Source organism: Rhodococcus sp. AD45-ID (genome assembly GCF_003023755.1).
In the GTDB taxonomy this organism is placed as follows: Bacteria; Actinomycetota; Actinomycetes; order Mycobacteriales; family Mycobacteriaceae; genus Rhodococcus_F; species Rhodococcus_F globerula.
Map to the genome: position 1 here is coordinate 113,800 of NZ_PYHL01000003.1, position 56,306 is coordinate 170,105.

The 56,306-nt window shown below is 62.0% G+C and carries 55 protein-coding genes (1 of these 55 running past the window's edge); 32 read left to right on the forward strand and 23 right to left on the reverse strand.

Annotation, left to right across the window (positions count from 1 at the left end; genetic code table 11):
* Positions 1–202: the 3' portion of a crotonase/enoyl-CoA hydratase family protein gene (locus C7T36_RS24605; RefSeq protein ID WP_033236355.1), read on the forward strand. The gene continues 665 nt to the left of window position 1, outside the view; 202 of the gene's 867 nt are visible here — the last part of the coding sequence; the start codon falls outside the window, past its left edge; it ends in the stop codon at positions 200–202.
* A 73-nt stretch (positions 203–275) separates the two neighbouring features.
* On the opposite strand, the gene C7T36_RS24610 is transcribed toward C7T36_RS24605, so the two are convergent.
* The gene (locus tag C7T36_RS24610; RefSeq protein WP_045068364.1) at positions 276–1,082 is read right to left on the reverse strand and encodes a crotonase/enoyl-CoA hydratase family protein; all 807 of its coding nucleotides are present in this window, start codon (positions 1,080–1,082) and stop codon (positions 276–278) included.
* Positions 1,083–1,182: 100 nt separating this feature from the next.
* On the opposite strand from C7T36_RS24610, the gene C7T36_RS24615 reads away from it, so the two are divergent.
* The 3 genes from C7T36_RS24615 to C7T36_RS24625 are packed head-to-tail and all read left to right on the forward strand — an operon-like array spanning position 1,183 to position 4,836.
* A complete protein-coding gene (locus tag C7T36_RS24615) occupies positions 1,183–2,151 on the forward strand; it encodes an NADPH:quinone oxidoreductase family protein (RefSeq protein ID WP_045068366.1) in 969 nt (322 codons plus the stop codon).
* Between the two features lie 46 nt (positions 2,152–2,197).
* Positions 2,198–3,745 carry an acyl-CoA synthetase gene (locus C7T36_RS24620; protein WP_045068369.1) on the forward strand — a complete coding sequence of 516 codons (1,548 nt, stop codon included), beginning with the start codon at positions 2,198–2,200 and terminating at the stop codon, positions 3,743–3,745.
* Positions 3,742–4,836, forward strand: a complete 1,095-nt coding sequence (locus tag C7T36_RS24625) for a CaiB/BaiF CoA-transferase family protein (protein WP_045068371.1) — start codon at positions 3,742–3,744, stop codon at positions 4,834–4,836. Before C7T36_RS24620 ends, C7T36_RS24625 begins: the two co-directional genes overlap by 4 nt.
* Positions 4,837–4,887: 51 nt before the next feature.
* On the opposite strand, the gene C7T36_RS24630 is transcribed toward C7T36_RS24625, so the two are convergent.
* Positions 4,888–5,694 (reverse strand): enoyl-CoA hydratase/isomerase family protein, encoded by an 807-nt coding sequence (locus C7T36_RS24630; protein ID WP_045068374.1) that lies wholly within the window; start codon positions 5,692–5,694, stop codon positions 4,888–4,890.
* Between the two features lie 129 nt (positions 5,695–5,823).
* Here C7T36_RS24630 and C7T36_RS24635 point away from each other — a divergent pair, with 129 nt between their 5' ends.
* The 3 genes from C7T36_RS24635 to C7T36_RS24645 all read left to right on the forward strand — a co-directional run bounded on the left by C7T36_RS24635 (position 5,824) and on the right by C7T36_RS24645 (position 7,784).
* Positions 5,824–6,603 (forward strand): enoyl-CoA hydratase, encoded by a 780-nt coding sequence (locus C7T36_RS24635; protein ID WP_045068376.1) that lies wholly within the window; start codon positions 5,824–5,826, stop codon positions 6,601–6,603.
* Positions 6,604–6,967: 364 nt separating this feature from the next.
* A complete protein-coding gene (locus C7T36_RS24640) occupies positions 6,968–7,507 on the forward strand; it encodes an HNH endonuclease (protein ID WP_045068379.1) in 540 nt (179 codons plus the stop codon).
* Between the two features lie 34 nt (positions 7,508–7,541).
* Complete coding sequence (locus C7T36_RS24645; RefSeq protein ID WP_375129383.1) at positions 7,542–7,784, forward strand: WhiB family transcriptional regulator; 243 nt, start codon at positions 7,542–7,544, stop codon at positions 7,782–7,784.
* 63 nt (positions 7,785–7,847) lie between these two features.
* On the opposite strand, the gene C7T36_RS24650 is transcribed toward C7T36_RS24645, so the two are convergent.
* The 4 genes from C7T36_RS24650 to C7T36_RS24665 form a co-directional block, all read right to left on the reverse strand.
* Complete coding sequence (locus tag C7T36_RS24650) at positions 7,848–8,999, reverse strand: acyl-CoA dehydrogenase family protein (protein WP_045068381.1); 1,152 nt, start codon at positions 8,997–8,999, stop codon at positions 7,848–7,850.
* A gap of 15 nt (positions 9,000–9,014) precedes the next feature.
* Positions 9,015–9,998 carry a nitronate monooxygenase family protein gene (locus C7T36_RS24655; RefSeq protein ID WP_033236365.1) on the reverse strand — a complete coding sequence of 328 codons (984 nt, stop codon included), beginning with the start codon at positions 9,996–9,998 and terminating at the stop codon, positions 9,015–9,017.
* A gap of 35 nt (positions 9,999–10,033) precedes the next feature.
* The gene (locus C7T36_RS24660; RefSeq protein ID WP_033236366.1) at positions 10,034–11,440 is read right to left on the reverse strand and encodes a 4-hydroxyphenylacetate 3-hydroxylase N-terminal domain-containing protein; all 1,407 of its coding nucleotides are present in this window, start codon (positions 11,438–11,440) and stop codon (positions 10,034–10,036) included.
* 66 nt (positions 11,441–11,506) lie between these two features.
* Positions 11,507–12,442: an IclR family transcriptional regulator gene (locus tag C7T36_RS24665; RefSeq protein WP_045068383.1), complete on the reverse strand. Its 936-nt coding sequence runs from the start codon at positions 12,440–12,442 to the stop codon at positions 11,507–11,509.
* A 102-nt stretch (positions 12,443–12,544) separates the two neighbouring features.
* On the opposite strand from C7T36_RS24665, the gene C7T36_RS24670 reads away from it, so the two are divergent.
* From C7T36_RS24670 to C7T36_RS24680, 3 genes are all read left to right on the forward strand, one after another.
* A complete protein-coding gene (locus C7T36_RS24670; protein ID WP_045068385.1) occupies positions 12,545–14,257 on the forward strand; it encodes a thiamine pyrophosphate-binding protein in 1,713 nt (570 codons plus the stop codon).
* Positions 14,257–15,036, forward strand: coding sequence for an SDR family NAD(P)-dependent oxidoreductase (locus tag C7T36_RS24675; RefSeq protein WP_045068387.1), 780 nt, complete (start codon positions 14,257–14,259; stop codon positions 15,034–15,036). Before C7T36_RS24670 ends, C7T36_RS24675 begins: the two co-directional genes overlap by 1 nt.
* 66 nt (positions 15,037–15,102) lie before the next feature.
* On the forward strand, positions 15,103–16,659 hold the full coding sequence (locus C7T36_RS24680) for a long-chain-fatty-acid--CoA ligase (protein ID WP_045068390.1): 1,557 nt from the start codon (positions 15,103–15,105) through the stop codon (positions 16,657–16,659).
* Between the two features lie 3 nt (positions 16,660–16,662).
* Here C7T36_RS24680 and C7T36_RS24685 read toward each other — a convergent pair whose 3' ends face one another.
* The gene (locus C7T36_RS24685; protein ID WP_033232572.1) at positions 16,663–17,310 is read right to left on the reverse strand and encodes a TetR/AcrR family transcriptional regulator; all 648 of its coding nucleotides are present in this window, start codon (positions 17,308–17,310) and stop codon (positions 16,663–16,665) included.
* Positions 17,311–17,468: 158 nt separating this feature from the next.
* Between C7T36_RS24685 and C7T36_RS24690 the strand changes: the two genes are divergently transcribed.
* Positions 17,469–18,086 carry a carbonic anhydrase gene (locus C7T36_RS24690; protein ID WP_033232570.1) on the forward strand — a complete coding sequence of 206 codons (618 nt, stop codon included), beginning with the start codon at positions 17,469–17,471 and terminating at the stop codon, positions 18,084–18,086.
* A 93-nt stretch (positions 18,087–18,179) separates the two neighbouring features.
* Positions 18,180–18,911 carry a DUF4232 domain-containing protein gene (locus C7T36_RS24695; protein WP_045068394.1) on the forward strand — a complete coding sequence of 244 codons (732 nt, stop codon included), beginning with the start codon at positions 18,180–18,182 and terminating at the stop codon, positions 18,909–18,911.
* A 27-nt stretch (positions 18,912–18,938) separates the two neighbouring features.
* Here C7T36_RS24695 and disA read toward each other — a convergent pair whose 3' ends face one another.
* The gene (gene disA / locus C7T36_RS24700) at positions 18,939–20,024 is read right to left on the reverse strand and encodes a DNA integrity scanning diadenylate cyclase DisA (protein WP_033232701.1); all 1,086 of its coding nucleotides are present in this window, start codon (positions 20,022–20,024) and stop codon (positions 18,939–18,941) included.
* Between the two features lie 97 nt (positions 20,025–20,121).
* Between disA and C7T36_RS24705 the strand changes: the two genes are divergently transcribed.
* Positions 20,122–20,682, forward strand: a complete 561-nt coding sequence (locus tag C7T36_RS24705) for a PaaI family thioesterase (RefSeq protein ID WP_045068397.1) — start codon at positions 20,122–20,124, stop codon at positions 20,680–20,682.
* Positions 20,683–20,705: 23 nt separating this feature from the next.
* Here the strand turns inward: C7T36_RS24705 and radA are convergent, their stop codons facing one another.
* Entirely contained in the window at positions 20,706–22,139 is a 1,434-nt protein-coding gene (gene radA / locus C7T36_RS24710) for a DNA repair protein RadA (protein WP_033232563.1), read from the reverse strand.
* A 97-nt stretch (positions 22,140–22,236) separates the two neighbouring features.
* Positions 22,237–22,869 carry an LpqE protein gene (locus tag C7T36_RS24715; protein ID WP_045068399.1) on the reverse strand — a complete coding sequence of 211 codons (633 nt, stop codon included), beginning with the start codon at positions 22,867–22,869 and terminating at the stop codon, positions 22,237–22,239.
* A gap of 264 nt (positions 22,870–23,133) precedes the next feature.
* Here C7T36_RS24715 and C7T36_RS24720 point away from each other — a divergent pair, with 264 nt between their 5' ends.
* Genes C7T36_RS24720 through rlmB form a run of 5 tightly spaced genes read left to right on the forward strand, consistent with a single transcriptional unit; the run spans position 23,134 to position 27,185 of the window.
* Positions 23,134–23,622 carry a CarD family transcriptional regulator gene (locus C7T36_RS24720; RefSeq protein WP_033232561.1) on the forward strand — a complete coding sequence of 163 codons (489 nt, stop codon included), beginning with the start codon at positions 23,134–23,136 and terminating at the stop codon, positions 23,620–23,622.
* 24 nt (positions 23,623–23,646) lie between these two features.
* A complete protein-coding gene (gene ispD, locus C7T36_RS24725) occupies positions 23,647–24,315 on the forward strand; it encodes a 2-C-methyl-D-erythritol 4-phosphate cytidylyltransferase (protein WP_084702895.1) in 669 nt (222 codons plus the stop codon).
* 13 nt (positions 24,316–24,328) lie between these two features.
* On the forward strand, positions 24,329–24,805 hold the full coding sequence (gene ispF / locus C7T36_RS24730) for a 2-C-methyl-D-erythritol 2,4-cyclodiphosphate synthase (RefSeq protein ID WP_033232559.1): 477 nt from the start codon (positions 24,329–24,331) through the stop codon (positions 24,803–24,805).
* A gap of 11 nt (positions 24,806–24,816) precedes the next feature.
* Positions 24,817–26,211, forward strand: a complete 1,395-nt coding sequence (cysS, locus tag C7T36_RS24735; RefSeq protein ID WP_033232556.1) for a cysteine--tRNA ligase — start codon at positions 24,817–24,819, stop codon at positions 26,209–26,211.
* Positions 26,212–26,213: 2 nt separating this feature from the next.
* Positions 26,214–27,185: a 23S rRNA (guanosine(2251)-2'-O)-methyltransferase RlmB gene (gene rlmB / locus C7T36_RS24740; RefSeq protein ID WP_033232555.1), complete on the forward strand. Its 972-nt coding sequence runs from the start codon at positions 26,214–26,216 to the stop codon at positions 27,183–27,185.
* A 60-nt stretch (positions 27,186–27,245) separates the two neighbouring features.
* Here the strand turns inward: rlmB and C7T36_RS24745 are convergent, their stop codons facing one another.
* The 6 genes from C7T36_RS24745 to C7T36_RS24770 form a co-directional block, all read right to left on the reverse strand.
* A complete protein-coding gene (locus tag C7T36_RS24745; RefSeq protein ID WP_033232551.1) occupies positions 27,246–27,917 on the reverse strand; it encodes an LpqN/LpqT family lipoprotein in 672 nt (223 codons plus the stop codon).
* A gap of 73 nt (positions 27,918–27,990) precedes the next feature.
* Positions 27,991–28,851 carry a biotin-dependent carboxyltransferase family protein gene (locus C7T36_RS24750; protein WP_045068402.1) on the reverse strand — a complete coding sequence of 287 codons (861 nt, stop codon included), beginning with the start codon at positions 28,849–28,851 and terminating at the stop codon, positions 27,991–27,993.
* Positions 28,852–28,890: 39 nt separating this feature from the next.
* A complete protein-coding gene (locus C7T36_RS24755) occupies positions 28,891–29,652 on the reverse strand; it encodes a LamB/YcsF family protein (RefSeq protein WP_045068405.1) in 762 nt (253 codons plus the stop codon).
* Positions 29,649–30,530 carry a metal ABC transporter permease gene (locus tag C7T36_RS24760; protein WP_045068406.1) on the reverse strand — a complete coding sequence of 294 codons (882 nt, stop codon included), beginning with the start codon at positions 30,528–30,530 and terminating at the stop codon, positions 29,649–29,651. The genes C7T36_RS24755 and C7T36_RS24760 overlap by 4 nt, the downstream gene beginning before the upstream one ends.
* Positions 30,527–31,411 carry a metal ABC transporter ATP-binding protein gene (locus tag C7T36_RS24765; protein WP_045068409.1) on the reverse strand — a complete coding sequence of 295 codons (885 nt, stop codon included), beginning with the start codon at positions 31,409–31,411 and terminating at the stop codon, positions 30,527–30,529. Before C7T36_RS24765 ends, C7T36_RS24760 begins: the two co-directional genes overlap by 4 nt.
* A 38-nt stretch (positions 31,412–31,449) precedes the next feature.
* Positions 31,450–32,397 carry a metal ABC transporter solute-binding protein, Zn/Mn family gene (locus tag C7T36_RS24770; protein ID WP_033232543.1) on the reverse strand — a complete coding sequence of 316 codons (948 nt, stop codon included), beginning with the start codon at positions 32,395–32,397 and terminating at the stop codon, positions 31,450–31,452.
* Positions 32,398–32,535: 138 nt separating this feature from the next.
* Between C7T36_RS24770 and C7T36_RS24775 the strand changes: the two genes are divergently transcribed.
* Positions 32,536–33,624 carry a LacI family DNA-binding transcriptional regulator gene (locus C7T36_RS24775; RefSeq protein WP_033232541.1) on the forward strand — a complete coding sequence of 363 codons (1,089 nt, stop codon included), beginning with the start codon at positions 32,536–32,538 and terminating at the stop codon, positions 33,622–33,624.
* Here the strand turns inward: C7T36_RS24775 and otsB are convergent.
* Together otsB and kstR are read right to left on the reverse strand one after the other, a co-directional pair.
* On the reverse strand, positions 33,609–36,170 hold the full coding sequence (gene otsB / locus C7T36_RS24780; protein WP_045068411.1) for a trehalose-phosphatase: 2,562 nt from the start codon (positions 36,168–36,170) through the stop codon (positions 33,609–33,611). The two genes, C7T36_RS24775 and otsB, sit on opposite strands and share 16 nt — an antisense overlap.
* An 87-nt stretch (positions 36,171–36,257) precedes the next feature.
* Positions 36,258–36,896: a cholesterol catabolism transcriptional regulator KstR gene (gene kstR, locus C7T36_RS24785; protein ID WP_033232537.1), complete on the reverse strand. Its 639-nt coding sequence runs from the start codon at positions 36,894–36,896 to the stop codon at positions 36,258–36,260.
* A 94-nt stretch (positions 36,897–36,990) separates the two neighbouring features.
* Between kstR and C7T36_RS24790 the strand changes: the two genes are divergently transcribed.
* The 13 genes from C7T36_RS24790 (at position 36,991) to C7T36_RS24850 (ending at position 51,174) form a co-directional block, all read left to right on the forward strand.
* Positions 36,991–39,138, forward strand: a complete 2,148-nt coding sequence (locus tag C7T36_RS24790; protein ID WP_045068412.1) for an acyl-CoA dehydrogenase — start codon at positions 36,991–36,993, stop codon at positions 39,136–39,138.
* A 73-nt stretch (positions 39,139–39,211) separates the two neighbouring features.
* On the forward strand, positions 39,212–40,264 hold the full coding sequence (locus C7T36_RS24795; RefSeq protein WP_045068413.1) for an acyl-CoA dehydrogenase family protein: 1,053 nt from the start codon (positions 39,212–39,214) through the stop codon (positions 40,262–40,264).
* Entirely contained in the window at positions 40,249–41,400 is a 1,152-nt protein-coding gene (locus C7T36_RS24800; RefSeq protein WP_045068414.1) for an acyl-CoA dehydrogenase family protein, read from the forward strand. The genes C7T36_RS24795 and C7T36_RS24800 overlap by 16 nt, the downstream gene beginning before the upstream one ends.
* 9 nt (positions 41,401–41,409) lie before the next feature.
* Positions 41,410–42,390 carry a bifunctional MaoC family dehydratase N-terminal/OB-fold nucleic acid binding domain-containing protein gene (locus tag C7T36_RS24805; RefSeq protein ID WP_045068416.1) on the forward strand — a complete coding sequence of 327 codons (981 nt, stop codon included), beginning with the start codon at positions 41,410–41,412 and terminating at the stop codon, positions 42,388–42,390.
* A complete protein-coding gene (locus C7T36_RS24810; RefSeq protein ID WP_045068418.1) occupies positions 42,387–42,818 on the forward strand; it encodes a MaoC family dehydratase in 432 nt (143 codons plus the stop codon). Before C7T36_RS24805 ends, C7T36_RS24810 begins: the two co-directional genes overlap by 4 nt.
* Positions 42,815–43,984, forward strand: coding sequence for a lipid-transfer protein (locus C7T36_RS24815; RefSeq protein ID WP_045068420.1), 1,170 nt, complete (start codon positions 42,815–42,817; stop codon positions 43,982–43,984). Before C7T36_RS24810 ends, C7T36_RS24815 begins: the two co-directional genes overlap by 4 nt.
* A gap of 73 nt (positions 43,985–44,057) precedes the next feature.
* A complete protein-coding gene (locus C7T36_RS24820; RefSeq protein ID WP_045069626.1) occupies positions 44,058–45,059 on the forward strand; it encodes a helix-turn-helix transcriptional regulator in 1,002 nt (333 codons plus the stop codon).
* A gap of 154 nt (positions 45,060–45,213) precedes the next feature.
* Positions 45,214–45,624, forward strand: a complete 411-nt coding sequence (locus C7T36_RS24825) for a VOC family protein (RefSeq protein WP_033232525.1) — start codon at positions 45,214–45,216, stop codon at positions 45,622–45,624.
* A 122-nt stretch (positions 45,625–45,746) separates the two neighbouring features.
* Positions 45,747–46,940: a serine hydrolase gene (locus C7T36_RS24830; protein ID WP_084702897.1), complete on the forward strand. Its 1,194-nt coding sequence runs from the start codon at positions 45,747–45,749 to the stop codon at positions 46,938–46,940.
* Positions 46,941–47,037: 97 nt separating this feature from the next.
* On the forward strand, positions 47,038–47,886 hold the full coding sequence (locus C7T36_RS24835; RefSeq protein WP_033232524.1) for a mycofactocin-coupled SDR family oxidoreductase: 849 nt from the start codon (positions 47,038–47,040) through the stop codon (positions 47,884–47,886).
* 5 nt (positions 47,887–47,891) lie between these two features.
* The gene (locus tag C7T36_RS24840; RefSeq protein ID WP_239654759.1) at positions 47,892–49,346 is read left to right on the forward strand and encodes an MFS transporter; all 1,455 of its coding nucleotides are present in this window, start codon (positions 47,892–47,894) and stop codon (positions 49,344–49,346) included.
* A gap of 74 nt (positions 49,347–49,420) precedes the next feature.
* A complete protein-coding gene (locus C7T36_RS24845) occupies positions 49,421–50,377 on the forward strand; it encodes a daunorubicin resistance protein DrrA family ABC transporter ATP-binding protein (protein WP_033232523.1) in 957 nt (318 codons plus the stop codon).
* Positions 50,374–51,174 carry an ABC transporter permease gene (locus C7T36_RS24850; protein ID WP_033232521.1) on the forward strand — a complete coding sequence of 267 codons (801 nt, stop codon included), beginning with the start codon at positions 50,374–50,376 and terminating at the stop codon, positions 51,172–51,174. The genes C7T36_RS24845 and C7T36_RS24850 overlap by 4 nt, the downstream gene beginning before the upstream one ends.
* Here C7T36_RS24850 and C7T36_RS24855 read toward each other — a convergent pair.
* The 5 genes from C7T36_RS24855 to C7T36_RS24875 all read right to left on the reverse strand — a co-directional run bounded on the left by C7T36_RS24855 (position 51,164) and on the right by C7T36_RS24875 (position 56,216).
* Positions 51,164–51,970: a putative protein N(5)-glutamine methyltransferase gene (locus C7T36_RS24855; protein ID WP_033232519.1), complete on the reverse strand. Its 807-nt coding sequence runs from the start codon at positions 51,968–51,970 to the stop codon at positions 51,164–51,166. The two genes, C7T36_RS24850 and C7T36_RS24855, sit on opposite strands and share 11 nt — an antisense overlap.
* A gap of 208 nt (positions 51,971–52,178) precedes the next feature.
* Complete coding sequence (gene iri, locus C7T36_RS24860; protein WP_045068423.1) at positions 52,179–53,630, reverse strand: rifampin monooxygenase Iri; 1,452 nt, start codon at positions 53,628–53,630, stop codon at positions 52,179–52,181.
* 137 nt (positions 53,631–53,767) lie between these two features.
* Positions 53,768–54,580, reverse strand: a complete 813-nt coding sequence (locus C7T36_RS24865; protein WP_045068425.1) for an SDR family NAD(P)-dependent oxidoreductase — start codon at positions 54,578–54,580, stop codon at positions 53,768–53,770.
* Positions 54,581–54,654: 74 nt separating this feature from the next.
* Positions 54,655–55,149, reverse strand: a complete 495-nt coding sequence (locus tag C7T36_RS24870; protein ID WP_045068426.1) for a nuclear transport factor 2 family protein — start codon at positions 55,147–55,149, stop codon at positions 54,655–54,657.
* Positions 55,150–55,151: 2 nt separating this feature from the next.
* Positions 55,152–56,216: a zinc-binding dehydrogenase gene (locus C7T36_RS24875; protein ID WP_045069630.1), complete on the reverse strand. Its 1,065-nt coding sequence runs from the start codon at positions 56,214–56,216 to the stop codon at positions 55,152–55,154.
* Positions 56,217–56,306: the final 90 nt, after the last annotated feature.

Genomic DNA, 56,306 nt, shown 5'->3' on the forward strand with positions numbered 1-56,306 from the left:
GGTCTGGCGCCTGCTGGGCGCCCCACATCCCATGGTGGCGCATCGGATCGAGAGCATCGGGATCAACGCCAGAGGTGCGCAGGAGGACGTCCGGGAAGGCATCAGCGCCTTCCTCGGCAAGCGTGACGCGAACTTCCCGGATCGGTGCAGTGACGCGATGCCTGACCTGTTCTCGGAACATCTCCCGCGACCGCAGTGGTGACGGAACCACAGTGGTGACGGAAACCCGTACCCGCCACCGGAATCGAGGATTCCGGTGGCGCATCGGGAACGGCTCAGCGGCCGGTCCAGACAGCCGGGCGCTTCTGCGCAAAGGCCAGCGGGCCTTCCTGTGCGTCGGCGCTGGTGAAGACCACCTTCATTGCAGCGGCATTGGCTGCCCACACATCAGGCTCCCAATCCGATGCCGTTGCGGTTCGATGAATCATCGACTTCGACTCCCGTACCGACAGCGGCGCGTTTGCCGCAATCTGCTCCGCCAATTCGAGTGCAATGTCCAGTGCGGTTCCCGCCGTTGCCACGCGGTTGACCAAGCCGAGTTCCTTGCCCTGAGCGGCCGTGATCGGTTCGCCGGTCAACGCAATTTCGAGCGCCACCTTCCGAGGGACTTGTTGCTGCAGCCGGATCACACCGCCGGCAGCGGCGAACAATCCGCGCTTGACCTCGGGCAGGCCGAGCTGTGCGTTCTCGTCGACCACCGCAAGGTCGCTCGCGAGCACCAGTTCGGTGCCACCGCCGAGCGCAAATCCGTTGACCGCGGCTATGGTCGGCTTGCTGATCCAGTGCTGTACGTAACCCGCGAAACCCCATTCGGGATGGCCGTCGGCGTCGGTGCTTTCTCCCGCCGACAGCGCTTTGAGGTCCGCGCCGGCGCAGAATGCGCGTCCGGAACCGGTGATCACGACGACGCGCACGTCGGCGTCGGCTTCGGCCTGTTCCAGCAGGGTGCCGACCGCGGTCGACAGAGCCGCGTTCACCGCGTTCAGAGCCCGTGGGCGATTCAGGGTGATGATCGCAACCTGCCCACGAACCTCGTACAGTGCTGCTGCTTCGGATGTCTTGTGCTCGGGCGTGATTGCCATGGACTGCCTCTCGTCGTAAAGTCTTACCTAGCGCTCGTTAAACTGTTATCACGGGCGTGCCCGAACAGTCAAAGATGTCGAATCACCACGAGGAGCGCGAATGCACGCAGTCCAGCTAACCGCATTGATCGGACCGGAAGGGTTGCGTTCGGTGGATATCGCCGAGCCGACAGACCCGACGCGGGTAGTGGTGGATCTGCATGCCGCCGGAGTGTGTTTTCCGGATCTTCTGCAGACCACCGGCAGTTATCAGATGGCGCGTGACTTGCCGTGTGTTCTCGGGTTGGAAGGCGCGGGAGTTGTTCGTAGTGTGCCGGCAGGGTCGGATCTGTCCCCGGGTGACCGCGTAGCCGTGTTGTCCACGGAGGACGGATCCTGGCAGCGTACTGTGGTCGTGAAGCCGTCCTCGGTCTTCCCGCTCCCTGATTCCGTCTCTCTCACAGCAGGATCCGGATTTCTCGTCAACTACCTGACTGTGCATTTCGCGCTCGACGAGCGAGCTCGGTATCGAGCTGGTGAGACGGTGTTGATTCACGGTGCCGCAGGTGGAGTGGGTATTGCCGCCTTGCATGTCGCTGCCGCGCTCGGGCTCGAAACCATTGCGGTCGTGAGCACGCCCGAGAAAGCTGCACTGGCTGCCGAGTCGGGAGCATCGCACGTCGTCTTGGTCGACGGCTGGAAAGATCAAGTTCGTGAGATCACGAACGGCCGCGGCGTCGATATCATTCTCGATCCCGTCGGTGGTGATCGTTTCACGGACAGCTTGCGCAGTCTCGCTCCCAACGGTCGCCTGATCGTCTTGGGCTTCACTGGTGGTGAGATACCGACCGTCAAGGTCAATCGACTTCTGCTGAACAATATTTCGGTGATGGGCGCCGGATGGGGTGAGTATCTGCGAACCGATCCCGGATACCTTGCCCGTCAATGGAATGTGCTTTACCCTTTGCTCGAGTCCGGAGTTCTGCGAGTGCCCGAACCGACTCTCTATCCGTCAGATCGTGCCGTGGATGCGTTGACATCCCTGAAAGACCGGTCTGCTGTCGGAAAAGTGGCTCTGTCCTTCGAATGAGCTGGAACCATTCATCTTTCGTGAACAACACCTTGGAGTGAAAACCATGTACCCCGGAGCCTATGTCGCAACAACCCCGGACAAAGCTGCTGTCATCGTCGCGGAGACCGGTGCGGTGGTGACGTTTGCGGAGTTGGAAGCGAATTCGATTCGCATCGCGCGTGTTCTGCACGAATTGGGTTTGCGACGCGGCGACAATCTGGCGGTACTCGCGACCAACAACATTCAAGTTTTCGACATCTACTGGGCCGCCATGCGGTCGGGTGTTTATCTCACGATGGTGAACTGGCATTTGACCGCTCCCGAGGGTGCTTACATTGTCGAGGATTGTGACGCCAAGATTGTCATCGTCGATTCAGCGCTACCCGAATTGGCGGGAACATTGGCCGATCTTATTCCGGCGAATGTGATTCGGTTGTCCTTCGGCGGCGAGCTCGAGGGATATGCCTCGCTCGACGCGGCGGCGGCGCTCGAGTCCGATGTGCCGTTGCCGGATCAGCCTCGTGGTGCCGACATGTTGTATTCGTCGGGAACGACCGGTCGGCCCAAGGGGATCAAGCCGGCGTTGCCTGATCGTCAGATTCAGGATGCCGGTGATCAGATGACGGTGATGAATCAGACTGCTTGGGGCGTTACGGATTCCGATGTCTATCTTTCGCCGGCTCCGCTGTATCACGCTGCACCGCTTCGTACCTGTGCATCGGTACAGGCGTTGGGCGGAACCGTCGTGGTGATGAACAGGTTCGATGAAGAGAAGGCACTCGAGTACATCGAGAAGTACCGCGTGACGTACAGCCAGTGGGTTCCGACGATGTTTGTTCGGATGCTCAAACTTCCACAGGAAACGCGAGAGCGTTACGACATTTCGTCGTTGCGTCTGGCGGTGCATGCTGCGGCGCCGTGCCCGGTTGACGTGAAGCGTCGGATGATCGAGTGGTGGGGCCCGATTCTCGACGAGTACTACTCGTCGACGGAGTTGAACGGTATGACTATCGTCCATTCCGACGAATGGTTGCGTAAACCGGGAACGGTGGGCCGGGCGGCCTTGGGTGTTCTGCATATCTGCGGCGAGAACGGTGAGGATCTGCCTGTGGGAGAGGTGGGCACCCTGTACTTCGAACGTGATGCACTTCCATTCAACTACCACAACGCACCTGAAAAGACCCGGGAGGCACAGCATCCCGAACATCCGACATGGACAACGACGGGTGATGTCGGATATGTCGACGAGGACGGCTATCTGTTCCTGACTGATCGTAAGTCGTTCATGATCATCTCCGGTGGTGTGAACATCTATCCGCAGGAAATCGAGAACGCGCTGATCGAACATCCGTCGGTGTTGGATGCGGCAGTGATCGGTGTTCCCGACGACGAGATGGGCGAGATCGTGATGGCAGTTGTGGAGCCTGTTCCCGGTCTGGAAGCAGATGATGCGCTTCGCGACGAATTGCTCGATCATCTGCGGGGGCAGATTGCGAAGTACAAGCTGCCGAAGCGGCTCGTGTTCAGCACCGATCTTCCGCGCACCCCTACCGGAAAACTTGTCAAAGGCACACTGCGTGCTCGTTATTCAGACAATGCCGGCGCACGATGAGCGGCCCGTTGCATGGAGTGCGCGTACTGGAGTTCGCCGGCCTCGGGCCGGGACCGCACGCTGCGATGATGCTGGCCGATCTAGGAGCCGATGTCGTCCGCGTCGAACGTCCGTCGGGCGGGCTGGAAATCTCGCCCAAGGATCAGGACCAATTGTTGCGCGGTCGCCGCTCGATCGAGGCTGATCTCAAGACCGACGCGGGACGGGAACTTGTCAGGGCCCTCATTGCGAAAACCGATGTGTTGGTGGAAGGTTTCCGCCCCGGCGTTACTGAACGGCTGGGGTTCGGTCCGGACGACTGCAGGAAGATCAACGACCGACTGATCTACGCCCGCATGACGGGTTGGGGGCAGGACGGCCCACTCGCTCAGCGCGCGGGGCACGACATCACTTACCTTGCGCTGACCGGTGTCCTCCATACGATCGGCCCAGCCGACAAGCCCGTGGTCCCGTTGAATCTCGTGGGCGACTTCGGTGGTGGCTCGATGTTCTTGATCCTGGGAATCGTCTCCGCGCTGTACGAACGCGAGAAGTCCGGTAAAGGCCAGGTGATCGACGCAGCCATAGTCGACGGAACGTCAGTACTGGCACAGATGATCTGGTCGCTGCGGGGCAGCGGGCAGTGGAGTGATTCTCGCGCAACCAATCTGCTGGACGGTTCGACTCCGTTCTACGACACGTATCGCTGCTCGGACGGCAAGTTCGTTGCTGTCGGTGCACTCGAGCCGCAGTTCTACCGAGCGCTGCTCGACGGTCTGGGATTCGATCCCGCGTCACTGCCCGAACAGATGGATCAGGATGGCTGGCCGGAACTGCGCGAGCGATTCACAGAAGCGTTTGCCGCACGTACACGTGACGAGTGGACGGCGCTCTTCGAATCGACGGATGCGTGCGTTGCGCCGGTGCTGAGTCCGGCGGAAGCTGCAACTCACCCACACCTGGCGCACCGTGGAACTTTGGTCGAAGCCGACGGAATAGTGCAGTCGGCGCCGGCACCGCGATTCTCCCGGACAGCAACGACTCAGCCCGCGGGGGCGCCCAAACCCGGCGCGGATACAGCAGCCGTGTTGAGCGACTGGCTTGGGGCCTGAAGTGGCGGGCACCTGAAATGGGGGGACCTGAAGGCAGGTCCCCCCAGGTCGTCAACGCCGCCGGTAGGTCGGAGCCCGCTTCTCGAGAAATGCCGCAGTAGCTTCTGCAGCGTCCTCGGTGAGAGCGGTAATGACCTGCTGGCGGTTCTCGAACTCGATCGCCGCATGCAGGGTCGGGGTTTCCAGTGCCAACCACATGCCCTTCTTTGTCATCTCGACCGAGACCGGCGGATTGTTCAGGATCTCACCGGCGATTCGAAGTGCTTCGGTGAGAAGGTTTTCCGAGTCGACAACTTGGGAAACGAGCCCGATGGATCGCGCATGCGCGGCGTCGAATCGACGCCCGGTCAGCATCAGTTCGTGTGCATTGCCGGCCCCGATGATGCGTGGCAACAACCACGAGACGCCAATATCGCACGCCGAGTATCCGGCGGTGATGAACGAGACCGCAAATACTGCCTCGGGTGCGGATATCCGGATGTCACTGGCGCAGACCAGTGCTAGTCCGCCACCCGCCGCCGGCCCGTTCACCGCGGCGATCACAGGCTGGGGGAGTGAATTGATTCGCTCGGTCAGATGTGCAATGTCCTGCTGTCGTCCGAACGCCGCAAGGGTTCTGCCTTCTGCCTCGTCTCGCTCGGAGTCGCCGTAGCCCTTGAGGTCGAGCCCGGCGCAGAACGCTCGTCCCGCACCGGTGATGACCACGACACGACATGTTCTATCCGACGCGATGTCGTCCAGCGCTGCAGTTAGTGCCGCGACCAGATGGACGTCGAGCGCGTTGAGTCGTTCGGGTCGATTGAGAGTGAGCAGGGCAATGCCCGGCGTCGGGGTACTGATTTCGAGTAGGTCGGACATAGTCTGTTTCTCCTTGTTACTTATCGCTCGCTAAGGTATGAATATCAGTGAATCGCTTACTTCGGCAAGACCCTTCCGTCGCCGCTTCCTGCCCCGACCGGACGACTGCCTGAACGACAAGGACCCGACATGACTGCAACACGACCAGACGTCTACTCGACCCATGACAACGGCGTACTTCGTGTTGTGATCAACCGCCCGCATCGAATGAATGCGGTGAACACCGAAGCGTTGCAGAATCTCTCTACGATCTTCGACGATCACGCGCGTCGCGGCGACGTACGGGTAGCGGTACTCGAGGGAGCAGGCAGAGCATTCTGCACCGGGGCGGACCTCGCGGATGTAGTTCTGTCGGGTCCGCCCTCCGCGGACACCATCGATGCCGCCAACGACCTGGCGCGTGCCATCAGGTCGTTCCCCAGCCCCGTGATCGCAGCGGTGCGAGGTCCCGCTGCAGGAGTGGGTGTTTCACTGGCATTGGCGTGTGATCTCACCCTAGCTGCGGAGTCCAGTTACCTCCTGCTCGCCTTCACCAAGGTGGGCTTGATGCCTGACGGCGGTGCAACAGCTCTTGTTGCGGCGTCGATCGGCCGGGCTCGGGCCATGCGAATGGCACTCCTAGCGGAAAAACTTTCGGCACGAGACGCTTTCGACAGTGGACTGATCTCGCAGGTCTGCCCGGACGACGCATTCGACGACGAGCTTGCGGAGCTGATTCGTCGCCTGGGTAGCGGGCCGGGCAAGGCATTCCAGCAGACCAAGGACGCGATCAACGACGCCACCCTGACCGAACTGGACTCTGCCTTCGAGCGTGAGCGTGCCGGACAGATCTCACTACTCGCCGGTGCTGATTTTGCGGAAGGTGTCGCGGCGTTCCAAGGCAAGCGGGCGGCGGTGTTCGGCGGGTAGCGGTAGGCCGGGTGAACTGAGCGACGGGTTGCCGTCCGTGAATATTTGCAATACATCTCAGCTTTGACGTGGCACACTGGGTGACTCACAGCCGACGCACACGATCAGGAAGGACGCTCGAATGCACGCCAGCTTGTACTCGTACCGCAAGTCGCAGTCGATGATTCGTTTCCTGGACCGGCTGGCGGAAAACTCCGGCACGGCCGCCGGATTCCGCATGTGCTGAAGCCCCACCGCTCGGGGCGTGTGCGTCCCGATACCAGGTCACCCAACGGGTGACCTCACGGCCGACCTCGGCCACCCCGGACGATCACACCTCGAGAACCACCACTCCCTCTGTGAGAGAACAAGGTTGTCGATTGTCATGCCTCGCCCACCCACCGCCATCACCACCCGAACCTGGATGAACGCGCAAGTGCGAGTCCTCAACGCCACCTACGAGGACTTCGACCTCGTACCCGCCGCTCGCGCGGTCGTGCTGCTCGTCGAGGATCTTGCACTCACTCTGGTCGAGCACTCTCCGCGCTTCGTCGTGCGCTCCCAGCATGTGGCAATCCCGCTGCCGCGGACGATCCAGCTGTTCGAGTACGTGCACACCCCGCCACGTCCGACGATCGACGACGACACCCGCGCGAGTTTCGCCGGCGTTCTGGCGCGAGACCACTATCGGTGCGCGTATTGCGGCGCGGCGGGGGCGACGACGGTCGACCACGTGTACCCACGTAGCCGAGGCGGAAACAACAGCTGGTCGAACCTCGTAGCGTGCTGCCTGACCTGCAATAACGCCAAGTCCGATCAGACCCCGGAAGAGTCAGGCATGCCGCTCCTCTGGGTACCTCGAACGCCTCGCACCGACCGCAAACGCCAACACACGATCTGGCGTGAATTGACTCCTCATCTCTGAATTGCCTTGGAAGGAGGCACATCCCATGACGACGATGATGACCTTGGCTGACCTGCTGCCTGTCTCGGAGGAGGTCGGAGACTGGGCCGTCGCCGCCTGCCGAGGTGATCGGCACCCAGACCGGTGGTTCCCCCACCCGAGTGAGGCGTTCGACTACGCGGCCGAGACCTGCGCCCGGTGCCCCATTACCATCGCGTGCGGCGCCTACGCGGCCGATACTGCACAGACCGGGGTCTGGGGCGGCTGTGAGTACCGGCAGGGCAAGATTGTCCGCTGAGTGCACGTCGGACCCATACCAGTGGTGGTGTGGGTCCGACGGTTTCGATCGTCTCAACGCCTGTCAGTTCTTGGCGATGTCCCGACCGATGATCTCCTTCATGATCTCGGTGGTCCCACCGTAGATCGTTTGAATTCGACTGTCGACGTAAGCTCGCCCAATCGGGTATTCCATCATGTAGCCGTACCCGCCGTGCAGTTGGACGCATCGGTCCACGACACGCTTTTGTAGTTCACTTGCCCACCATTTTGCCTGCGCCGCTTCGACGGCGGAGAGTTCCCCGTCGTTGATCGCCAGGACTGCATTGTCGACGTATGCCTGTGTCACGTCGATTTCGGTGAGCATCTCGGCGAGCGCAAATCGTGTGTTCTGGAAGTCGCCGATGGGCTTTCCGAAGGCACTGCGGTCGAAGGCATAGGCCTTGGTCCATTCGTAGGCTGCACGTGCCACGCAGATTGCGCTGACGGCAATCGAGAGTCGCTCGCGGGGAAGTCGTTCCATCAAATGGATGAGTCCGCCGCCCTCTGTACCGAGTAGGTTGCTTGCCGGAACTCGGACGTTCTCGAATGACAATTCGGCTGTGTCCTGGCCTGCAAGACCCACTTTGTGGAGCTTGCGACCGCGGGTGAACCCTTCCATCCCACGTTCGACGACCAGGAGGCTGAAGCCGCGCGATCCTGCGCTGGGATCGGTACGGGCAGCGACGATCACGATATCGGCATGGATACCGCTCGTGATGAATGTCTTCTGGCCGTTCAAGATCCAGTCGTCCCCGTCACGAACGGCAGTCGTCTTGATGCCCTGCAGATCGCTACCGGTTCCCGGTTCGGTCATCGCAATGGCGCAGATGATCTCTCCGGCAGCCATTCCCGGAAGCCAGCGTTGTTTCTGCTCGTCGGTACCGAGATCGGCGATGTACGGGATGACGATATCGTCCTGGAGTCCGAGCCCGGCGCCGAACGAAGTGGTGGCGCTACGGGCGATCTCTTCGGCAACGATGTAACGGTAGCGGTAGTCGAGTTCTCCTGACCCGCCGTACTGTTCGGGTACGGCCAAGCCGACGATGCCCATCTTACCGGCGGCAAGCCATGCCGATCGGTCCACGAGACGGTTTTCTTCCCAGTCGTCGTAGTGTGGGCTCACCTCACGGGCGATGAACTCGCGGACGGAATCTCGATAGGCTTCGTGATCTTCGGTGAAGAGTGTGCGACGCATACTTCCCCTCCTGTCCTAGACGGAAACGCGTTCGGTCATCGAGCGCAGACGCGCTCCGATGATGTCCTCGGCTTCGGAGACCATGCGTTGCACCATGTCGTCGACGGTAGGGATGTCGTGGATCAGTCCCTGCGAGGTTCCGACGGTCCAGATGCCGGCGTCGGGATCGCCCTTCTCGTAGACGGTGCGTCCGCGGGCGCCGGCGACCAGTTCGCGGACGTCTTCGAATTGTCCTCCACGTGAGAGGATGTCGACCACCTCGCGGCTGACCGTGTTGCTGGCGACGCGAGCGGTGTTGCGCAGTGGCCGGAAGATGAGTTCGGTCTGGGTCTCGTCGGCGGCGACGATGGCTTCTTTGATGTTCTGATGAATCGGCGATTCGACGGTGCACATGAAGCGTGTGCCCATGTTGATGCCGTCGGCGCCGAGAGCAAGGGCGGCGACGAGTCCGCGGGCGTCGGCAAATCCGCCGGAGGCGATCATCGGAATCGAAATCTTCTCTGCCGCTGCGGGGATCAGAACCAACCCGGCTACGTCGTCTTCGCCGGGGTGACCGGCGCATTCGAAGCCGTCGATGCTGATGCCGTCGACACCGAGGTCCTGAGCCTTCACCGCGTGGCGCACGGTGGTGCACTTGTGGAGCACCTTGATTCCGGCGTCGTGGAACATCGGCAGGTGCGGTCCGGGGTTGGAGCCGGCGGTCTCGACGATCTTCACGCCCGAATCGACGATCACCTGGCGGTACTCGTCATATGGCGGCGGTGTGATGGACGGCAGGATCGTGAGGTTGACGCCGAAGGGCTGATCGGTGAGGTCACGGCAGCGGGCGATTTCGTTGGCCAGGTCCGCGGGTGTCGGTTGTGTCAATGCGGTGATGAATCCGAGTGCGCCGGCATTGGCTACGGCAGCAACGAGTTCCGCTCGCCCTACCCACTGCATACCGCCCTGCACGATGGGATGGCGAACACCGAACGTTTCCGTGAATGCTGTTGAGATCATGAGGGTCCTTGCTGTTGCGTCGGAGTGGAAGTCGGTCAGAGGTGGCTGATTCCGGCCAGGTCGCTGACGTAGTTTCGTGCCTTCGTGGAATCGAAGGAGCGTGCGATCTGCAGTTTCTCGGCTTCTAGTGAGCCTTCTGCGTGGGTTGCGAGTACGGATTGGTATCCGCCGTAGTCGCGGGCGGTGAGGTCGGCGATGAAGTTGAGTAGCCTCAAACGCTTTTCGGCAGGAACTGCAGCAGCGTAATACTTTTCGAGTACTGCGCGAATGTCGGGGTTGTCCCAGTCTTCGCCTCCGGGACCGGTGGCGAGCAGGCCGCCCGAGAGGTCGGTGAGTATTGCGACCGCGTTGTGAAATCCGTGGGCGAAGTGGTATTTGGCCATGTTGACGGCGAGCGGATCGGGCTGCTGAACGCCGTGCGCACCCGGCTTGGACCGGACGGCGGCCAGTTGCGCCAGCCCACGGACGGTTTCGCTCCAGGTGATCAGTTCCGTGATCTTGCCTTTGACGTGGCCGGCTTTGCTGATGCCGTTGGCTTCGGCGATCAGCGATGCCGCGCCGACCATGATGTCGAGCAGTGGCAGTTTGTAGTTGATGGCGGTGAAGCGGTGGTAGTCGACGAAAGCCAGTGCGAGCGGTCCGGCGAGTTCGGGTTGGCGGTTGAGGAAGACCCGATTCTTCGGTACGCGTACGTCGTTGAAGACGGTGAGCGATTCGAGCAGCTTGTGCTTCGTGGAGATCGGGAACTCGAACGAGTTGCGTTCCCCGGCAGCGTACGGGGAGACGTACAGTTCGAGGCCCGGTGTGTCGATCGGGATGGCGAAGGAGACCGCGTAGTCGGCGTCGTCGGGTCCCATGGCGCGGGTGGGCAGCACGATGAGCTCGTCGGCGTTCGCAGAGAACGAGGTGTGGCATTTGGCGCCGCGCACGGTAATGGAGTCGGCGTCTTCGTCGACGATGTGCAGGTAGAGGTCGGGGTCGGCCTGTTGACGCGGCGCGAGTGAACGGTCGCCTTTGACGTCGGTTTGGGCGACGGCCAGGGACAGGTCGCCTTCGCACACCCGCTGGTAGAAGGCGCGGGCGTTGTCGAGCCCTTCGCCGGTGGTGGCGCGTAGGAGTGCAAACAATGCGTCGCTGCCGACCTCTTTGAGGACGATGGTTCCGCCGCCGCGTCGTGATACCTCTTCGATGAGTGCTCCGCGGCGCACGAGGTCTTCGGCGGAGTTCGGTGCGACGTAGAACGCGCTGACTGGTTCGCCATCCACTTCGGTGATCGCGAGGTCGGGTCGGTCGTCGGCGATGTCGTAGCACAGTGCCGAATGATCCACTGCAAGAGTCAGTTCAGGCTCCGCGTAGACGTCGGATATCTTCTTCCCTCGGTAGAAGACCCGACGGTCGTCGTTGAGGCCTTTTCGGTACTGGTCACTGGACCGTATGCCCACGGGATACTTCCTTGCTCTTCGGTCGCGGTTATTGCTCTGAACATAGCTTAGCGATCGCTATATAAGCTATGTTGCACGGTCTTCAGATGTCAATGGGTTGGGTGAACGGCCATGCATCAGCGTGGTGACCCGTTCGGCGGCTTCGCGCACAAGTACGCCGAGTTCGGTAATGCGTTCCCCGGTTACGGATGACGGTGCGTCGACCAGGCAGAGAATCAGTGCGGGTGATGTGTCTTGATCGAATGCGGTCGCGTTCACGGACAGCAGTTGGTAGTGCGCGTTCGGGTCGATTGTTCCCACGGCAACGTCCGCGGACAGCAGTCGACGTGCCTCTCTCAGTGCGAGCGCGGCCCGCTGTCCGCCAACCCCCGGTGTGCGCAACTCTGCGACCGCATCGGAGATCGAACGGTCCTGTTGCCAAAGGCATTCCACGGCAAATCCGCGCTCCCGGACAGTGTCGAGGATCGGTTCGTACTCTGCCTGTAAAAAGTCGGTCTCCGTGCTCAGGGCTTTTGTACCGAGTTGAAGCCACTCGTCGAGTTGATCCTGCCCGTACCAAGCTGCCAGTGCGGCGCCTAATGGTGGTGCCATCAACACCTTGTCGCCGACGCGTAGTCCGAGCGTTCCGCTGCGTCCGGAGATCGGTTGAACAACTTCTGCGACAACCAGATCGGCGCCTGACCGGATGAATCCCAGGCATGCCAGTTCTGACGTGTCGGCCAATTCATGCATGACGGTTCGGGCGAGATCGACGACATCGGTTGCGCGAGAGGCGGCCTGACCGATCGGGACCAGGGCGGGGCCGAGTTGGTACGTCTTGCGAACGGGATGGCGGACGAGCCAGCCCGACTCCGCCAGCGCGACGACCATGGGATAGCAGGTTGCCTTTGCGACCCCTAGGTGCCGAGCAATGTCGGCGAGGCTTCGCCCCGTTTTGGGATCGGATGCCAACAGTTCGGTGAGCATGACGATGCGATCGGTCTGCGGTGAGTTACGTGCCATGTGTTCGCATAATGCCACTCTGGCGCCGCACTGTGACCCACGCTACTGTTCAGATACTTAGCGATCGTTAATCAAGCGCCATGATTTCCGGAAGGACAACACATGACTGTCAATGGTGGCGAACTACTTGCCAGAGCCCTGGCCGAAGCTGGAACTACCGAGGTATTCACCCTGCACGGAGGGCATTTGGATGCTTTCCTCGTTGCCTGTCGGCGAAACGGCATTCGCCTCACCGACACCCGTCACGAAGCCACTGCCGGACATGCCGCCGACGCCTACGCGCGGGTGACCGGGACGTACGGCGTTTGTGTCGTCACGTCCGGTCCTGGCTTTACCAACGTCTACACCGCGCTGACAAATGCGCTCCTCGATCGCACCCCGACCATCTTCGTTGTGGGCGCTCCGCCGATGCGTGAGACCGAGACAAATCCGCTGCAAGGTGGGTTCGATCAGATAGCAGCGGCCACACCGGTGACCAAGTGGGCCTATCGCATAACCGACCCCGCACGCGTGCCCGAAATCGTTGCACTGGCTATTCGTAAGGCTACGACCGGAATTCCGGGTCCGGTACTGCTCGAAGTTCCGATCGACGTGATGTTCGGCGAGGCCGACGAAAACGCCGTGAGATTCCCCGCGAACTACACAGTCGACGCCCGGCCCGGTCCAACTGCCTCGGCCGTCGAAGCCGCACTCGATGTTCTTGGCGAAGCGAACAATCCTGCGATAGTCATCGGCGGTGGTGTCACGTTCTCCCGCGCCGGCGAGGCTCTGGTGGCATTCGCGGAAGCAGTGGATGTACCCGTGTTCTACCCGGGAAAGTCGGATGGAGCGATACCCGCAAGTCATCGTCTCGCCGGCGGTGGACTGTTGGCGATCGGGTCTTTGCCTGCGCTCGGACAGCCCACTCCCGACGTAGTGCTGATAGTCGGAGCCCGGGCCGGAATGTTCACCGGCGGGCGCACCAGTTTGTTCCCTGGCGCGCGGTTGATACAGATCGACGTCGACGCGTCCGAAATCGGACGTATGCAGGATGTCGAGGTTCCGATCCTCGCCGACTGCCGCGAGGCGCTCGTTGCGTTGAAAACTGCTGCTGATCAACGTCAATGGCCCGACTGGAGGACCTGGGTCGAGGCCGCCACCAGTGCGAAGCACGCACATCGTCATGGATTCACGGATGAGCAGACGCAGACCGGCAAGGCGCATCCGTACTTTGCGGCGCGCGCGATCGTAGAGGCTTGCCCTCCCGGCACGACCTTTGTCATGGACGGTGCCGAGGCGCCGTCATGGGGTGAATTCTTCACGACGACAGAACAAGTGGGTGGCGTTCTGCGCCTCGGATATCTCGGTTGTCTGGGAGTCGGGCCGGGATTTGCCATCGGCGCACATCGTGCGCGCCCGGAATCGCCCGTCGTGCTGATCACCGGCGACGGTGCTGCAGGATTCCACATCCAGGAATTCGACACCATGGCCCGTCACGGAATACCCGTTGTGACAGTGGTATTCAACAACGCAGTGTGGGGGATGTCGATCCATGGTCAGGAAGCTGTGTACGGGGATGAAGGTATCGTCGTCTCAGAGCTCGCGGACAGCGCATATGAGAAGGTTGCCGAGGCCTTCGGCGGGTACGGCGAGCGAGTGAAGGATGTTGCATCTATCGCCGACGCGATGAAGCGTGCATTCGACGCTGGGGTGCCCGCATGCATCAACGTCGAGGTGGATCCACACGTCGTCCACCCCATTACGACAATGATGCTCGGCGACGTCACCAGCACGGACGAAATCGTGGTCCCCTACTACGAGAACATTCCTCGCTGATGTCGACACGTGTTGCGGGGAAAGTGGCGGTCGTCATCGGCGGAGCATCCGGCATCGGTTGGGCAACAGCACAATTGCTGGCGTCAGAAGGTGCAACTGTCGTGATCGGAGACATCGATGTCGAAGGTGGACGGTCCCGCGCCGTCGAACTCGGCAGGGGAGCCGAAGCCGTGTGCGTCGATGTTGTCGACGAGGAATCGGTTCGCACGGTCTTCGAAGAAACTCGGGCGAGGCTCGGTCGGGTGGACATTGCGGTCAACTGCGCCGGCTTGAATCTGCCCGGATTCATCACCGAGTTGGACGCCGATACGTGGAGGCGCACGGTGGATATCTGCCTGACCGGTGGGTTCTTCGTCATCAAACATGCTGCCCGAGCGATGGAGGCCGGGGGAGCGATCGTCTCGATCACCTCTCTGAACGCACGCCAGGCTGCCGCAGGGTTTGCGGGATACTGCTCCGCCAAAGCAGGTCTCGCCATGCTCACCGAGGTTGCAGCGCTCGAGCTCGGTGAGCGCGGAATCAGGGTTAACGCCGTCTCACCCGGTCTGGTCGAGACACCCCTTGTCGAGGGGCTGACATCTGTCCCGGTCATCCAGGCAGATTTCACGGAGAACACCCCGCTCGGGCGTAACGGGTCGCCGCGCGATGTTGCGGAAGCTGTGCTCTACCTGGCCTCCGACGCGGCGTCGTGGACAACGGGGGAGGTTCTCGACGTCAATGGCGGTGCGCATTTGCGTCGGTACCCCGATGTCATGAAACACCTCGGGACCCTGTCGTAGCGGCAAGCTTCGAGGCTGCCCTGCCGCAATGAATCCGCTCCTTCGAACTGAGAAAGATCTACTCACATGATTACGGAGTACCGCCTCGCCGACGAGAGTCGTCGTCATGCTCTTGCTCGCCCCGACGCCCTTGCTCTGACTGGCCGTGATGGTTCGATCACTTTCGCGGAGTTGGACATTCGAACAAACAGGCTTGCGAATGTCCTGATCGCGCTCGGTTGTGGTCCGGGCTCTCGGGTGGCGGTCGTGGACAGAAGTTCCACGCAGGTAGTCGAGGCAGTGCTGGCCGCGGCGAAGATCGGGGCAGTGACCATCCCGGTGAATTGGCGATTGTCCGGTGCGGAGGCCGCCGAGGTGCTCGCCGATTCGGAAGCGCAAGTGTTGTTCTTTCACGGTGAATTCGACGGGGTGGTCTCCGCAGTCCGGGAATCCGGAGCGCCGATGCAGCGGTGGGTTCAGATCGACGGCACCGGCCCATTGGACTACGAAGCTCGATTGGCTGGTGCGAGCGCGGTGGATCCCGGTTGGCGTGGAGGCTCGGATGACGTTGTTCTGCAACTCTATACGTCCGGTACGACGGCAAAGCCCAAAGGTGTTCTCACGTCGAACCGGAACCTCGGGGCGTGCACACAGACCGGTGGCCCGTGGGGATTCGACGAATCATCTGTCAGCTTGTGTGCGATGCCGCTGTTTCACATCGGTGGATTGGGTTGGGTCCTCGTCGGTCTCGCGAACGGCGCGCACAACGTGATTCTGTCGGAGTTCACGCCGCCTGACCTGCTGGACGTGTTGGAGACCATGAGCATCACGAATACATTCCTGGTGCCTTCCGTGATCGGGATGATGGTCGAAGTACCGGGCGCGCGAGACCGAGATTTTGCAGCGCTCAGATCTATCGCCTACGGGTCCTCGCCGATCACACCGGCAGTGTTGAGGCGAGCTCTCGACACATTCGACACCCCGCTGTTTCAGGTCTACGGTTTGACCGAAACACACGGAGCTGTAACACAACTCGATGCGGCCGACCATTCGGTTGACGGAGAGAGAGCCTCGCTGTTGCGGTCGGTGGGCAAGCCGTACCCCTGGGTGGAGTTGAAGGTTGTGGGCGCGGGAACATCCGAAGGAATGCTTGGAGAGTCGGTAGCACTTGGAGAGTCGGGGGAGATCTGCATCAGATCCGAGCAGACTACGCAGGGCTACTACGAACGTCCGACTGAGACGGCGGCTGCGATCGATGCAGACGGTTGGTTTCACACCGGCGATGTCGGACGGATCGACGACGATGGATACGTCTACATCACCGATCGGATCAAGGACATGATCATCTCCGGTGGCGAGAACGTGTACCCCGTCGAGGTCGAATCGGTGATCGCCGAATATCCCGGCGTTTCACAGGTTGCCGTTGTCGGAGTGGAGGATCCGGTCTGGGGTGAGGCAGTCAAGGCGGTGGTGGTCGCTGCTGCAGATCACGAACTCGATGCCACCGCGATACTCGCATTCACGCGAGCACGTCTCGCCGGATACAAGTGCCCGAAATCGATCGACGTCGTTGCTGAACTTCCACTTGGCGCTACCGGAAAGATACTCAAGCGCGAACTTCGAGCGCAGTACGCAGCACTGTGAGAACTAGCGAGTCCGCTTGCGGCGAGGCTTGTATCCCACCGTGTTCAGGGCGATCTCTGCGTATTTCTTGGCGACTTCCTCCGGGCTGAGTTCGCCTTCCGCGTGGTACCACCGCGGAATGGACTGACACATGGCGAGTAGTGCGCGAGTGGTCTCGGCTGTATCGGCGACAGAGAACACTCCTCGTTCGACGCCATCGCTGACGATGCCGAGGGCGAGTTTCTCGATACCCTTGCGGACAACGCGGTATCGCTGGCGGTTCTCGGGGCTGAGGTACCGCACCTCACCTTCGAGGGCCGCCAGGCGTGATCGGGTTGTCATGCGCAGCACGATTGCTTCGACGACATTCGTGAGCTGTTCGCACGGGTCGTCACCGCCGTCGGCCGATGCGGTGTGTGCACGCGCGAGCACGTCGCCGGTCGAGATCTCCAAGAGCGCGAGGAGAATCCCTTCCTTGCTCTGATGGTGGTAGTACAGCGCAGGAATCGTGACACCGACGCGACGCGCGATGTCTCGCACTGAGGTGCCGTGGAAGCCGTTGTCGTAGAATCCTTCGAGGGCAGCTTGGAGGATGGGGCTCAGTTCGAGTGGCTCGATCAGTCGCCAACTGGCCTCGGTGGTGGCGGTTTTCGCCGAATTCTTCGTGACCATGACTTCTCCATTAGCTATCGTTCGATAAGGCCTGGGGGGATCGTACGCTGCGGAGGTCCGCGCTCCTTCGTGCGCCGGACTACGGACAAGGCGGTTGGTTTCCGCGACCAGGCCCTTCCCGATGTGTCGGAAAATCGCGGCGGGTGCACAATATTGAAATGCCGAATTCAAGTCCTAAGTCCGCCTGGAAGTCCCTCCGTGAGGGAAACGAGCGATTTGTGGGCGGCGAGTCCATCCATCCCAGCCAGGGAATCGCGGATCGCGCGAAGCTGGTCAACGAACAGCACCCCACCGCCGTGCTGTTCGGTTGTGGTGATTCACGTGTTGCCGCCGAGATCATCTTCGATCAGGGGTTGGGTGACATGTTCGTCGTCCGCACTGCAGGTCACGTGCTCGACGATTCCGTTCTCGGCTCCATCGAGTACGCCGTCCATGTTCTCAACGTGCCTCTCATCGTTGTGCTCGGGCACGACGGCTGTGGCGCCGTCAAAGCCACGCTCGACGCTCTCGACAAGGGCGCAGTGCCAGACGGTTTCATTCGCAGTGTGATCGAACGCGTTGCGCCGTCCATTCTCATGGGACGCAACGAAGGCCTGAAGACTGTCGACGAACTCGAGGGCCGGCACGTTGTCGAGACGGGCTCGCTCATCATGCAGCGGTCACGAATCATTGCCGACAAGGTGGCCAAGGGAGAGTGCGCGATCGCAGGTGTCACCTACACGCTGTCCGACGGACACATGCGCCTGCAGGGCGTAGTAGGCGAAATCGGCGAGTAGGCCGGGATAATCCCCGCAGTCCTTCGTCACACGGTGCCGACACGCCGTCTCAGCTGACCGTTTGTGAGCCTTTCGCCAACTACCGTTGAGACCGTGTTGGAACCGAATGGACCACTGCCCCCTCAGATCTACTGGCGTCGCCGGGCTCTGGCCATCGGTGCTGCCGTTATCGCCCTGGTGTTGCTGATCTGGGCGATTTCGGCACTGGTCGGTGGGGGAGACGATCCTGCCGAAGCAGATGCCGCGGCCGTGACTTCCTCACTGACGTCGGAGGTGTCGTTCACGCCGAACCCGTCAGGAAGCAACAGCTCCGGCGGCAACGGTGGCGGCGGCAGTGGTGATTCCGGTTCGAATGGTTCTGCGACGTCCGCTGCTGCGAGTTCGACAACCTCGGCGACCAGTGCGGCTCCGGTGCCTGCTGGGCAGTGTGCCGACTCGTCCCTCGCAGTCAAGGCAACCGCAGACAAGCCGACCTTCGCCGGTGGTGAGGAACCGACCTTCACGATTGTCATCACGAACATCGGTTCCGCCGCGTGTGATCGCGACCTGGCCGGTGGACTCCAGCAGGTGCTTGTCTACAGCATCGACGGTAAGAACCGACTGTGGTCCAACGTCGACTGCTACCCGCAGCCTGCTCCGGATGTGCGCAACCTCGAACCGGGTGAGCAGGCCGCCTTCAAGGTTGCCTGGTCCGCCACGACGTCGACTCCGGACTGCGCCACTTCGCAGAATCCGCAGCGCAATCCCGTGGGTCCCGGCGCGTACACCGTGGTCGGCCAGCTCGGTGCACTACGTAGTGGCGCGGAGCCGTTCAATATCGCCTAGTAGCGGCGCGGAGCCGTTCAATATCGCCTAGTTGAACGAACCGGTGATCGAAGATTCGGCGAGCCGTGACAGACCTTCGCGGATGTGACGGGCCCACAGCCCACCGATACCTTCGACTGATTGAAGGTCGGCCGCAGTAGCAGCCAACAGAGCTTGCAAGGTGCCGAATGATCCGACCAATCGGTGGATCTGATGGAACTGAAGCCGCGGTACCCGCATGAGAACCCGGTATCCGCGGGGTGTCATCGGGGTATCGAGGGCTTCGATCGTGCCCGGGTAACCGAGCACTCGGGCGAGTGTTGTCAGGTCGAGGAGATCGGCATCGGTGACACGGTCCAGGGCAGCGAGCACATTGTCCATCGCGGCGGTTCCGACCGGCTCGGGGCCGGCAAGGTAGTCGCGAACGATGAGCTGACGCGCAATGTCGTTGTCGCCGACCAGTTCTTCGAGCTGAAGGGCGAGCTGGCGACCGTCGGTGCCGAGTTCGAGGACGTCCTGTTCGATTTCGAGCGATACGCGTCGAACCATCTCGAGTCTCTGCACCACCGTCAATGCGTCGCGCAGAGTTACGAAGTCCTCGATCTCGACGACGGACAGCGATCTGGTGACCTCGTCGAGGCGTGCCTTGTATCGCTCGAGTGTCGCAACGGCTTGATTTGCCCGGGAAAGGATCGTGGCGGAACCTTCGATGACGTGTCTGATGCCGCCGACGTAGACGCTCACGATCGACATCGACTGGCTTACCGACACGACCGGGTATCCGGTCTGGATTGCCGTGCGTTCCGCTGCCCGGTGCCGAGTACCGGATTCGACGGTCGGGATTTTGTGGTCCGGAACGAGTTGAACATTTGCGCGGACGATGTGCGAGCCGTCCGTGGACAGCACCACGGCACCGTCCATCTTCGAGAGTTCCCGAAGGCGGGTGGGCGCGAACTCGACGTCGAGGTTGAAACCACCGTCGCAGAGCGCTTCGATCTCGTCGTCGTAACCGAGGACGATCAGGGCGCCGGTGCGACCTCGAAGAATGCGTTCGAGGCCGTCGCGCAGCGCGGTTCCGGGGGCCAATCTGGCGATGGTTTCTCTCAACGCCGGCGACGACTGGGGATCCGCCATCGCACTGATCATTGAGAAACTCCCTGCTGAGGTCGATGTCACTAAGTCCGGGTCCGATAGCTGGTACTGGCAGATCCTTCGATTAGATTACCTATCCGTGAGTAGCTCCTGGACTTTGCCTGACGACCTGACCGTGCCCGTGCCCGTCGAATTCTTCCCGGCGGCGGGTGAGAAGTTGCCTCAGCACTGGTCGAAGTGCTTCGGTTGCGGCGACGATCAGCCGGCCGGGATGGCGATGAGTTTCAAGGCGGGCGAGGGCCTCGAAGTGACCGGACGCCTCGAAGTCGCGAAGAAGTACCAGGGTGGACCCGGAGTCATTCACGGCGGAATTCTCTCCACCGCTTTCGACGAGGTGCAGGGCGTGGCATGCATGGTCCTCGGCACTCCGGTGGTGACCGGTCACCTCGAGATCGACTTTGCTCGGCCGATTCCGCTTGGTTCGGTTCTCGAGTTCCGGGCTCGCGTCGAGGGCACCGTTCGCCGCAAGGTCTACACCAGCGCAGAAGCTGTCATCGTCGAAGGTCCGGCGGCTGATCCGGACGTCATTGTCGGAACGTCGCGTGGACTGTTCCTGACCATCACGGCCGAGCATTTTGCCAAGACCCAGGAATTTGTGGACGGCGTTCCGACATCGCCGTTCGGGACCTCGTCCGTCTGATTGCCCTGTGCTGAGCACCTCCGTCATTTGACGGGGGTGAGTTTGGGTCGAGGCGCGCCCTGCTTGCCGCCGAGCAAACCGGCGTAGGTCAAAGCTTCGGCGATGTTCGTCACTTCGTTGACTCGCATGCCGGGAATGTTCGGCCCGGAGTCGACCGGCACTATTGCGCTCGTGAATCCCAATCGGGCAGCTTCGATCAGTCGTCGGTTGACGCCGGCAACTCGGCGAACCTCACCGGCGAGTCCGACTTCGCCGAGGATCACCATTCCCTTGGGAACTGGCTTTCCCTTCACTGCGGACGTCACGGCGATGGCGAGGGCCAAATCGGCACCCGGTTCCGTCATTCGCATGCCGCCCACCGTTGCCGCGTAGACGTCGGCTTTGGCGATCGATACTCCGGCGCGTCGCTCGAGCACCGCCAGAACCATGGCGACGCGCGCGGTGTCCAGGCCGCTCACAGCGCGGCGGGGAGTGGGGAGTGGGGTAGGCGCCACTAATGCCTGTACTTCGCCGAGCAGCGGGCGTTTGCCGTCCATCATCACGGTGACAGCAGTGCCCTCCACCATCTCTTCCCGATGGTGGAGGAACAATCCGGACGGATCGCTGATTTCGTTGATGCCTTGTTCGGTGAGTTCGAAACAACCCACCTCGTCGGCTGCTCCGAATCGGTTCTTCACGCCGCGGACCATGCGAAGCGTGGAGTGTTTGTCTCCTTCGAAATGTAGGACAACGTCGACGAGATGCTCGAGCGACCGTGGGCCGGCTACGGCTCCGTCCTTGGTGACGTGGCCGATAAGGAGTACGGGGATTCCGCTGGACTTCGCCAACGACGTGAGCGCGCTGGTGACCGCTTTGACCTGTGTGACGCCACCGACAACGCCGTCGACGTCGGCCGCGAGCATGGTCTGCACGGAGTCGACGATCACCAGGGTGGGTTTGACCTGCTCGACGTGGCCGAGGATGGTCGCGAGATCATTTTCCGCGGCCAGATACATCCGTTCGTGGACGGAATTGGTGCGATCGGCCCGGAGCCTGACCTGCCCGGCCGACTCCTCTCCGGTGACGTACAGCGCGCGGTCTTGCGGACTCCGCATCGCCCACCGGTAGACGACCTCGAGCAGCAGCGTGGATTTGCCGACGCCAGGTTCCCCGGCGAGCAGGACGACCGACCCGGGAACGACACCACCGCCGAGAACTCGATCGAGTTCACCGATCCCGGTGGGCTTGGCCTTGGTGCTCTGGCTGTCGATCTGGGTGAGCGGAGTGGCGGGTGTGGTGGGCAGGACAGCGGCCGATCCGGCCTTGGCGAGCGATGCCCCCGCGCGACTGGCGACCGGAGCGACGACGGACACTTCGGACATGGAGCCCCACGTGTCGCACTCGGGGCAGCGGCCGACCCATTTGGGCACGACGGATTTGCATTCGGAGCACCGGTAGTTCGATTTCGCTTTGGCCACCGGAACAGACTAGAGGCGAGGTCCGACATGGACCCCGCCTCTAGTGTGGCAATTCGTGACCTTGGCGAAACGCAGTGTCCGCCTGAGGTTTACAAGCTCAGTGTCCTGAGCCCTCGACCGGTGACTTCTCGGATACGTCACGCTCGAGTTGTGGGCCCGCATCGACAGGAACCTGAACCGTGACGGGGCCGGCCTTCTCGAAGGTGAAGGTGATCGGGATGGTCAGGCCCGGGCGAACGCCGGCCTTGATGTCTTCGAGGACCACGAGCACGAGCGCTGCGGGAGCGTCTGTGTTCTGGTCCTTGTTCTCGATCTGCGTCTCGGCTTCGGCCTCGGCGGACTCGCCCGCGGGAAGCTCTCCGGCCTGCAGGGATGTCTGCGGCTTGAGCACCAATCCGGCGACCTCTTCACCGGCGACAACGCTTGCAGCGTAGTCAGTGGTGATGCTCACCAGCTTGTCGGTCGTCTCCGTGCTCTCGTTCACGATCGTGAAGGCCAGCACGGCCTTTCCGCCGGGTTCGATGCTGTATTCCTCGGACGAGGGGTAAGCGATATGCACGTTGCGCAGGGCGATGTCACCAACGGTGGCACTGTTGCCGTTCACGGCGGCCTGCTGGACGGCAGTCTGGCTCACCTGTCCCGAGCCGCATGCGGACAGCGCGATGGCTGCGCCTGCAGCCAGTGCAATGGCGGTAGCGACTCGGCGAGTCGGCTTGCGGATAGCAGTCACGGTTTGTCCTCCAGGGCGTCAGGTTCGCACTCCACTAGGCAGAGTAGTAGTCAGCTCTCGCGGGCCGGTCGCTGGGTAGCCACAACGGTTGTCCGCGTGGGCTTTCACGCCACCGTGAACAGGCCGTCGACGCTGGTTGAATGCACGTCCAACAGGCACTGTCAACCCCTACGCTCGAGCAAGGATGCCCCTGACCTGCGCCGTTGATGCATGGCTGGTTCTTCGACGTGTTAAACTAGTGGAATCGAAAGGGGCACGGGACACATGATTTTCAAGGTCGGAGACACCGTCGTATACCCCCATCACGGTGCGGCGCTGATCGAAGCTATCGAAACCCGCACCATCAAGGGTGAGCAGAGGGAATATCTCGTTCTGAAGGTTGCTCAAGGCGATCTGACAGTTCGAGTTCCCGCAGACAACGCAGAATACGTCGGAGTTCGCGACGTCGTCGGCCAGGAAGGCCTCGACAAGGTTTTCCAGGTTCTGCGTGCACCGCACACCGAAGAGCCCACCAACTGGTCTCGTCGATACAAGGCGAACCTCGAGAAGCTTGCTTCAGGTGACGTGAACAAGGTCGCCGAGGTTGTTCGTGACTTGTGGCGTCGTGAGCAGGATCGTGGGCTTTCTGCTGGTGAGAAGCGCATGCTTGCCAAGGCTCGTCAGATTCTCGTCGGGGAGCTCGCGCTCGCCGAGGGCACTGACAACGAAAAGGCTGAGATCATTCTCGACGAGGTCCTCGCGACCGCGTCCTGAACCAACACCACAACAAAGCTGACAGTGTCGGTAGTCGCACTGGTTCCTGCCGCAGGTCGGGGATTGCGCTTGGGTGAGCAAATACCCAAGGCATTCGTCGAACTCGGTGGGCGCACCATGCTTGCACGCGCGGTTGACGGGCTCCGGAAATCCGGAGCGGTCGACCGCGTTGTTGTGATTGTGCCGCCTGAACTTCTCGGATCAGTCAAGGCTGATCTCGGGCGTAGCGACGACGTCGACGTGGTTGCAGGTGGAGCAGAGCGCACGGATTCCGTGCGGGCCGGGCTCGAGGCGGCCGGAGACGCAGAGTTCGTACTCGTGCACGATGCTGCGCGAGCTTTGACTCCGCCGGCGATGATTGCGCGGGTTGTCGCAGAACTGAAGGCGGGCAGCGCTGCGGTCATTCCCGTGCTGCCGGTCACGGACACCATCAAGTCCGTCGATGTTCTCGGCATGGTTACCGGTACTCCGCTTCGCAGCGAACTTCGTGCGGTACAAACTCCCCAGGGCTTTTCCACGCAGGTATTGCGCGAGGCCTACGATGCCGGTGATCTGGCGGCAACGGACGACGCGTCGTTGGTCGAGCGACTCGGCGTTTCCGTACAGACCATCGCCGGTGAAGCTCATGCCTTCAAGATCACGACGCCACTCGACCTGGTACTTGCCCGAGCACTTCTGGATGCGGATTCGTAAGGACGGAAATTAGATGCGAGTCGGTCTGGGGACGGATGTTCATCCCATCGAGGTAGGACGGCCGTGTTGGATGGCCGGTTTGTTATTCGAGGATGCTGACGGCTGCTCCGGGCATTCCGACGGCGATGTTGCCGTTCACGCGTTGTGTGACGCTCTTCTCTCCGCGGCGGGATTGGGCGACCTCGGATCCGTCTTCGGTACCGGGAGGCCGGAATGGGACGGAGTGAGTGGCGTCCGGATGCTCGCCGAGGTTCGGCGGTTGCTCGAGGAAAACCAGTTCACGGTGGGCAATGCCGCAGTTCAGGTCATCGGGAATCGCCCCAAGATCGGTCCGCGTCGCGATGAGGCGCAGCGGGTCCTCTCCGAGGTTCTCGGTGCCCCGGTTTCGGTCTCCGCCACCACCACCGATGGACTCGGTTTGACCGGGCGCGGCGAGGGGATCGCCGCCATGGCCACCGCGTTGGTCATGACAACCGGCAACGACAGGTAAGATCGCTGGTCGTGACCCTGCGCCTATACGACACCGGTACGCGGGCCCTGCGGGATTTTGTTCCGTTGGTCCCCGGACATGCATCGGTGTACCTGTGTGGGGCGACAGTCCAGGGTGATCCTCACATCGGACACGTGCGTAGCGGCGTCGCATTCGACGTGCTGCGCCGGTGGTTGCTGGCGCACGACAACGACGTTGCATTCGTGCGCAATGTGACGGATATCGACGACAAGATATTGAACAAGGCTGCCGACGCCGGCCGTCCCTGGTGGGAGTGGGCCACGACGTTCGAGCGTTCCTTCACGTGGGCATACGACCAGTTGGGTGTATTGCCGCCGTCGATCGAACCGCGGGCCACCGGTCACGTCACGCAGATGGTCACGATGATGGAGCGTCTCATCGCGAACGGTCATGCGTACGCCGCGGGCGGTGACGTCTACTTCGACGTGCAGAGCTACCCCGAATACGGCGCACTCTCCGGGCACAAGCTCGACGACGTCCATCAGGGTGAGAGTGCTGCCGAGGGCAAGCGTGACCCGCGTGACTTCACGCTGTGGAAGACGGCCAAGCCTGGCGAACCCTCGTGGCCGACTCCGTGGGGACCCGGCCGTCCCGGTTGGCATCTCGAATGCTCGGCCATGGCGGAGTTCTATCTCGGCGCCGCATTCGATATTCACTGCGGTGGAAGGGATTTGGTCTTCCCTCATCACGAGAACGAGATTGCCCAGGCAAAATGCGTCGGCGACGATTTTGCTCAGTACTGGCTGCACAACGGCTGGGTCACGATGAGTGGCGAGAAGATGTCCAAGTCGCTCGGCAATGTGCTGTCGGTGCCGAATGTCTTGAAAAAGGTTCGCCCGCAAGAACTTAGGTACTACCTCGGTAGTGCTCACTACCGTTCGAATCTCGAGTACTCGGACGAAGCCCTCGAAGAGAGTGCCAAGTCGTACCAAGGACTCGAGGCGTTTGTCCTGCGTACGCACAAGCGCGCAGGTGGCGTCGAACTCGGAACGTGGACAGAAGGTTTCGCGGAAGCGCTCGACAACGACTTGTCGGTCCCGATCGCGTTGGCCGAGATTCACGGCAAGGCGAGTGCGGGCAATACCGCGCTCGCAGCGGGAGACCTGGGCGCGGCGCGCGTGGCGGCAGGTCAGGTGCGAGCGATGCTCGCCATCCTGGGCGTCGACCCCCTCGACGCGCATTGGTCGCAGTCCGGTGGCGACACCGAGGCGGCAATGGAAGCTTTGGACGTGTTGGTGCGCGCCGATCTCGATCGGCGGCAGCAGGCACGGACGGAAAAGAACTGGGCGGTGGCGGATGAAGTCCGTGATCGCCTCATCAAGGCGGGTATCGAAGTAACCGATACTCCCGACGGACCCGAATGGTCCCTGAAGGCAGGGCAGTAACAATGGCTGGAAACTCGAGCAGGCGCGGCGCAGTCCGTAAGGGCGGCACCAAGAAGGGCCAGGTTGCCGGTTCCGGCGGTAAGCACCGTCGCGGTCTCGAAGGGCGTGGCGCTACGCCACCCGCCGAGGCACGCACCAAGCATCCCGCGGCGAAGCGTGCAGCGCGCGCCGCACGGGCCGACGAGAAGCAGGGTCGTGGTGGCCGTCCGGGTCCGGGCCGCAAGGTTCTCGACGGTCCCGAGACAGTGCTCGGACGCAACCCGGTGGTCGAGTGCCTGCGCGCTGGCGTTCCGGCGACGGCGCTGTGGGTTGCCGTCGGCACCGAGAGCGACGACCGCCTGAAGGAATCCGTTCAGCTTGCCGCTGATGCCGGAATCTCCATTCTCGAAGTACCGCGTACCGATCTGGATCGCCTGAGTGCCAACGGTCTTCACCAGGGCATCGCGCTGCAGGTTCCGCCGTACCGTTACGCACATCCGGACGATCTCCTGTCCGAGGCGCGTAAGCACGCCGAGCCGCCGTTGCTCGTCGCGCTGGACAACATCACCGACCCCCGCAACCTGGGCGCCGTCGTGCGCTCGGTCGCGGCTTTCGGTGGACACGGCGTCGTGATTCCCGAGCGTCGTAGCGCCAGTGTCAGTGCCGTCGCTTGGCGTACCAGTGCCGGTGCTGCTGCTCGTCTGCCGATTGCTCGCGCCACCAACCTCACTCGCACGCTCAAGGACTGGGCGTCCAAGGGTGTACAGGTTGTGGGCCTCGACGCCGGTGGCGACACCACTCTCGACGATTTCGACGGCAGCGGTCCAGTGGTGATCGTGGTCGGTTCGGAGGGCAAGGGACTCTCACGTCTCGTCCGCGAGAACTGTGACGCGATTCTGTCCATCCCCATGGCTGGACCGGTCGAGTCGCTCAACGCTTCGGTTGCTGCCGGAGTTGTGTTGGCCGACATCGCGCGTCGTCGCCGTAGCAGCTAGGGCCTTCGGCCCGGTGCGCGTTTCCGGTAGTGGGAACGACCAGAAACGCGCACGGGGGGCTTAGCCGAATTCGATTGACGTGTTGATTTCCTCGACCTGGTCGGAGAGCGCCATGTCTTCCTTATCGGTGAACTGATTCGCGAAGCTCACCAGGTACACGGGAGACGATTCGTCAGCCTGGTAGGCGATGACGGTCATGACCGCCAACAGGGGAACGTCAACGTTCGGCGGCGACCAGGTTCCGGCGATGCGGATCGCCTTCTGTCCGTCGATGTCGAGGTCGACCTTGTTCACCTCGGTCCATCCGTTGAGCATGCCGAGCGACGCCTGGGCGCCGGCAAGAACGTCGTCGGGGCTTGCGGTGCCCTGGCTTTCCACCGTCAATGTCGTGTTCGGCATGAAGCCGTTTGCATCGGCCTGGTTGCTGGACAGGATGTCCGTGACGCTTCCGGTGGTGACTTTCTGGGTCTGCGACCATCCGTCCGGAAGGCTGACGCTGATGGCCGGTGCGTCGGCGTCGGTGCCGGAGTTGAGGGTGACACGTTCGCCGCTGAAGCTGATGCTGTCATCCGACGTTGTTGCCGCGGCGGCCGAGGTAGTTGCGGAGGTCGCTACCGAGGTGGCCTCCGAGACAGCCTCGCCGTCGTCGGAGCTGCTGCATCCCGAGAGAACAAGTGCTGCGGTGATCAAACTGGCTGCGCTCAGAGCGATTGTGCTGCTCTTCATACTCATATGTCAGTTTCCTTCGGCTTATTCACGACGGCCGTGCGCCGACGCCAGCAGTGGCTGAGACTATCAGCGCCGCCTACGCCGCCCGGAAGGTAACCGAACTTCCCGGTCTCATTTGCGCCAGCGTGGCGATTCCGGGGTCGGTGACCACTGCGATCACCGGATACCCGCCGGTTACGGGATGATCAGCCAGGAATATCACGGGGTGACCGTTCGGGGGCACTTGAACCGAGCCGGAGACGACGCCTTCGCTGGGCAATTCGCACGTACGTGAGCGATGCAGCGGTCCGGGGCCGCGTAGCCGAACGCCGACTCGATCGGTGTCTTCGGTGACGGTCCAGGCGTGGTGCAGCAATGCGTGGACGGAGGCGGGTGTGAACCAGTCGTCGCGCGGTCCGAGGGTGATGCCGAGCGGAACGGGGCATGGGGTGGGCGCCGGCGGTGGGATGAAATCCTCGATCGGCCACTCGGCTTCGCCAACTCCGACGAGCAGGTGATCGCCCGCGCGGACGGGCGCTGGGCCGAGTTCGGCGAGTGTGTCGGTGGAGCGAGAGCGGAGAGTTTCCGGGACGTCGATGCCGCCGCGGACAGCGAGATAGGTGCGCAGTCCGGTTGTGCTGTAGCCGATTTCGAGGAGGTCGCCGCCATCGAGTCGGAGGGTCGAGTAGTCGGCAACGGGACGTGCGTTGACTGTCACCGGTGCCCTCGCGCCGGTGACTGCAACGGTCAGCGGCCCGACGGCCTGTGCGGCGAATCCGCCTGTCGTGATTTCGAGCGTGGCGGCATGAGGTGCGTTTCCTACCAGCCTGTTTGCCGCGTCGTGGGAGATCAGATCAACGGCGCCGGAGCGGCCGACGCCGCTGGCCGCGCAACCTACCCGTCCATGGTCCTGGACGGTGGTCAACGGGCCGGGGCGAACGACATCGAGCCATGCCATGAAGCCATTGTCCCTCAGCGAGGAGTGCGGGCGCAGGAATCAGGTGAAGGGCGTGATCGTCACGTCGGACGCGGTGAGCAGTCTCCGGATTTCGGTGGCCATGTCGACGGCGGCCGAGGTATCACCGTGGACGCACACCGAGTCGGCGCGGACCGTCACGCGGCTGCCGTCAATGGCGTCGACGACGCCCTCGAGCACTATCCGGCGCACGCGTTCGGCAATGGCAACAGGGTTGTGAAGTACTGCCCCTGGCTGGTTTCGGGGCACCAACGTCCCCTCCGGCGTGTACGCGCGGTCGGCAAAGGCCTCGGTCACAACTGTCAGACCGGCCGCTTCCGCTTCGGCCAGGAACACCGAACCCGGGAGCCCGAGAACGGGGAGGGACGCGTCGTAGCTACGAACGGCGTCGACAACGGCGCGCGCTTGTTCACGGTGATGCACTATCGCGTTGTAGAGCGCGCCGTGAGGTTTGACGTACGTGACGCGGGAGCCGGCGACACGGGCCAGTCCGTCGAGTGCCCCTATTTGATAAATGACATCGGCCGCGAGATCGGTGGGTGAGACGTCGATGAAGCGTCGGCCGAATCCCGAAAGATCGTTGTATCCGACCTGCGCGCCGATCCGTACGTTCTGCGTAGCAGCGGAGCGGCAGGTCGCCAACAGTGTGGTCGGGTCACCGGCGTGAAACCCGCACGCGATATTGGCGCTGGTGACCACGGTCAGCATGGCGTTGTCGTCACCGAGCGTCCAGGCGCCGTATCCCTCGCCGAGGTCGCTGTTGAGGTCGACGCGGATCGTCATGCGTGCGCCGGAATCCGTCCGGCATTCTTGCGTCGCGCAGAACCGGTGAGGCGGCACATCAGGTAGATGACAAACGACACCGTGGTGACAAAGCTGGACACCGGAACTCCGGGTGCGAGGGAGAGCAGGATGCCGCCGACAGCGGCGAGTTCCGCGAAGACCACGGACAAGATGGTGGCCTTGAGCGGGCTTGCGGTGACGTACGCGGCCGCCGCGGCGGGCGTGATGAGCAACGACATCACCAGCAGCGCGCCCACGATCTGCACACCCAGAGCGGCCGTGATGCCGACAAGAACCGCAAAGACGATGGACAGCGCGCGTACCGGAACACCGCGGGCCGCAGCCACTTCGGGATCGGTGCTGGCGAACAGCAAGGGGCGGTAGATGAATCCCAGCGTGCCGATCACGATGACTGCGCACAGAAGAAGCAGTTCGAGTCCGCTGTTGCCAGGTGCCACGATCTGACCGACCAACAACGAGAAGCTGGTTCCGGTTCGGCCGTCGTACGCCCAGAGGAACAGCACCGACAGTCCGAGCCCGAAGGCCATGATCACGCCGATCACCGAATCGCGGTCTCGCGCTTTGGCTCCCAGTAGTCCGAAGAGAACTGCCGCGACCACCGAACCCACAATTGCTCCGGCGCCGACACTCACTCCGACCAGCAGGGCAGCCGACGCGCCGGTCAGTGACAGCTCACTGGTCCCGTGAACGGAGAACGACATCTGCCGGCTCACGATCAGCGGGCCGATGATGCCGGCCAGCAATCCGAGAATCGCCCCGGCGATCAATGCCTGCTGGACGAAGTCGTACTGCAGAAGGTCGACAGTGGCGGACACGTCGAACATCCGCGACATCGCATCGGTGAATTTGTTGCTCACGCGTGATCCTCATCGCTGTGGTGGACGCCTTCGCCCGGACGCAGGCCGCCCGCGCTGCCGAGAGCGTCGATGGCGTCGCCGGTGCCGACGACAACCAGGCGGCCACGAACCTGCAGTACCTCGACGTCGGTGTTGTACAGATCAGAGAGAACCTCGGACGTCATCACCTCGGCCGGCGTTCCGATGCGGAACTTGCCGTCGACCAGATACAGCACCCGATCGACCAGCGGAAGGATCGGATTGATCTCGTGAGTCACGAACAGTACGGCCGTGTTGTGGGTGCGTCGACGCTTGTCGATCAACGTGGACACCAGATGCTGGTTGGCGAGGTCGAGGCTGAGCAGCGGTTCGTCGCACAGCAGAATCTTCGGATCGCCGACCAGTGCCTGCGCAATACGCAATCTCTGTTGCTCACCGCCGGACATGGATCCGATGGGGGCGTCTGCGAACGCTTCGGCGCTGACCTGCGCGATGGCGTTGTCGACAATCGCGCGTCGACGCCCCCGCCGAAGCAGGCCGGTGCCCCACTGATGTCCGTCGACCCCGAGACCGACAAGGTCGCGCCCGCGCAGCGGAAGTCCGTCGTCGATGGATTTCTGCTGCGGGATGTACCCGACGTGGGAGTTTCCGGCGCGTGCCGGGGTTCCGGCGATTTCTGCGCTGCCGCCGCTGAGTTGTAGCTGCCCCAGCAGAATCTTCAGAAGTGAGGTCTTGCCGGAGCCGTTAGGGCCGAGCACGGCGATGAACTCGCCGGGCTGAACCTCGAGGTCGAGGCCGTCCCAGAGGGTGCGGGCGCCGAAGGACAATCGGGCGTCTTTCAGGGCGACTGCGGGCACGGCGTTTGTTGCCGGCGCCGTTGTATTCGCGGAGGTTTCTGTCACAAGCCGATCGGTTCTTCTCGGAATTGAGTGGGAAAAAATTACTGGGCAGAGAGGGCGTTGGCTAGCGACTCCGCGGTCTGCGTCTGCCACTGAATGTAGTCCAGGCCTTCGGGGAGAGTCTCCGTAACCTCGACGACGGGCACGCCTGCTTTCTCGGCGGTGGAGCGCATGTCCTGCGTCACTTTGTCCTGCGTCTGAGTGTTGTAGACGAGGGCCCGGGCAGCCTTGTCCGACAGCAATTGGCGCGTTGCGGCGATCGCGGCCGGTGACGGATCGTTGCCGTCTTCGATCGCGCTGGTGAATTCCTCGGGGGTTGCGTCCTTCAGCTCGGCGGCAACCAACAGGTAGTGCGCGATGGGTTCGGTCTGCGCGACCGACTCGCCGCCGTGGGCCGCGGCAATCGAATCGGTGACGGCGGTGATGCCGGCCAGTTTCTGGCTGTATGCCTGTGCGTTTGCCTCGTACGTCGACGCATTGTCGGGGTCGAGTGCACTGAGTTGGTCGGCGACGGAGTGGGCCACTGCGTCGACGGTGGGGATGTCGAACCAGACGTGCTCGTTGACGGCGCCGTGCGTGTGACCGTCGTGCGATTCTCCCGAGGTCTCGCCTGCGTGGATTCCACCGTCGAGCAGGTCGTACGCGTTGACGGTCTTCTGGTCGCCCTTGCCTGCGTCGAGGATGTCGGTGACAAATTGGTCGTAGCCACCACCGTTGTAGACGACAAGGGAGGCGTCGGTGATCTTGGCAGCCTGAGCCGGGGTGGCTTCGAAGGAATGCGGATCCGCGGACGGCTCGTCGATGATGGAGGTGACGGTGAGAACGTCACCTGCGACGGCCTGCGCAACGTTGCCCCACACGTTTGTGGAGGCGACGACGGAGATGCCATCGTCCCCGGTCTTTTCGGAGCCGCAGGCCGTCAGTGCCATGGCCGCTGCGACCGAGATGGTGGCGAGGGCGGCGATGCGGATTTTGGACGACGAGCGCACGAATTTTCTCCTGAACGAAGGGTGGGCTAAATGCTATTGGAAACCGTTACCGTTACACATTAGCGCATAGTCGCTGGTAGGTCATGTTCGGTTCAGCCCCGTCGTGCCGACTTTGACGGGTACCGATAACGTCCGTCTATGCCCCGGTCCCGTCAGCCACGCCGTCAAGCCACTTTGGCGTCGCTCGCCGCCGAGCTCAATGTGTCGAGAACAACAGTCTCGAACGCGTACAACCGACCCGATCAGCTCTCCGTCGAGCTTCGGGATCGAGTGCTCCAAGCGGCCAAGCGACGCGGATATCCCGGACCCGATCCGGTCGCCCGTTCCCTACGTACCCGTAAAGCCGGTGCCGTGGGACTTCTCCTCACCGAAGCGCTCAGTTACAGCTTCCGTGACCCGGCTGCCATGAGCTTCCTGGCAGGCCTCTCGGAATCCTGCGAGGAAGCTGGGCAGGGGTTGCTCCTGATTCCTGCCGGACCAGGGCGAGACGACGTGGATGCCGCCGCGGTCGTGCAGCAAGCCGGCGTCGACGGTTTTGTCGTCTATTCGGTTGCCGACGACGACCCGTATCTTGCCGCCGTCCTCGAACGTCACATCCCGATCGTGGTGTGCGATCAGCCGCGCGAGATTCCCGGAGCGTCTCTCGTGGGCATCGATGACCGCGCTGCCATGCGCAAGGTTGCCGATTACCTCATCGGTCTGGGCCACACCGAGATCGGTGTGCTTTGCATGCGGTTGGGGCGAGACCGGATGGATGGTGTTGTCAGTCAGGAGCGCCTGAAGTCGCCGCATTTCCACGTTCAGCGTGAGCGGATCGAGGGAGTGCGCGACGCGATGTCGACGGCGCAGATTGATCCGTTTTCTCTGACTGTGATCGAGCGGTACGTCCACACCACGCAGTCCGGGCACTCCGCGGCAGCGGAGGCGCTTGCGACCAATCCGAAGATCACGGCACTGATCTGCACCACCGACGTACTGGCCCTCGGCGCTTTGGACTGGGCGCGCTGGCAGGGCATCGACGTGCCTGGTCAATTGTCGATCACCGGATTCGACGGCGTGGGCGAGGCGCTTCGTGAATCGCTGACCACCGTGCGCCAGCCTCAGGAGGAGAAGGGCCGGCGCGCGGGTGCACTGCTGATGTCACCGTCCGGTTCCGGTGTGCCGATCATCGAGATGCTCGAGACGGAACTACTGGTCGGCCGTACGTCGGGTCAGGCCAAGATCTGAGCGGGTAAGTCCAAGAGCTGAGCGCAGCGCAGTAGGCCGAGATGGCTGTAAGCCTGGGGATGGTTGCCGAGGGAGCGTTCTGCAACAGGGTCGTACTCTTCCGCGAGAAGACCGGTAGGACCTGCTGCTGCGACCAGTTGGTCGAACAGCGCCTCTGCCTGCAGGCGTTGTCCGATCAGCAGGTACGCCTCGACCAACCAGGCCGCGCAGAGGTGGAATCCACCCTCGATGCCGGGCAGGCCGTCGTCGTGGTGATAGCGGTACACCGTTGAACCGCTACGCAATTCGGCTTCGGTGGCAACTACCGTCGCGGCAAATCGCGGGTCCTCCGGATCGATCAGCCCGGACAGTCCGATGTGCAGGGTTGCGGCGTCGAGATCTACACCGTCGTATGCGGCGGTGTACGACTGGACGTCGTCCTTCCATCCCTTGTGGCGCACCTCGTCGGCAATCTGATCGCGCAATTCGGCCCACTCGGGCAGTGCCGTTCGGCCGAAGCGGTCGGCCAGTTTCACTGCGCGGTCGACGGTCACCCACCCCATCACCTTGGAGTAGACGTGATGGCGCGGGTTGTCGCGGATCTCCCAGATGCCGTGATCGGGTTCGAACCATCGTCGTTGCACGGCTTCGACCATTGCGCCTACCAGTTCCCAGTCGCGATCGCTCAAAGGCTCGGCAGCCCCGGCCTTTTCGCGGGCATCGGCAAGGTGGACGATCAGTTCTACGATGGGGCCGAAGACGTCGAGTTGGACTTGCTGATTGGCAGCGTTGCCAACCCGCACCGGGCGGGAGCCGGCGTATCCGGGCAGGGAGTCGATGACGGCCTCAGGCGGCAGTGACGTGCCGTTCAGCGTGTACAGCGGGTGTAGACGCTCGGGGCCCGGCAGTGTTTCGAGGACGCGGTGGACCCAGTCGAGGTACTCCTCGGCTTCGTGCGTCGACCCGACACTCACGAGAGCTGTTGCGGTGAGCGCGGCGTCGCGCAACCAGCAGTAGCGGTAGTCCCAGTTTCGGACGCCGCCGATCTCTTCGGGAAGTGACGTGGTTGCCGCTGCCATGATGGAGCCTGAGTCGGCGTGGACGAGTCCGCGCAGCGTGAGAGCGGAGCGTTTCATCAAGTCCGGCTTGAGTTTCGGCAGCTCGAGGGTTTTAGCCCAATCGGACCAGTAACTTTCCGACCTGGCGCGCCGGTCTGCTTCGGGCGCCGGTGACGGGTCCATATCTGTTGTGCCGCAGCGCAGTTCGAGAACGATATCGCCGGCTGACGGCGTGACGATTGCATGGGCAGTCTGCTGGTTGCCGTCGGTGGCGATATTCCACTGCACACCGGGGGATCGCAGCACGTACGGTTCGTTGGTGCCCAGGACGCGGATGCCGTCCTCCACGATCTCGAGGGTGACTTGAGCTTGGCCGAACTCCGGGCGCGGTGCAAACGAGACCACAGCGTCGGCTCTACCGGAGATGATGCGGGTGAAGTCGGTTCGGCCCTGTTGCACGTCGTGGGGGAGGTAGTCGGTGACAGACAGGCTGGCCCACCGAGTTTGAACGGTCATGGTGCCGTCGAGGTACTTCTGGCTCAGCGGTAGCGCAGTCCGCCGTGGCCCGACGCTGAAGTGCCCGGCGGCGGTCCCGCCGAGCAGGTGGGCGAATACCGCTGCGGAGTCGGGTTCGGGGTGACACAACCACGTCAGGGTGGCGTCGGGCGTCACGAGGGCAACCGTGCGGGGGCTGGCAAGCATGGACAGGCGCTCGATGGGCGGCGCGTCTGCACCTGAAAGCCACGTACGACGCTCTTCGAGCAGAAACGCCAACGCGGCCGCGACGTCCTCGGTGCTGTCGACACGGAAGGCGGCCATGGTGTCGCCCGGGCCGACCTTGACGCCGATGTCCGGGCCGGACAGCCTGGCGAACGCCTTTTCATCGGTGACGTCGTCGCCGATGAACACGGCAGCGGTTGCGCCGTCCTGGTGCCGGATGAGATCAAGCGCTTGGCCTTTGTCGGTGGCGATGACAGCCAGTTCTACGACGGACTTGCCTTCCGTGACCTGCACTCCCGGCCAGAGCGCGGATTCCGTTCGCACCGCGATCAGGGCTTTTTCGGCGTCGTCTTCGGGGGAGTTTCGAACGTGTAGAGCGATGCTGGCAGGTTTCTTCTCGACGGTCGCGCCGGGAGTGCGGGACGCGATCCGGGTCAGTTCGGTGCTGATCTCGCCGAGCAGTTTCTTGGCGTCGGCGTCGATGGCGTGAACAAATCCGATATCGAATTCGGAGCCGTGACTACCGACCAGCTGTACTTCGGCGGGGAGTCGGGAGAGTGCGGCGAGGTCTTTGAGGGCACGTCCCGAGATGACGGCCGCTGTCGTGGAAGCCAGGCTGGCGAGCGAGCGAAGGGCGCGGACCGATTCCGCGCGTGGATACGCCTTCTCCGGATCCGCGACGATGGGCGCCATGGTCCCGTCGTAATCGGAGGCAACCAGCAACCGTGGCGTCTGCGCCACGGCTGAGAGGGCTCGACGGAGTTCGATGGGGAGATCCTGTGCGCTCACCTCTTCAAATCTAGGTGATTGCGAGCGTCCTGGCTCGGTACGTCGGCTCGGCAGGTGCCCAGAACCGATTATCGATCCGGATTATCCCTATGCAGGTCTGCGGGATCCGTCGCCGAGCAACAGTTCAACGGTCAATTCGAGTCGATTGGCGACGTCGGTGGCCGATGATCGGCGTGTGAGCCAAGCCACGAGGTTGGACAGCCACACATCGGAGATCACGCGGGCGATGGCCAACTGTTCGTCGTTCGGTTCCTCTTCGGTCATCGCGCGTGCAAACAATCGGTCCATCAGTTGGCCCACGTGATCGACCTCGGCAGCAGCAGACGCGTCGGCGAACATGAATGCGCGGGTCATTGCTTCGGTGAGCAGTGGATCGCGTTGCATTGCTCGGGTGATCAAACTCAGGATCAGCTGCATGCGCTCGAGCGGGCTTGTTCCGGGCGGAATCTTGCCTCTGGAGTCGATCTTCTCGAACTCACGCGCCAGAGCGGAAACCAGGAGGTGCACCTTCGACGGAAAATATCGGTAGAGCGTTCCGACGGCAACATCCGCACGCTCGGCCACCGCGCGCATCTGAACGGCTTCGTATCCGCCCTTGGATGCCAATGTCAATGTGGCATCGAGAATCCGCTTGCGACGTTCGCGTTGCGCGTTGGAGCTGAGATCGTCCTCTCCGAGCGTCGCGGATGCGACGGCAGTGGAGCGGGATCGAGATGTTGCGGTCATCGACAAATTCCTTCGCGCCTTGACTCATGGCCAGGTGTCATATTAGAACACGTTCTAAACAATTGTGTCACTAATGGAGAGGTGGGAACCAGTTGTGACTATCGCCACGACCGATGAACAACGGGCAGTCCAGGAGTCGATCGAGGCGTGGGCGCGATCAGCAGCGCCGATGGACATGGTACGCCGTGGACCAGCGAATTCGTGGCGCCAGGGTTGGCCGGATTTTGCCTCGTTGGGGCTCTTTTCCGTTGCTGTGCCCGAGTCGGTTGGCGGTTCCGGAGCTGAGATCGTAGATCTGGCGGCGATGCTCGAGCAGGCTGCGATTGAACTCGTTCCGGGTCCTGTTCTCACTACGGCACTGGCCGCGTTGGTGGTCGGCCGCAGTGCAACTCCCGCGGCAAAGCGCTGGTCGGAGGCGCTTGCAGACGGTGCGATTCCCTGCGCCGTCGTATTGGACGAAAGACCAGTTGCCGCAACGGCTACCGAATCCGGAGGGCTCGAACTTCACGGTGACGGAGGTTTCGCGTGGGGCGCAGATGCCGGCGTGTCAGTACTGGTTTCCGCCGACAACGGTAATGGCGTCGTGTGGGTGCTCGTCGACGGTGAATCGAGTGGAGTCACGTATGACGCGCTCGACACGATCGACAAGTCCCGTCCGTTGGCGAAGGTCTCCTTTGATCGTGTGGTCGTGGATGCGGATCGGATCATCGGCGACATAGCGACGGGATCGGTGGCTGATCTTGCTGCAACGCTCGCGTCGGCGGAGGCTGCCGGAATTGCCGCGTGGAGCCTGCGGACTGCGGTGGAGTACGCAAAGATTCGTGAGCAGTTCGGCAAACCGATCGGTTCCTTTCAGGCGATCAAGCATCTGTGTGCCGAGATGCTGTGCCGGGTTGAAAACGTCGGTGCAGTCGCCTGGGACGCTGCCGTGGCGGCAGAGTCGGGTGACGAACTTCCGATCGCCGCAGCAGTAGCCGCCGCGGTGTCCCTGGATGCGGCAGTCGACACGGCCAAGGATTGCATCCAAGTGCTCGGCGGCATCGGGTTCACCTGGGAGCACGAGGCGCATTTCTACCTTCGTCGCGCCGTGTCGTTGCGTCAGATGATGGGCGGCTCGTCTCGTTGGCGCGCCAGGGTGGCGGAGTTGACGCTCGCGGGATCGCGTCGTCACCTGCAGATCGATCTCAGTGCGTTGGAGTCCGATCGCGCCGAAATTCGCAGTGAAGTAGCACAACTGGTCGCTCTGCCGGAGTCCGAGCAGCGCACTGCCTTGGCTGAATCGGGTTACCTCGCGCCGCATTGGCCGGTGCCGTACGGCAAAGGGGCGAAGGCAGCTCACCAGATTTTGATCGAGGAAGAGTTGACCGCGGCAGGCGTCGGCCGACCTGACCTGGTCATCGGATGGTGGGCCGTGCCAACCATTCTCGAGCACGGCAGCGTCGAACAGATCGAACGGTTTGCCGTCCCCACCTTGAAGGGGGACATCACGTGGTGTCAGTTGTTCAGCGAGCCGGGAGCTGGATCCGACCTCGCTGCGCTGCGCACCACTGCCGAGAAGGTAGACGGTGGATGGAAGCTCAACGGGCAGAAGGTATGGACTTCGCTTGCGCGTGAGGCTGATTGGGCGATCTGTCTAGCGCGTACCGATCGTGGTGTACCCAAGCACAAGGGCATCACGTACTTTCTGCTCGATATGAGAACACCGGGGATCAGGATTTCGCCGCTGCGGGAAATCACAGGCGATTCGCTGTTCAACGAGGTGTTCCTCGACGACGTTTTCGTCCCGGACAACTGTGTCGTCGGAGAGCTCGGTGGTGGTTGGAAACTGGCCAGAACCACACTCGCCAACGAGCGGGTCGCGATGAGCGGTGGCTCGTCACTTGGTGGTGCGATGGAGGAATTGCTTGTTCTGGCAGGAAGTCCGGATCCCGTGGTCGCGGACAAGTTGGGCGGTTTGATCGGCACCGCGATGGTGGGATCGCTTTTGGAGTTGCGAACCACATTGCGGCAGTTGGATGGCCAGGATCCAGGACCGGCATCGAGCGTCCGCAAACTGGTCGGTGTTCGGCAGCGTCAGACCGTCGCGGAATTCGCGATGGAGTTGGGCGGTCCGGCTGGTTGGGTCGAGGGGCCGTTGTCCCGGGAGTTCCTCAATACGCGTTGTCTGTCCATCGCCGGTGGTACGACGCAGATCCTGCTGACCGTCGCGGCTGAGCGAATTCTGGGGCTACCGCGGGAGTAGTAGGTCTACAAATTTGGTCCCGTTGGTGATACAACTAGAACACGTTCTATATCGACGACGGGAATTTGCCAGCGTGGACTTCACCAGAGATGAAACCCAGGATGCGGTAGCCGAGGTGGCTACCGCACTCCTGGCCCGCGAACTACAGCCGGATGCCTTGTGGGCGGCCTTCGCCGAGGCGGATCTGCTCACGTTGGCGCTACCGGAGCGACTCGGAGGGGAGGGTCTGTCCGTCACCGACGTGGGCGCCTTGCTCACCGAAGTCGGCCGAGCGGCAGCGCCGATTCCAGCGCTGGCCACACTCGGATTCGGGGTGCTGCCCATAGTCGCGCTGGGCAGCGACGCCCAGCAGGACGAACTTCTGGCCGGTGTTGCCGCGGGACGGGTGTTCACGGCTGCCTTGGCTGAGCCGGGCCGCCAGTTTCCCGAGCAGCCAGCCGTTACGGCAAGGAAGACCGGTGAGAAGACCGGTGATCGGTACCGCGTCAACGGGACTGTGCTCGCGGTCCCCTTCGCTGCGAGTGCGCACCGCGTATTGGTTCCGACAGACGTCGGTGTTGTGTTGATCGACCCGAACTCGGCAGGTGTGACGCTTACACCGACGCCGAGTTCGTCCGGCAGTCCCGAGTTTGCGATCGTTCTCGACGACGCCACAGGTGAGCTGCTGGGCGCCGGTACGGAAGCCCTGCAGACGCTCTATCGCATCGCGTTGGCGAGCATCGGAGCTGTGGTCGACGGATTGGTTTCCGGAGCCGTGGATCTCACTGCTGCCCACATCGGATCCCGCGAGCAATTCGGTAAGCCGCTCGCGACCTTCCAGGCCGTCGCACAACAGATCGCCGACGCCTACGTCACGTCCCGGACACTGCACGTTGTGTCGCTGTCGGCATCGTGGCGCGTGTCGGAAGGGCTTGACGCGCAGTCCGATCTGGATGTGATGGCGTACTGGATAGCTCAGGAAGTTCCTGCGACCATGCAGGTTCTCCATCATCTGCACGGCGGTTTGGGAGTGGATGTCACCTATCCGCTTCATCGCTATTACGGGGCAGCAAAAGACTTGGCGCGCCTGCTCGGTGGCGCTTCGCATCGACTCGACCTCGTGGGGGCCCGGTGTTCATCGATCTGACCGACAGTCAGCGCGCGTTGCAGGCTGAACTTCGTCGTTACTTCTCGACTCTGATCTCGCCCGACGAGGCGAAGATCATGCGTACCGAACGGCACGGACCCACCTACCGCGACGTGATCCGCCGAATGGGCAAGGACGGGTGGCTCGGTGTCGGCTGGCCGGTCGAATACGGCGGGCGAGGCTTCGGCGAGGTGGAGCAGCAGATCTTTGTCAACGAGGCTGTGCGAGCAGATGTTCCACTGCCGTCGGTTACGTTGCAGACGGTCGGACCGACGTTGCAGAAGTACGGTAGCGAGGAGCAGAAGCAGAAGTTTCTTCCCGCCATCCTGGCCGGCGAAGTGCATTTTGCCATCGGATACACCGAACCTGAGGCCGGAACCGACCTTGCGGCTTTGCGTACCGGTGCCGTCCGCGCGGGTGACGAGTACATAGTCAACGGTCAGAAAATCTTCACCACCGGTGGACATGATGCGGACTATGTGTGGCTGGCTGTGCGAACGGGAGCAGCAGACTCGCGGCACCGGGGTATCTCGATCCTGATCATGGACACGAAGGATCCTGGGTACACCTGGACGCCCATCATCACCTGCGACGGCGCCCATCACGTCAATGCCACCTACTACGAGGACGTTCGCGTTCCGGTGAACATGCTTGTGGGCGAGGAGAATCAGGGCTGGCGCCTCATTACCACCCAGCTCAATCACGAGAGAGTCATGCTCGGACCAGCAGGCCGCGTCGGTGGCATCTACGATCATGTCTTCGACTGGGCTCGCCGCGAGAATCTTCTCGATCACACCGACGTGCGACGCACGCTAGGGGAGATCCACGCAACCTATCGACTGAACGAACTCCTCAATTGGCAGGTGGCATCGAGTGATTCGGACTCGGTTGATGTTGCCGACGCCTCCGCGACCAAAGTTTTCGCCACCGAGCGTATTCAGCGAGTCGGCCGCCTGGCCGAGGAGATTGTCGGTCGATACGGCAACCCTCTCGATCCGGAGACCGCTGATCTCATGGAGTGGTTGGACATGCAGATCAAGCGCAATCTGGTGATTACCTTCGGCGGCGGGGTCAACGAGGTGATGCGTGAACTGATCGCGACCGCCGGCTTGAAGCTGCCAAGAGTTCCGAGATAGGAATTGACTGTGTCAGATCCCATTCTTACTGCTGCAGAGCAGGTTCGCGCCGCCGGACCGAGCGCGCCACGCACCGGCCGAGATCCCGTAAACGTGCCGATGGTCCGCAACTGGGTCGAGGCGATCGGCGACAAGAACCCGATCTATGTCGATGAATCCGCAGCACTCGCCGCCGGGCATGGCGGGCTGGTCGCTCCGCCGGCCATGGCGCAGGTGTGGACGATGCGAGGACTGGGCGCTGTACGCGAATCCGATGATCCACTCGGCCGTATGACGGAGATCCTCGACGAAGCCGGCTACACGTCGGTCGTTGCAACCAACTGCGATCAGACCTACCACCGCTACTTGCGACCGGGTGAGGACGTGACGATCTCGTCTGTCTTGGAAGACGTTGTGGGGCCCAAGAAGACGGGCCTCGGTGAGGGCTGGTTCTTCACCACCCGAAGCCTGTGGCATGTCGGTGACGAATTGGTGTCCGAGATGATGTTCCGGATCCTGAAGTTTGCTCCGGCGGCCGGTGAGACGGTTCCATCGGATGTGCCCGAGGATCTGGATTCTTCTCGAATGCTGCGCCCCACGCCGTCTCTGGACACACAGTTCTTCTGGGACGGAGTTGCCGCGCACGAGCTTCGGATTCAACTGCGTCCCGACGGTAGCGTGCAGCACCCACCGGTGCCCGCGATCTGGAAGGACAAGTCGGCGCAGACCGACTACCTAGTGGCTTCCGGGCGGGGAACCGTATTCAGCTTTGTCGTCCATCATGCGCCCGCAGTGCCCGGTCGCTCTCTGCCGTTTGTGGTTGCACTCGTCGAACTACCGGAAGGCGTGCGTATGCTCGGCGAACTTCGAGGTGTCGCGCCTGTCGATGTCTCGATCGGGATGTCCGTCGAAGCAACGTATCTCGATTTTCCGGGAGATGAAGAGACTGGCGGAACTCCGTGGACTCTGTATGCGTGGGTACCGGTTTCGCAGCAGGAGGAAGCTCGATGACTTCGGTTTCGGACATCACTGTGGGAGAGCAGCTTCCGGCGTTGGAGATCTACGGCGACCCGACGTTTGTCGTGTCCGCCGCTTTGGCAACGCGCGATTTCCAAGACGTGCATCACGATCGCGACCTGGCGCAACAGCGCGGCTCGAAGGACATCTTTGTCAATATCCTCACCGACACCGGGTTGGTGCAGCGATTTGTCACTGATTGGGCGGGGCCCCGTGCCGTCATCACCTCGATCAAGCTCCGCCTCGGGGTGCCGTGGTACGCGTACGACACTTTGTCGCTCAGCGGAACCGTCACCAGCTTCGACGAGGCGCTGGTGACGGTTGCCGTGGTGGGCAAGAACAGTCTGGGTGATCACATCACCGCCCAGGTCATGCTGACATTTACCCCGCTGACTTCCACGACGGCCGGAGATATCGAATGAGTGCATTGTCGGGGAAAGCCGCAATCGTCGGTATCGGCGCGACGGATTTTTCGAAGGACTCCGGCCGAAGTGAACTTCGCCTGGCGGCGGAGGCCGTCCAAGCAGCTTTGGACGACGCGGGCCTGACCCCTGCCGACGTCGACGGGCTCACCTCGTTCACGATGGATACCAATACCGAAGTAGCCGTGGCACGTTCGGTCGGAATCCCGAACCTGAAGTTCTTCAGTCGCATCCACTACGGCGGCGGGGCTGCTGCGGCTACGATCCAGCAGGCTGCAATGGCTGTCGCGACCGGAGTCGCTGACGTCGTTGTTGCCTACCGTGCTTTCAACGAACGCTCCGGTGCCCGGTTCGGCCAGGTGAACTCCGGTCTTGTGGCACAGGTCAATTCATCGGGAACGGACAACGCCTTCTCGTACCCGCACGGATTGGGAACTCCCGCTTCGTTTGTCGCGATGGTGGCGCAGCGGTACATGCACGTCTACGGTGCGTCGAGTGAGGACTTCGGCCGCGTTGCCGTTGCTGATCGCAGGCATGCTGCCACAAACCCGAAGGCCTTCTTCTACGGAAAGCCGATCACACTCGAGGACCACCAGAATTCCCGGTTCATTGCCGAACCGCTACATCTACTGGACTGCTGTCAGGAATCCGACGGCGGTGTTGCCATCGTGGTCACCTCAGCCGAACGGGCCAAAGATCTCAAGAACACCCCGGCCGTCATCGCGGCCGCAGCTCAGGGCAGCGGGGCCGATCAGTACATCATGACCAGCTATTACCGTGACGGTCTGACCGGACTGCCGGAAATGGGGCTTGTGGGTGATCAACTCTGGGCGCAGAGCGGTTTGCGGCCGGCGGATATGCAGACCGCGGTTCTGTACGACCACTTCACGCCCTATGTGCTGATGCAACTCGAAGAACTCGGCTTCTGCGGTAGGGGAGAAGCCAAGGACTTCATCGCCGGTGGCGCGATCGAACTCGGTGGGAAGCTTCCGATCAACACTCATGGCGGTCAACTGGGCGAGGCATACATTCACGGGATGAACGGCATAGCCGAGGGTGTCCGTCAGATCCGCGGGACTTCCGTGAACCAGGTCGACGCTGCCCAGAACGTATTGGTCACTGCCGGTACCGGCGTGCCGACGTCGGGACTGGTTCTCACTCGGTAGGCATAGTCTCTCTGCTGTGTCGTTGTCCATCGGGACAGGTGACCCGATCCGGTTGTGGTGCGATACTCGGAACATGTTCGAGAATGCCTTGCTGATCGACGCGGCGGGTCGGCAGACCCAGCGGCACCACCAGGCCTTTTCTCAGGACTGGGACCGAATCAAGGAGTGGTCCGACAACATCTACATGCCGTATACGGTCACGCCCATCGGTAGTCGACTACGTCCGGCGTCAGACATGTATTCGGCTACCGTCGGTCGGATCGACGTCACCCGGTTCTGCTACGGCATTCCCGTCACGGTGGGTGAGTGTTCGCCCGAAGCAGGGAACATTCTGGTTCTGACGACGATTCGCGGGAACGGGCGGCATGCCCTTGGTGGGGGTTCGTCCGTGAATACCGCTGTCGGAGAAACGTTTGTGGCGGACTGCAGTCGTACGGACTACTTCGTGGAATTCGACGAGGATCATCTGCAGTTGAATCTGACTGTGCCGCATCAGCTTGTCGCCGATCATGCCCAACAGTGGTACGGGCGGGCGCCGGATGATCGTCTGTGGCAACACAAGTGCTCGATCGGTGGGCGCGGATCGAGCTGGCTGGCACTGATGGATTACGTGGTGCGGGCGGTCGCAGAGTCGCCCGAAGCCTTGTCGCGCGAGCGGTTGGGGGCGCGGGTGCAGGAACTGATCACTGCGCAACTGCTCGAGGAGTGGGCGGCGCAGGCCGGTATCGCACTCGGTGCGGGTATCGATTCTGCGGAGCCCGTGTATGTACGAGCGGCGGAGGAGTACATCGACACTTTCGCTCGTTCGGTTCCGACTGCCTCGGAGATCGCGGCTGCGGTCGGAGTCAGCGTTCGGGCACTCACCGCGGGCTTTCGCCGATACCGTGACACAACACCCGGCCAGTTGTTGCGGGAGCGTCGGCTTACCGGAGTGCGAAGTGAACTCCTGTTTTCGGACGGAAGAACAATTTCCGATATCGCCAACGCCTGGGGGTACGTCAACCTGGGCATTTTTGCCGCCGGATATCGGAAACGATTTGGGGAATTGCCGTCGCAGACCAGGTCGCGAGTCTGAACGTGTGGTCTTGGGGAAGTCGTGACACCCCGTTTGCCTCTCCGAGGATCTAGGTCGATCCGTTGTTTCTTGTCGGAACCTTCTGCAAGGATTGACGGTGAGAGTGACAGCAGGGCCCGGAACATCAATCAGACCTCGCATTAGGAGCTCAGTCATGGCATCTCGACTCAATCCGTACATCAGTTTCAACGGCGACGCCCGTGAAGCGATGGAGTTCTACAAGAGCGTTTTCGGTGGCACGCTCGCGCTGAACACCTTCGGTGAATTCGGACAAGAGGGCGCCGGCTCGGACAAGATCATGCACGCAATGCTCGAAACCGACGAGGGCTACACCGTGATGGGCTCGGATACTCCTCCCGGCATGCCATACAACCCGGGTGACAACATCACGGTCAGCCTCAGCGGCGACAACGGCGATGTATTGCGCGGCTACTGGGAGAAGCTGTCTTCCAGCGGAAACGTGTCGATGCCGCTCGAAAAGCAGATGTGGGGCGACGAGTTCGGAGCCTGCGTCGACAAGTTCGGAATTAACTGGGTCGTCAATATCGGTACTCCGCAGAGCTGAGTGATCCGGTCCCGTTCTGCCGAAATCAGACGGAACTTCTGCCGTTTCGAGGCAGAGCCGGGCATGTGATCGTCGTTACATTCTCTCTGACAGAAGAGTTTTCAGTCGGATGGAGAAGTGTGATGACGATCGAAGATGTTGCAGGAAAGGCTTTTTCGAAGGAGCGTTTCGACGGTCTGTTGGCAGATGCCGTGCGCGGACCCGCTGGCGTCCCCGGTGTAGTTGCCATGATCACCGATCGTGACGGCAACGTCTACGAGGGTTCCGCAGGCGAGCGCGCTGCAGGCTTCGGAGACCCGATGTCCACGGATTCGGTCTTCGCCCTGTTCTCGACAACCAAGGCCATCACCGGAACTGCGGTACTGCAGTGCGTCGAGGAAGGTTTGCTCGATCTCGACGCGCCGGCTGCCACGTACGTTCCGGAAATCGGTGAGCTGAAGGTTCTCGACGGATTCGGCAATCAGGGTGAGCCGATTTTGCGGGAACCGAAGCGAGAGATCACAACTCGCATGTTGATGCTTCACACAGCGGGATTCGGCTACGACTTCTTCAACGAGTCGTACAACCGCCTCTCGCAGGAACATGGTCAGCCCAGCGTGATCACCTGCACCAAAGCTGCGCTCACCACTCCGCTGCTTTTTGATCCGGGCGAGAAGTGGGAGTACGGAACCAACATGGACTGGGCCGGTCAGGTCGTGGAATCCATTCGTGGACAACGGCTCGGCGACGTGATGCGAGAGCGGATCTTCGAACCGTTGGAGATGACGGACACCGCATTTTCGATGACTCCGTCGATGAAGGACCGCCTTGCAACCATTCATCAGCGAGAAGCCGACGGAACGCTCACTCCGCTCGTGGGATTCGAACTGCCCGCAGAGCCCGAGGTGCACATGGGTGGACACGGGTTGCACGGCACCGTCGGTGACTACATGAAGTTCATCCGGATGTGGCTGAACGACGGTGCCGGCAGTCAGGGGCGGGTGTTGTCGCAGGAAACGGTGGCAGCAGCAACCAAGAACGGCCTCGAAGGCCAACATGTCGGTCTTCTGCCTGGCGTCATCCCGACATTGTCCAACGACGCCGAGTTCTTCCCCGGAGTGCCCAAGGGATGGGCGTATTCGTTCATGACAAACGAGGAAGTGGCTCCCACCGGGCGACCAGCGGGTTCACTCGCCTGGGCGGGACTGGCCAACCTCTTCTACTGGATTGATCGCCAAAGTGGCGTTGGTGGATTCTGGGCCACGCAGATCCTGCCGTTTGCAGATGCGGGTTCGGTTGGCGGGTACTTGGATTTCGAGTCGGCCGTGTATCGCTGACGGCAACAGCTCCCGCTGTTCGGGATCGGAGACGGGAACGCTTGGAGTTCGGAGTACTCATGCAGTAACGAATGTGTACAACGAACTAGGAGATGGCATGAACAGCCTCGAGGGTAGTTTCGAAGGCAAGGTTGCACTGATCACCGGTGCCGCTCGCGGGCAGGGACGAGCTCACGCAGTTGCGTTTGCCGAGCGCGGCGCCGACATCGTGATCTGCGATCGCTGCGAGAACAGCGACGCCGTCGCCTACCCTCTTGCGACCGAAGCTGATCTCGCCGAAACGGTGCGTCTCGTCGAGGCCACGGGGCGTCGTTGCATCGCGGTCAAGGCAGATACCGCCGACCGTGAGGCAATGGACGCCCTGGTGGCCCGCGCGGAAGCCGAGTTCGGCAAGGTCGACATCGCTGTTGCCAACGCCGGTGTATCCGTTCCAGCCCCCATTACGTCGATGACGTCGGCGCAGTGGAACGAAGTCATTTCTTCGAACCTCACGGGTGTTTTCAACACCGTCGCCGCCGTGTCCGGCGGAATGGCAAAGCGTGGTTACGGCCGTATCATCACGATCTCCTCGATGATGGGTCGATCCGGTGGCACTCAGATGGCCGCATACGGCGCCTCCAAGTGGGGTGTCATCGGGCTGACCAAGAGCGTGTCCCTCGAGCTCGCGAATTCCGGCGTCACAGTCAATGCGATTGCGCCGGGCAATATTTCGACGCCGATGATCCACAACGACATGATGTACCACATGATGCGTCCGGATCTCGAAGAACCGACCATGGCTGACGTCGAACCGGTATTCGCGACATTGCACGCGCAGCCCGTGGGGTGGCTTGATCCGTTCGAGATTACGCGCGTCATTCTGTTCCTCGCGGCTGATGCCAGTGCCCACATGAGTGGCATCGTTGTTCCTGTCGACGCCGGAGTCGCTGCTCGTTCGAACGCTTGACCACAGTGTCGTCCCGCCGACATGTGCGGGCGTCGTGGGTTGTCGGAGTCTTGAGTCTGAGCGGTGTGGTGGTCGCACTGCAACAGACTTTGGTTGTTCCGCTTCTCCCTGAGTTCGCGACGGCATTGGGAGTCTCCAACTCGACTGCGTCGTGGTTGGTGACATCAACTTTGTTGACCGGTGCCGTCGCAACTCCACTTATCGGCCGGCTTGCCGATATGTACGGCAAGCGGGCCATGATGTTGCTGTGTCTCGGTGTCATGGTCGTGGGCTGCTTGATTGCCGCGACCAGTCAGAGCTTCCTCGTTCTTGTACTCGGTCGATCGATGCAAGGATTTGCCTCGGCGTTGTTGCCCGTGGGAATCAGCATCATGCGCGACGCACTGCCGCCCGAAAAGCTCAGTGGTGCAGTTGCTCTCATGAGTGCGACCGTGGGTATCGGCGGAATGGTCGGCATGCCGATGGCAGGGGTGCTCTCGGCGCATTGGGGCCTGTCCTCGCTCTTCTGGGTGACCGGTGCCGTCGGAATTGCTGTCGCAGTTGTACTGCCTTTTGTCGTACCGGAATCGGCGGTGAAAAGCCGCGGACGCTTCGACTTCCTTGGCGCAATAGTCTTCACGGCGGCTATGACCAGCCTGCTTCTTGCCATCTCCAAGGGCACTGAATGGGGTTGGGGAAGCCCGGTCATTCTCGTGCTCATTGCGGCGGGAATTGTGTTGCTGAGTTCGTGGGTTCCGTGGGAACTGCGCGCGTCGGCGCCGCTCGTGGATTTACGAACATCGGTCCGCGCCCCGATCCTGGTATCGAATATCTGCGCGCTGCTGCTCGGATTTGCCATGTTCATCAGTTCCCTGGCTGCTACGCAGGAACTGCAGCTTCCCGCGGAATCCGGATTCGGATTCGGACTCGGGCTGTCTGCGTCAGCAGCGGGACTGGCAATGTCGCCGGGTGGGCTCTTGATGGTCCTCCTCGCGACGGTTTCACCTAAGGTCACTCGCCGCTGGGGGGCCAAGACAACATTGGCGACCGGTGCCATCGTCATCGCTTTCGGCTATGTCCTGCGTGTATTCCTCGCTCCGACGCTGTTCACCATCATTCTCGGCACAGCGATTGTGTCTGCAGGCGTCGCATTTGCCTTGGCGGCGATGCCCACGTTGATCACCGAGTCGGCTCCGCTCGACCAGACTGCTTCCGCGAACAGCGTCAACAGCCTGCTCCGTTCCGTGGGTACTTCGACCGGAAGTGCTGTCGCTGCTGCGGTGTTGGCCAGTTCGACCGTGTTGATCGGCACTGCGGTTGTGCCGACGCTGCATTCGTTCGAGGTTCTCTACTCGATCGGGGCGGGAGCTGCGCTCCTTGCTGCGGTAGTGACAGTCGCGGTTCGTGTCGAACGGAAAGGCGATGTTCATCGGGATCGCTCGGCAGAGAACGTTCAGTCCGGAGAAGCTGTCCGCGAGTAATTCCGTAGAAATCTGTCGGGGCTCTGCGTCACACTGGGGTCTCGGGTTGGATTCGTGCTGACGCGGGAGGACGCATGACCGGAGCGATTGTGGCCGAGGGACTGGTCAAGAAGTACGGCGAGCTGACGGCGTTGGGCGGCGTAGATCTGGAAGTGCGCGAAGGCTCGGTGATGGCACTTCTTGGACCCAATGGCGCGGGAAAGACTACAGCGGTTCGCATATTCACCACGCTGCTCACTCCTGACGCCGGCCGCGCCGAAGTCGCCGGGCTGGACGTCGTCCAGGATGCGCGGGCCCTGCGATCCAAGATCGGGGCGTCAGGTCAGTACGCCGCAGTCGACGAATACCTCACCGGGTACGAGAACCTCGAGATGGTCGGACGGCTGTATCACCTGGGAGCAAAGAAGAGTAAGGCGAGGGCGCGCGAGCTACTTGACCAGTTCGACCTGGTCGAAGCCGGTGATCGCCCGGTCAAGGGCTATTCCGGCGGTATGCGCCGACGCCTCGACCTGGCCGGTGCCTTGGTGGCCCGGCCGCAGGTTCTTTTTCTCGACGAACCGACAACAGGACTCGATCCACGAGCGAGGCTCGGCCTCTGGGATGTCATCGAAGGACTGGTGGCACAAGGCACGACACTGCTGCTCACGACGCAATACATGGAGGAAGCCGAAAGGTTGGCCGACCAGATTGCGGTGATCGACCGCGGTGTGGTGATCGCGCGTGGAACGTCCGATCAACTCAAGGCACGGGTTGGTGGCGAACGTATCGAACTGAGCGTGCACGAGAACGAACATCTCGACATCGTCCGGGAGGAATTGAGGGCGCTGGCCGTCGGGGAGATCCAGATTCAGGAGAACGTACGACGCATCACCGTGCCGGTCGACGACGGAACCGATGCATTGGTCACCGCCCTCAATCTGCTGTCGGCTCGCGGAATCAAAGTATTCGATGTCGGGTTGCGTCGGCCGACACTCGACGACGTTTTCCTCACGCTGACCGGGCACCAGGCTGAATTGGAGGACCAGAAATGACGGTGCAGATGGCACTCGAAGACGGCCTGACCATTGCCAAACGAAACCTGATCAAGATCAAGCGGGTTCCCGATCTTCTGGTGTTCACGACACTCTCGCCGATCATGTTCGTGTTGTTGTTCGCGTACGTGTTCGGCAGTGCGATCTCCGTTCCGGGGACGTCGTACCGCGAGTTTCTGATCGCCGGAATCTTTACGCAGACAGTTATATTCGGTTCCACCTGGACTGGTCTGGGTATGGTCGAGGATCTGCAGAAGGGGATCATCGACCGCTTCCGTTCCCTGCCCATGGCTCCTTCAGCAGTGCTGATCGGCCGCACGTCCAGCGATGTCCTGATCAACGTGATCAGCCTGGTGGTCATGTCGATCACGGGTCTGCTCGTGGGGTGGCGCATTCACTCCAGTTTCTTCGAAGCGCTGGCCGGGTACCTACTTCTCTTGTTGTTCGCGTACGCGTTGTCCTGGGTCATGGCAGTGGTCGGCCTGTGGATCAGGACGCCGGAAGTGTTCAACAACGCCAGCTTCGTCGTCATTTTCCCGCTCTCGTTCATCGCGAATACATTTGTCGAAACCACCAACCTGCCAGGGCCTTTGAAGGTGATCGCGGAGTGGAATCCGGTGTCGGCCGTGACTCAGGCGGTGCGCGAGCTTTTTGGCAACACCAACCCCGCCATGACCGTTCCCGATGCATGGCCACTGCAGAATCCGATTCTCGCGTCGCTGTTGTGGACGGCCGGCTTGCTGATTGTCTTCGTGCCGTTTGCAATCCGTCGATATCAGAAAGCCGTCAGTAGGTGACTCGTGCTGCGGGTTTGGTGCCGGTCACCACTGTCGAGGAGGTGGCATCGTGTGCGGAAATTTTCACGAGAAGTCCTCCGTGAGTGAATGATTCCACGGTGCGGTCCACCTGTTCGTTGCTTGTTTCGACAAGCAGGTGCCCGCCGGGTTTGAGCCACGTCGCTGCCTCGTCGGCAATCCTTCGTTGGATATCGAGTCCGTCGACACCGCCGTCGAGGGAGACACGGGGTTCGTGGAGTCGCGCTTCGGGTGGCATGAGACGGATCGAATCGGTGGGGACATACGGTGCGTTTGCCGCTATGACGTCGATCCGTCCGCGGAGTTGGGTGGGCAGCGGATCGTAGAGATCGCCAGCGAGAACCTGGCCAGGCGCGGCGATGTTGCGCCGTGCGCAATGAACCGCAGCGGGTTCGATGTCGATGGCGTACAACTCGATCGCCGGGACGTTCGCCTGGAGTACCGCCCCGACTGCACCCGAGCCGCAACAGAGATCAACGGCAACACCGCCAGGGGCAGTCAACGAACATGCCTGCCTGGCCAAGAACTCAGTGCGTCGGCGTGGCACGAATACCCCGGGTTCCAGCACTATTCGCAAACCGCAGAATCCTGCCCAGCCGACAATGATCTCGAGTGGTTCGCCGGCCACCCGCCGAGCGATCATGACGTCAAGCTCGGCGGGGGATTGTGCGGCATTCAGTAGAATTCGCGCTTCGTCCTCGGCAAAAACACATCCTGCGCGGCGCAGGACGTCGGTGGTGGATTTTTGCCGAGGACGAGAGTGCATCGGTGCGGACATAGGAGAGTGCCTTTCGGGAATTACCGTATGGGCGCTCTCGACCGCTACCGGAAGCTGAACGGAGGAGGCGGCGCCACTACTGACCTAGCGGTAATGGGACTCACCTCCTGAGTGTCTGCGTATCGACTGTGTCTGCATGTCGACCTGCGCGTATTGAACGTCGATACTCTATCGAATCATGGTCGTCTGCGCGCGCCATTAAGCGCATTCACTGTGAACTCGGCGGGGATTTCCGGGTTGTCGAGCGGCCGAACCATCTGTTCAGACGGGTGTCCAACTCTGACTGTTCGTCTCCAACCCAGGCCACATGGCCGTCGGGACGAAGCAACACGGCGGGAGCATCCAATTCGGTACTGGTGTCGACGATGTGGTCGACGCGATCGCTCCATCCATCGACCGACAGTTGACCACCCTGGTCGATCAGCAATCCGCGGCCGGAGTGCATCAGGTCGTAGAGGTTGCCGCGGGTCAACGCGATGTTCTTCAGCCGCCGGCCTAGTAGGTCATGGTCGTCGCCGAAGTCGTAGCGAATCGAGATCGCCGTGATCTTCTCGGTCAGGTAGCGGTTGACGTCGTCGAAATCCATCAGCTCGGAGATCAAGCGCCGCACAGCTTGTGGGCCCGCTGCGGTGGAGATCAACTCCGCCTGTGCGCGCGTGTTGTCCAGTACGTCGGAGGCCACCGGACGCCGTTCGGATTCGTAGGTGTCGAGCAGGCTTTCCGGTGCCCATCCGTTGATCTCTGCGGCGAGCTTCCAGCCGAGGTTGAACGCGTCCTGGACGCCGAGGTTCAGACCCTGCCCGCCCATCGGCGGGTGGATATGTGCGGCATCGCCTGCGAGAAATACCCGGCCACGGCGGTAGTGATCGGCCAAACGTGTGGCGTCACCGAAGCGCGAGAGCCAACGCGGCGAGTGCACCCCGAAGTCCGTGCCGGCGATGACACGTAGCTGTTGTTTGATGTCGTCGAGGGTGGTCGGGACGGCACGACCGTCGGCAACATCGGCTGCGGGCACCACGACGCGATGAGCACCATTTCCGGCGGGACCGATTCCGAATCGCTTGTGAGTTTCGCGGATCTTGGCGACGACGGCTGCCAGTTCGTCCGCCGGCATGGCTACGTCCATTTCGCCGATCAACGTGTCGGCCGTCGACGGCTCGCCGGGGAACCCGACGTCGATCAGCTTGCGCACGGTGCTGCGCCCACCGTCACAGCCGACTAGGTAGCGCGCCTGAAGTGTTGTGCCGTCGTCTAATTCGGCAGTTGCGCCGTTGTGGTCTTGCCGGACCGCGACGACGCGCTTCCCGCGCCGAATGTCCGCGCCGACTTCGGTGGCGTGTTCGGCGAGAATCCTGTCGATCTCGGGCTGGGGTATGCCCAGTACGTAACCGTGCTCGGTATCCAAGTAGGTGGGTGCGGGTTTGGAAATGCCCGCGAAGAATCCGCCGAGTGGATACTTTCGGCCGTGTGCGAGGAATCTGTCCAGCAGTCCGCGCTGCTCCATGATCTCGATACTGCGCACATGGATGCCGAGGGCGCGGACAAACGGAGTCGGCTGCTCGGCCTTGTCCAGCACCACGACGTCGACACCCTGAAGCCGGAGCTCACCCGCCAGCATCAATCCGGTTGGTCCGGCACCGACAACGATGACGTCACTCATGTAGACCCCTCCTGCGGGCAAGGCATGCGCTTGCTCGCAGCGGCGAGTCTGCACCATCACCCGGGCCTTGCCGCAAGCCCCGGGGTACGCGATATGGTGAAAGGGGCGGAGGTTCGAGGGCCCGGAAGTTCGACGATTCAGTGCCGAGCGGTTGCGGTGTCCGTTCTCGCGGTCCCTCGACTCATGGCCAGAACCGCGTCACGGCGGTCGATGCTTCCGAACGGTGACCCGCCGGTCGGGTTCTCACTTCCGAACAGCCAGGTGGGTCCGTCGGCCAGATGGTCGAGAGCTTCCCGGGCAACGTCGGCGGGATCGGCAAGGTCGGCACGCGATGTGGCCCGCGCGCCGAGTGCACGATGGAGAGATGGGGTGTCTGTTGCGCCAAGCACGAGGGACAGAACGTCGACGCCCTTCGGATGCCATTCCGCCCAGAGACTTTCGGCGAGAATGAGATCGAATGCCTTGGTGGCGCCGTACGTGGCGTGTGTTGCGCCCCCGGCCCAGGCTGCTCCGGAGGTCAGTAACACCACGGCGCCCCGTCCTCGGGCGACCATCGGCGCGCCGAAGCGGTAGGTGGCCTCGAGCACGCTGGTGCAGTTCCGATGAACGAGAGACAGATGGTTGTTCAGATCCTTGTCGAGGAATTCGGCGCTGTAATCGTCGCTACCGGCGTTGTACACAAAGAGTCCGACCTCGAGATCGGCTGTTATCCGTTCCAGTTCGGAGATTGCGGCCGGAGCGCTGAGATCTAGTGCAACCGTGCGTACTTCGACATCGTGCTGTGCGCGGATGTCGTCGGCGAAAGATTCCAAGACGGGCGCTCGCCGGGCGACAAGAACGATGTTCACGCCGCGAGTGGCCAGTTCGTGAGCGAATGCGGCACCAACCCCGTCGGATCCGCCGGCAATGATTGCCCATGGTCCGTACTTCTGCGCGAGATGTGTTGGCATTGTGTGATTCCTTTCAATGTTGACTCTGTTCGACGTGTGTGGTCAAAGCGCGAATTGTCGTGCTGGTGCATCGCTCACGTCGAGGGCGCCAGCATGTTGCGGTGCTCGGGTGTCCCGTCCAGGTTGGCATTGATTCGCTCGACGGTTCGCCAACCCTCAGCGGTGCGCACCCACCGCCAGGTGTTGGCCGAGACGCGAGCCACCCAGAAGCGGTCCGCGTCACTGTCCCAACGGATGTTGAGTGCGTAGTTGCGTCCCGTCGCGTTGTCGCCGTCGATCTCGATGTGCGGTGCGGTCAATACATGACCGCACCCGTTGCGGATCAGGCTCTGGTGACCGTCGCCGAGCACCATCTCGGCGATTTCTTCTCGCCCCTTCATGTGACGTTGGGGGACGGCGTCGAAGGTGCCGTCTTCGGTCCAGAGTGCCGCAGCAGCCGCACCGGAACCACTGTCGACGGCCGGACCGTACTGCGCGACGAGTTGCATGATCTCGACCTGGTCTTCAAGAGCGCGAACTCGGTTCGTCAGATTCGTCACCGCGGTCCGAAGGTCTTCGTTCTCAACCATTTTCACACCTTTCCAGGAATGACGACTATGCGTGCCGGACCGTTGGCGTCGCGCGACGCATCGAGTGCCTCCGCGACTTCGTGGAGCCCGACCGTCCGTCCGAGCATCGGGCTGATGTCGACCTCGCCGGAGCACACTGCGTGGAATGCTTCGTCCCAGTGGGCCGGAAGTGGGCCTCCGCCGAATTGGATGTTGAGGCCCTTGCGCTTAGCGGTGAGCGTGTGGAGGTGATCGCCCTCCGGCGGTCCACCGGAGGAGAATATCCTGGTTCCACGCTCACATCCTTTGATGATTGAATCGAGAACACCTGGTATTCCGACACATTCGAAGATGACGCAGCCTGGTAGTGCGGCTATCGCCATCATGTCCTTCGTTGTATCCGGCGATCCGTGTGCCACATCTCGCCAGGCTTGGTACGGGGAGATTTCGGCGGGATCTATGACAGCGTCGGCCCCCATTGCCATCGCGGTCTCGCGGCGAGAGGCAATGAAATCCACGGCAATGATCGGGCCGATTCCGAGACGTTTGAGGTTCGCAATCGTAGAAAGGCCGATGGCGCCGCAGCCGATGACCAGCGGAACCTCGCGGGTACCCATCTGTGCACGTGCTGCTGCGGACCATCCGACCGAGAGTGCGTCGGCAACGCAGATCACCTCGCTCGGAAGGTCCGAGCGCACCACGCGTGTAATCGATTCGTCGAGGAGTAAGAACTCACCGAAACCGCCGGGCGATTCGGGATTCTGCCCGATGATCTTGCGGCCCAGGGGTGTGGCGAGCACCGGGAGGGAACTTACTCGGGTGCCGACGGGGATTCGCCGGTCGGTGCCGGGTCCGTAGTCGACGACTTCGGCGCAGTATTCGTGGCCCATGACGATGTCGACGTTCTGATCGTACGTGGACATTCCGCTGTTGTCGTGGATGCCGGCGTCCGGGTTGTCCATGAAGTGAAGGTCCGACGCACAGATTCCGCAGGCCAGCGAACGAACAAGTAATTGGCCGGGGCCGGGAACCGGATCGTCGACCACTCCGACGTCTACGGTGCCTTCTCGCAGTACTGCAGCGCGCATTCGATTCTCCTCCGTGAATATGTAGTTCTCATTCTGTGGGTGAACTGTATCCATGGATTGGCACTTACGGAAGACTCTCTCCTGTAAATC

What these genes read in the sequence shown, in the direction of transcription:
- C7T36_RS24610 (WP_045068364.1), bottom strand. Translation starts at nt 1,082, where the DNA reads ATGGCAATCACGCCCGAGCACAAGACATCCGAAGCAGCAGCACTGTAC.
- C7T36_RS24615 (WP_045068366.1), top strand. Translation starts at nt 1,183, where the DNA reads ATGCACGCAGTCCAGCTAACCGCATTGATCGGACCGGAAGGGTTGCGT.
- C7T36_RS24620 (WP_045068369.1), top strand. Translation starts at nt 2,198, where the DNA reads ATGTACCCCGGAGCCTATGTCGCAACAACCCCGGACAAAGCTGCTGTC.
- C7T36_RS24625 (WP_045068371.1), top strand. Translation starts at nt 3,742, where the DNA reads ATGAGCGGCCCGTTGCATGGAGTGCGCGTACTGGAGTTCGCCGGCCTC.
- C7T36_RS24630 (WP_045068374.1), bottom strand. Translation starts at nt 5,694, where the DNA reads ATGTCCGACCTACTCGAAATCAGTACCCCGACGCCGGGCATTGCCCTG.
- C7T36_RS24635 (WP_045068376.1), top strand. Translation starts at nt 5,824, where the DNA reads ATGACTGCAACACGACCAGACGTCTACTCGACCCATGACAACGGCGTA.
- C7T36_RS24640 (WP_045068379.1), top strand. Translation starts at nt 6,968, where the DNA reads ATGCCTCGCCCACCCACCGCCATCACCACCCGAACCTGGATGAACGCG.
- C7T36_RS24645 (WP_375129383.1), top strand. Translation starts at nt 7,542, where the DNA reads ATGATGACCTTGGCTGACCTGCTGCCTGTCTCGGAGGAGGTCGGAGAC.
- C7T36_RS24650 (WP_045068381.1), bottom strand. Translation starts at nt 8,999, where the DNA reads ATGCGTCGCACACTCTTCACCGAAGATCACGAAGCCTATCGAGATTCC.
- C7T36_RS24655 (WP_033236365.1), bottom strand. Translation starts at nt 9,998, where the DNA reads ATGATCTCAACAGCATTCACGGAAACGTTCGGTGTTCGCCATCCCATC.
- C7T36_RS24665 (WP_045068383.1), bottom strand. Translation starts at nt 12,442, where the DNA reads ATGGCACGTAACTCACCGCAGACCGATCGCATCGTCATGCTCACCGAA.
- C7T36_RS24670 (WP_045068385.1), top strand. Translation starts at nt 12,545, where the DNA reads ATGACTGTCAATGGTGGCGAACTACTTGCCAGAGCCCTGGCCGAAGCT.
- C7T36_RS24675 (WP_045068387.1), top strand. Translation starts at nt 14,257, where the DNA reads ATGTCGACACGTGTTGCGGGGAAAGTGGCGGTCGTCATCGGCGGAGCA.
- C7T36_RS24680 (WP_045068390.1), top strand. Translation starts at nt 15,103, where the DNA reads ATGATTACGGAGTACCGCCTCGCCGACGAGAGTCGTCGTCATGCTCTT.
- C7T36_RS24685 (WP_033232572.1), bottom strand. Translation starts at nt 17,310, where the DNA reads ATGGTCACGAAGAATTCGGCGAAAACCGCCACCACCGAGGCCAGTTGG.
- C7T36_RS24690 (WP_033232570.1), top strand. Translation starts at nt 17,469, where the DNA reads ATGCCGAATTCAAGTCCTAAGTCCGCCTGGAAGTCCCTCCGTGAGGGA.
- disA (WP_033232701.1), bottom strand. Translation starts at nt 20,024, where the DNA reads ATGGCGGATCCCCAGTCGTCGCCGGCGTTGAGAGAAACCATCGCCAGA.
- C7T36_RS24720 (WP_033232561.1), top strand. Translation starts at nt 23,134, where the DNA reads ATGATTTTCAAGGTCGGAGACACCGTCGTATACCCCCATCACGGTGCG.
- ispF (WP_033232559.1), top strand. Translation starts at nt 24,329, where the DNA reads ATGCGAGTCGGTCTGGGGACGGATGTTCATCCCATCGAGGTAGGACGG.
- rlmB (WP_033232555.1), top strand. Translation starts at nt 26,214, where the DNA reads ATGGCTGGAAACTCGAGCAGGCGCGGCGCAGTCCGTAAGGGCGGCACC.
- C7T36_RS24745 (WP_033232551.1), bottom strand. Translation starts at nt 27,917, where the DNA reads ATGAGTATGAAGAGCAGCACAATCGCTCTGAGCGCAGCCAGTTTGATC.
- C7T36_RS24750 (WP_045068402.1), bottom strand. Translation starts at nt 28,851, where the DNA reads ATGGCATGGCTCGATGTCGTTCGCCCCGGCCCGTTGACCACCGTCCAG.
- C7T36_RS24755 (WP_045068405.1), bottom strand. Translation starts at nt 29,652, where the DNA reads ATGACGATCCGCGTCGACCTCAACAGCGACCTCGGCGAGGGATACGGC.
- C7T36_RS24775 (WP_033232541.1), top strand. Translation starts at nt 32,536, where the DNA reads ATGCCCCGGTCCCGTCAGCCACGCCGTCAAGCCACTTTGGCGTCGCTC.
- kstR (WP_033232537.1), bottom strand. Translation starts at nt 36,896, where the DNA reads ATGACCGCAACATCTCGATCCCGCTCCACTGCCGTCGCATCCGCGACG.
- C7T36_RS24810 (WP_045068418.1), top strand. Translation starts at nt 42,387, where the DNA reads ATGACTTCGGTTTCGGACATCACTGTGGGAGAGCAGCTTCCGGCGTTG.
- C7T36_RS24815 (WP_045068420.1), top strand. Translation starts at nt 42,815, where the DNA reads ATGAGTGCATTGTCGGGGAAAGCCGCAATCGTCGGTATCGGCGCGACG.
- C7T36_RS24820 (WP_045069626.1), top strand. Translation starts at nt 44,058, where the DNA reads ATGTTCGAGAATGCCTTGCTGATCGACGCGGCGGGTCGGCAGACCCAG.
- C7T36_RS24825 (WP_033232525.1), top strand. Translation starts at nt 45,214, where the DNA reads ATGGCATCTCGACTCAATCCGTACATCAGTTTCAACGGCGACGCCCGT.
- C7T36_RS24830 (WP_084702897.1), top strand. Translation starts at nt 45,747, where the DNA reads ATGACGATCGAAGATGTTGCAGGAAAGGCTTTTTCGAAGGAGCGTTTC.
- C7T36_RS24835 (WP_033232524.1), top strand. Translation starts at nt 47,038, where the DNA reads ATGAACAGCCTCGAGGGTAGTTTCGAAGGCAAGGTTGCACTGATCACC.
- C7T36_RS24845 (WP_033232523.1), top strand. Translation starts at nt 49,421, where the DNA reads ATGACCGGAGCGATTGTGGCCGAGGGACTGGTCAAGAAGTACGGCGAG.
- C7T36_RS24850 (WP_033232521.1), top strand. Translation starts at nt 50,374, where the DNA reads ATGACGGTGCAGATGGCACTCGAAGACGGCCTGACCATTGCCAAACGA.
- C7T36_RS24855 (WP_033232519.1), bottom strand. Translation starts at nt 51,970, where the DNA reads ATGTCCGCACCGATGCACTCTCGTCCTCGGCAAAAATCCACCACCGAC.
- iri (WP_045068423.1), bottom strand. Translation starts at nt 53,630, where the DNA reads ATGAGTGACGTCATCGTTGTCGGTGCCGGACCAACCGGATTGATGCTG.
- C7T36_RS24865 (WP_045068425.1), bottom strand. Translation starts at nt 54,580, where the DNA reads ATGCCAACACATCTCGCGCAGAAGTACGGACCATGGGCAATCATTGCC.
- C7T36_RS24870 (WP_045068426.1), bottom strand. Translation starts at nt 55,149, where the DNA reads ATGGTTGAGAACGAAGACCTTCGGACCGCGGTGACGAATCTGACGAAC.
- C7T36_RS24875 (WP_045069630.1), bottom strand. Translation starts at nt 56,216, where the DNA reads ATGCGCGCTGCAGTACTGCGAGAAGGCACCGTAGACGTCGGAGTGGTC.